We start from the raw sequence: 57,671 nt of genomic DNA, 5'->3' as shown, positions 1-57,671 counted from the left end.
ATTCTGCTCGCTTTTCATTTCTTATCGAGTTTGTCCGTTTCCACTCATAATATATTTAATCGTCGTAAGTGCAGGAAGTCCCATTGGACCGCGTGCATGAAGCTTTTGAGTCGAAATCCCAATTTCAGCTCCAAATCCTAAAGCTCCTCCGTCAGTAAAACGCGTAGATGCATTATGATATAATGCGGCTGCGTCCACTAAAGACATAAAGCGTGAAACGGCTTGTTCATCTTCCGAAATGATGGCTTCAGAGTGTTTTGTGCCATATGTTTCGATGTGGTCAATAGCTTCATCCACACTCTCTACTACTTTCATCGCGATAGCTAAGCGCAAATACTCTTCAGCCCAGTCTTTTTCAGCCGCTGGTTTTGCTTCAGGAATTTCAGCTACTGCTGCTTTGTCACCATACACTTCAATATTATGATCGTTAAATGCTTGAATTAATTCATCTTTATGAGAATCAAGCCAGTTCTTGTGCACAAGAACCGTTTCTGCTGCGTTACACACGGCAGGTCGATCTGTTTTCGCGTTAATCAAAATCGGAATTGCCTTCTTAACATCAGCTTGTTCATCGATATAAATATGGCAATTTCCGACTCCCGTTTCCAACACGGGAACCGTTGCGTTATTGACAACTGCTTGGATCAATGAAGCCCCTCCGCGCGGAATCAGCACGTCAACATGCTCTTTCATTGTAAATAATTCTTGCGTAGCTGCACGATCTGTACTTGAAATAAACTGTACCGCTTCTTTAGGAATTGGAGTTTCATCAAGAGCTTTATGGATAATGTCCACGATAGCTTGGTTAGATGAAATAGCTGAAGAGCCGCCTTTTAACACAATGGCATTTCCAGATTTCAACGCTAGCCCTGTTGCATCTACCGTTACGTTTGGACGTGCTTCATAAATCATTCCGATAACGCCAAGAGGCACGCGTACTTGCTTCACATCTAGACCGTTCTCTAGCGTCCAGCTTGATAGAATATCTCCTGTTGGATCATCTAGCTCAGCAACTTCACGAAGACCGTTTGCAAATTCTTTTACACGTTCCACTGAAAGAGCAAGGCGATCCATCAGCGCTTCGTCAAAACCTTTTTCTTTCCCGTTTTTTAAGTCTACTTCATTTGCTTTTAAAATATACTCCGTGTTGGTTTCAAGTGTAGAAGCAATGGTTAACAGCGCATCGTTTTTTTGTTCTGTTGTTAGTAAACTTAATTGCTTAGCTGCTTTTTTTGCTGAAATAGCTTGTTCTTCTACTGAGTACTTTTCATTTGTTTGTAACACCAAATCACTCCTGGATTCGTTATAGTTTTGTTTGATTTTAAAAGGTGAGGCATAAGAGGTAAAAGCAATCATGCAAAGAAAAGGAAAGGCTCCTTTTCTTTACAGCATGTTTGCTTACAAACCGACCGACACTGGAATTTCTAAGTGACATACCAGACCTTCGCTGTCTACAATCGGTTGATCAATTGGCTCATTCTGTGCAAGTTCATCAGATGAATAGTTTGTCACGCCAAGAGCCAGCTCATTTTCGTCTTTATCTAGAATACGTACAACTGCTCGTTCACTAAAGTGGCCTTTAATATATTTAACATGCTCGCGAAGTAAAGGCTCTTTATCTTCAATAATTGCACGTTTTGCAGTATCTTCGACTACTATTTCCCCTTCAGGACCAGAGTTAAACGCAATCCACTGCTTTTTCTGATTAAGGTTCACAGAATCGTCATCAGATTTAAAATAGGTTCCTGTCGCATCGCCGTCAACCGCTTGTGTTAAAATGTTTGTCACGCCCGCTCTTCCTAAAAATGCTGGAATCCCTGACGCCATAGCGATTTTGAACGCGTCAATTTTCGAGCGCATACCGCCTGTTCCAACTGAACTTCCTGAATCTCCTGCAGATTCTTCGATTTCTTGTGTAATTTCCCCTACATGAGGAACTAATTTCGCATTTGGATCCTGGCGAGGGTCCGCGCTGTATAAACCATCGATATCCGATAAAATAATAAGCAGGTCGGAATCCACTAATCCAGCAACTTTAGCTGAAAGCGTATCATTATCGCCAAATTTTAATCGATTGATGGTTACCGTATCGTTTTCATTGACAATTGGTACAATGCCGCGTTCTAACAGCACATTAATCGTATTCCGTGCATTATTGTAGCGATTTTCATCTGAAAAATCGTCTCTCGTAATTAAGATTTGAGAAGCAACATATCCGTGTGACAGAAATAGTTCCGAATAAGCTTCCATTAACAGTCCTTGACCGATTGACGCAGCTGCTTGTTTTTCAGGTAAAGAGCTAGGTCGTTCTAAACAGCCAAGCTTGCGGTATCCAGCAGCTACAGCTCCTGATGAAACCAATAGCACTTCATGACCGCTGTCTTTTAAGTCTACAACTTGATCCACAAGGCGCTCGAGCTTCCGTCTGCTGATTTCACCGTGCGAACTTGTTAATGAACTACTTCCAATTTTAATTACAACCCGCTTCTTATTGTCGGGACCCATCAAATCACTCCTAGTGTGTTCTTTAAGTTTTCTTGTTTATAATTATTGATTATTTTTTTGTGGTGAGGAATTCACGAAGAAGATAAGTGACGAATTAATTAGTACTTGCCACTTTTTGTAGTTGAGCACTCATTTCTTTTGAACGCTTTGATGCTCCTTTGACTGCTTGCATCATTGCTTCTCCGCCGCCGTGTTTAGCTAAGGCGTCTAAACCAGCTGCTGTTGTACCGTTTGGAGACGTCACATTTTCACGAAGCTCCGTCGGCGTTTCATCTCTTTCCATCATCATTCTTGCTGCACCGTAAATGGTTTGGGCGCCAATTTCACGTGCTAGCTCAGGATTGAGACCTTCTTCTTTAGCTGCTTTTTCTATATGCTCCATAAGGAAATAAAAATAAGCGGGTCCACTTCCGGCAATTCCTGTGAAAATGTCCATTTGAGGCTCATCAATCACGTATACTTTTCCAATTGCAGAAAGCAGTTCTTTTGCTGTTAGCACAGCATCCATTGCAGCATATTGGCCTGGAGATATAGCCGTTGCTGATTGCTGAATCATACTTGATGTATTCGGCATCACTCGAATGACCTGCTGTTCATCATGCAATAACTCTTCCATGTAAGAAGACGAAATCCCTGCAAGAACAGATAGGACAAGCTGATCTTTATTTATTTGAGGCTTTAATTCGTTTAATGCCTCTTCAGCACCTTTTGGCTTCATCGCTAGAATAAAAACGTCAATGTCGTCTGTTTTCAGCTCGCTGCGCTTTACTCCTTTGATACCATATCTATTTTCAAGTTCGTGCAGTCGCGCATCATTGCTTCGATTTGTTACGATAATATTTTCAGCAGGTAATTTCTCTGCACTGACCATACCAGAGATCATCGCTTCTGCCATTGATCCAGCACCTAAAAAAGCAACTTTTTGTTTTTGATCCATCAAATCTCCCCTGTCATTTGTTCGTATTTTTGTTCTCGTTTCTTTCAACGGTTCCTATAGTAACATGCTGAAAAAGAGTGTCAAGTTGAATTTAACCGTTTTTTTCCTTCTTGAGCGTATAACCTTACGCACATGTAAGCGCAAACAAAACTTTTTTAAATAATTTTTTTTGCGAAAAAAACCGATTTTTTTTATAAAAATACGTTTATATAAAGAAAATCGGGGCATACTATATAGTTTGGGCTTTAAAATTTTTTACAAAAAATAGAGGAATTTTGGAAACGTTATTTGAACAATATAATAGGTTTGCTAAAATGAACCTATGTACCAGCACCTTGGTTTTTTTAGAAAAATTTACTTTTGATGTAAACCATGCTGTGCTGTCGTCGACATTAAAATAAACAAAACGACATACAATCTACGAAGTGTTTAAACATTATTGGAGGTTCTACTATGAAGAACAACTCGTTTTCTACAGTTCCATCGTCTTCAGAGGGAATAGAGAAACAAGATTTACACGTGGTGGGAATTGGCGCTTCTGCTGGAGGGTTAGAAGCTATTGAGCAGTTTTTCGCTAATATGCCTTCACCAAATGGAATGGCGTTTATTATTGTGCAGCACCTTTCCTCTAAATATAAAAGTTTTATGCCAGAACTTTTAGCAAAAAAAACAGGAATGAATATCGAACTGACACAAGACGGGATGACTTTACAAGAAGACACAATTTATTTAAATCCTCCCCATCATTATGTGACCGTTATCAATCATACTCTTCGCCTTCGTCCTTATGAGGAAAATGATCAGGTAAAGTATCCGATTGACACCTTTTTTCATTCTCTTGCTGCCGCAAAAAAATACCGGTGCACAGCCATTATTTTATCGGGAAAAGGAAATGATGGAACAGGAGGAGCAAAAACGATACGAGAGTACGGCGGAACTGTACTTGTACAAGATGGAAGCACAGCAAAGTATAGAGATATGCCTGTAAGCGCTATCAATGCACACCTTGCTGATTATATTCTTTCTCCTGCTGATATGCCTGACCTTGTGCAAACGCATGTCAGCCAAACTGAATTTACATATAATGAAGAAACGCTGCACTACATTTATTCATTAATAAAGAAGAAAACAGGCATTGATTTCTCTATGTATAAAAAAAACACGGTGCTGCGACGACTTGAAAAGAGAATGGCTTTACTCGATCCTCCCTCTCAAACCATGGAAGAGTACCGGGACTATTTATGTAAAGAAGCCGAAGAAATCGTCGAACTGCAGCGAGACCTGCTGATTGGGGTTACACAATTTCTTAGAGATAAAGAAGCATTCTCTATTATTGAAGAACAAGTCATTCCTCAATTAGTTGAAAGAAAGATTCATAGCCAAGAAGATGAAATCCGCATCTGGGTAGCAGGTTGTTCTACTGGTCAAGAAGCATACACATTAGCTATTTTGCTTTATGATTATTTATCAACAATCAACCGTTATTTCGGTGTCCGAATCTTTGCTACAGACATCGATCGTCATGCAATCAAAAGAGCTAGTCAAGGTATTTATGAAGAAGCGGAAGTTTATTCTTTCTCAGCAGCTCAGATTAATGAATATTTTGAGCAAACAAAACACGGTGGTTATCAAGTTAAAAAAACAATTCGCAAAATGATTGTTTTTGCCCCGCATAATATAGGAAAAGATTCGCCTTTTGTAAACGTCGACTTAATTAGCTGTCGAAATATGATGATTTATTTTCAAGCTGAACTGCAGCAGCGTATCTTGTCTCTTTTTCATTTTTCTTTGACAGAAGAAGGTGTACTTTTTTTAGGTCCTAGTGAAACAACAGGCAATTTGTCTGATTTGTTTCGTCCTATCAACAGTAAGTGGAAAATATTTAAGCGTTCCGGACAAGCCAGCCAACAGATTACGGGAGCTTTTAATCTTTCAAAAGCAAACTTGCATGAAAGTGATTTTTCTAGCGTGCCGCTGCCAAGTCAACTTTATAAGCCGCTTCCTTCACTTAAACTAGATGAGATGTATCAGTCGATGATTGATCACTTTATGAGCCCTTGTCTTGTATTAAATGAATGCAGCGAAGTTATATTTTGTTCAAAAAAAGCGACTCAGCTTATTAACGTTCCTGTAGGGAAAATTAATTCTACTATTTTCAAAATGGTTCCAGTTCACGTCTCTTTAGCCATTGGAGCAGCTATTAAACGTGTAAAAGAGCAAGGTATGAGCGTATGCTGTCAGCACATTGAGTTTGTCATAAACAACGTTCAGCGCCGTTTTAATATTACGATATCTGCTCTTCCAACAAATCACTCTCTTTATTTACTCATGTTTGATGAACAGACAGATGATGCCATTATTAATAAAGAGGAGCCCCTGTTTCTTAATCAAACAAGCTCCATTAATGAGCTTGTAGTAGATTTAGAGCAAGAGCTTCATTACACGCAACAGCATTTGCAAACAACGATTGAAGAGCTAGAAACAGCAAATGAGGAGCTAAAGTCTACGAACGAAGAACTGATCGCTTCTAACGAAGAGCTGCAGTCCACAAATGAAGAATTGCAGTCTGTTAATGAAGAATTAATTAGTGTTAACAACCAATATGAGCGGAAGATTGAAGAATTAACGGACTTAAACAACGATATTGATAATTTATTAATCAGTACAACTATTGCTACCATCTTTTTAGACGAGCAGCTCAATATCAAATTATTTACGCCCGAAACGAAAACGGTGATCAACGTTCTTCATCAAGATATTGGAAGACCTTTCTTTCATATCTCGCATAACTTTAGATATGACCATCTAATCGAGGACGCAATGCATGTTTTAAGAACAAATAATACCCTTCAAAAAGAAATTCAAAGCTACGATAACCAATGGTACAGCATGAAAATGATGCCTTATCGTACGAATGAGAATTTAATTAACGGTGTAGTTATTACGTTTATTAATATTACAGAAATTAAACGATCAAATGAAGAATTGGCTATTACATCATTTGCAGTGGCTCATAGTCCTACGGGCATTTTCATTACGGATCATCAAGGTAAAATTAAGTACATTAATCAAAAATTTATGGAACAAAAGCATGCGCCACAGGAAGTATTTGGGCTACACCTCTATGACTTATATACAAAAAAGCTGGGTGTTAAAAGATTTCCTAAAATTTGGAATGAAGTATACAGAGGCGAAAAATGGAACGGGGAAATTTCCTACGTTCAAGAAAACGGAGAAACCGTTTGGGAACAGTTAGCCTTGATGCCTGTTAAAAATGATCAGGATGAAATCATCCATTATATTGGGGTAAGCGAAGACATTTCACAGCGCAAACAGTCGGAAATGATGCTCAAAAATTCAGAGATGCTGTCAGCACTTGGACAGCTGGCTGCTGGCATTGCCCATGAAATACGAAACCCTCTTACATCATTAAAAGGTTTCTTACAGCTTATGATGCAAGAAGAAACGTATAAAAAAGAATATATGGATGTCATGATGTCAGAGTTTAACCGCTTAGAACTGATTATTAGCGAACTGCTCATTCTAGCTAAACCCGAAGTTGTAAAATATGAAAATAAACAGATAAATTTAATTCTTCAAGATGTGTGTACACTATTGCATACACAAGCCATTCTTAAAAACATTACCATTTCAACAGATTTTGAAGAAAAATTACCTGTTGTTCATTGTATTGAAAAAGATATGAAACAAGTATTTATCAATATGGTGAAAAATTCTATTGAAGCAATGGATGACCCTGGGTCTATTCTGGTGGTATCTAAATTTGATCCAGGTACAAATCAAGTAGTCATCCAAGTGATAGATGAAGGAAAAGGCATGCCGAAAGATCGATTAACACGAATTAGCGAGCCTTTCTATACAACAAAAGAAAAAGGAACAGGATTAGGATTGATGGTGAGTCACAAAATCATTAGTAATCATAAAGGAAGCATTTCGTATGATAGTGAAGAAGGAAAAGGAACAACGGTAGAAATCCGATTACCGCTTTCTTAATGTACTTTGTTCTTCTGTCTTAAACAGTCAAGCTCCTGATCAATTAAATCTTGAATGTCAAACAAATGTGTAGAGACCAATTCAATATATTCTCCTTTTCCTGCTTCAATTACGTCGGAGCGGATAATACTCAGGAGGTCTCGAATGGTTAGCACATTTATTTTCATTTCTCGAAAATGGCGTTGAAGATCAACTAACTGCATTCTTTTCGCCGTTTCTACATCTGTGTCCCTGACTGAAAAATCTTGGTTTACTTGTGATGAGTCTTGCATAAGCATAGAGCGAAACTGTTGAAGTGTTGATTGAACACTCGTGATTGTTCATGAACAGGATGGCAGAAAATAGCATGCAGCGAATGATAGGCTTCAGGCTTAAAATGAAAATCAAAAAGAGCAACCGGGTTAGAAAACGTGCGCATATTTACTTCAATTCGCACTTCTTCCTTTCCCTGGAGTGCTCTTTTTACTTTTTCTTGGCTATCTTCATCAACTAGATCTAAAAGGTTCTGAACAGGTGGGAAATTTTTAGTGACGCTTGGTGTAAATTCAATTATTTCATTGTCTTTATTGAGTAAAAACATTGGAACCGGAATGTGTTGAATCGGCAAACTGATCATATTTCTTCCCCCATTACTAACATTTTATCTTGCGTCGAACTTTCTTTATTATTGATTAGAAGCTAGTCTTTAAAGGCTTGAATATGATTAATGAATATGATTTTTGAAGATCCTGAAGCCGACAAATCGTGCGTGTTGAGAAGCCTGCTGCCTACTAATACAAGTGGATGTTGCGGCATGCTTTCAATCTCAGCAATATACTTTTGTAAATCCGGCAAGAGGTGTACCTGCGAGATAGACAAGTACACTACATCAGGGTCCCATCTTTCAATGCTTTTTAGAGCGAACGGTAGCGGCAAGTTTGCTCCCAAATTTTTAACTTCCCATCCCTGTTCCCTCATAAGTCCTGCAATCATTTTAATGCCTAAGTAATGCTCTTCTCCTTCAATGCAAAAAAGAAGCGCTCGATTACGCTGAAGCAATTGCTGCAGTTAAAGCTGAAAGCGAGTTAACACATAGTCACAGGTTGTAGTAGCAAAATGCTCGTCCGCTACTGAAATTTTATTTTCTTGCCACCTTTTTCCTATTTCATACATCGCTTCTGTCAGAAACGTGTATACGCTAGTTGAAGAATGGCCTTCTTCTATATATAGCAATGAGCAGCCAGCTTTTTTGAACGTCTCCTTCTAGCAAATAATCAGCTAAAGCCGCTACATTACGAGAGTAAACGATAAGATCACGCCCTTTTCTTAAAGTTACAATAAGTCTCTAGGCAAAACTTCCTTTTTGCAAGATGGACAAAATGCGTAGACGCCTTTATTTTCATCGAAATCTACGTTCATCGGCTGCTTGCATGCTTTACATACAGCATGTACGTAGTTTAAATATTTTTCTACTAGTAAACGTGTTGCCCCACTTGTTTTCCCGCAATAATAGCAAATAAACCTTATTTTTCCTTTTTTTGTTACCTCTACTTCTCGCATATGCTGACAAGATTCACAGCGATCCCAACTGCGAAGGTAATTGCTCAAAGAATATTGTGGTTTATTTGTTTCTATATACATTTTTGTTTCTTGATTTCTCGTTTTATCTTCCGTAAAGTCAATTGACCGAATAAGCTGTTTAGCGCCTAGCTTTGACTCAATTCTAGCTGCCATAAACGCTTCATTCTTTTCACCATAGGGCATATTAATCCATATAGTGGATTCATCTATGATAAGCAGTGACATTGGAACAGCAGATGAAATGACATGAGCACCGTCAATTCGAACTTCTTTTGGTTCACGAGTAAGAACGGTCGTTTCACCTTTAAACGAACTTAATATATCCCATATTTCTTGAGGAATAAGCGAAGCATAAGGAATACACAATAAAATCTGCTGCCGAGCTTGATATAAGTCTTTTTTTAACTGGCTATTGTTCGATGGATGGTACCAAATCAATTTAGGGTGCTGAATGACTTCTTTTAAAAATTGCTGAGGTTGGTATACTTTTTGATTCTCGTTAAAATGGTTGACCAACTTCCATAACGCTCGCTGCTTTGGTACACGTTGTTGAACAAACGGCTCGTCTGAAATCATAATAAATTTTCCTTTTGAACGCGTCACCGCTACATTTACTAATCGGTCGCTATTTTCATTAGTTAAAAGTAAACCTGGTTTCGACTGCGGCTTTGTATCGACCGTATCAAAAATCATTATATCTCGTTCCGCGCCTTGAAATTTATGTACGGTTGCTGCAATTATATCGCTAGTTGGTTCAATATCTTGAAGAAATGCATTGATCAATTTAGCTTGAGACTTATAAGGAGTCACATAGCCAAGAGTAGACGAAGAAGCTTTGCGTGCCCGTAGCATCAAACTTACCGCCAAAACAGCCGTTATCACATTATAGCGTGAGCCAGAAGCGACATCTCGCATAGCGGAAGAATGCAAATGACCAATATTAAGCACAAGCGCTGCTTCATGAGCAAACGGCCGGCTGCTTGCTACTACTTCTCGACTTATAACAGAGTGATGATCTGCTACTCGATTGCTGTAAATATAGCGATTTGTAAAAGCTGAGATACCTTTATGCATTCTTCTTTGCTTCGTTAACATAAAAAGATGCGGGTGTATCTCACCGCTTTCTACTTGTTCGACAAGACCCGTCTGTTCAAATAAATCTCGCTGTAGCCACTTTTTTACTTCAGTGTGAGAAGATTGAGATACCGGGGGAAGCTGTTTAAAATCGCCACATAAGACAATTCGTTTTCCTAGCGTAGCTGCAAAAGCAATTTGCGGTGCATACGCCATGCTAATTTCGTCTACCACAACCATATCAAATTCACTTTGATAAAGTAATCGGTCAATAGCCGCTTTTGATAAAGTAGTGCCTACAATATACGCTTGATCAAAAACATTTTTCTCCGCTTCAATCCACTTGTTACGAAGGGCGTTTAGCTTTTTGTTAACTTGCTGAAGTCGGTGAGCTCTATTGGGGTACCTACTTAAGTAAACTCGTTCTTCTTGTAAATCCCGCATCTCCTGAGCTAAATCTGGATCATCTTCTCCAATTACTTCTTCTACTTTTATATTTTCTAAGCCGCTGCTTTTTGTTGCTCCGTATCGAATGAGTTTTCCTTTTTTCCAAACTTCTTTCTTTTTTAACTGACGTGCAGTTTCTTGCAGCAAACCGTCCACCGCTGCATTACTGTGAGATAATAAAAGGATCCGCTTTGATTTCCTGTAATAGCTTGCCGCGATTTTAGACAGCGTATATGTTTTTCCTGTCCCAGGAGGCCCCCAAATATACGTGGTACGGTTATAACGCGCTCGTAATAACACTTCGTGAAGAGCGTTCTTAGACGTATGCTCACTATGACGAACAGGACTATCGCCTCTCATAAGACGTTTGATTCTCACTACTTTTTGTTTGTAATCTTTCGCTTCCGTGAGTCTATCAATGAGAGCCTGCAATAATTCCCATGGTTCGTTATATATATCGAGTTCGTCTACTTCTTGTCCAATAAACGTATCTATTTTAAGGTACAAATCAAATCCTTCTGTTCCGATAACTTCTCCTTTACTCTCTTTATGCTGGTGGACAAGGCGTACCTGAGCTCCATCAAAAAGGTATAAATCGGCTGTGCGTTCAAACCGGTAAAGGTACGCATCCTCCTGCTGCCCTAAGTACTCTCCTATTCCTACCGTATACTTTTCTCCGCCGTGTTTCTTCATATAATTAATCTCAATGGAAAGTGCTCTCACCCATGCTTTTAAATATGAAGAGATAGAGCGTTTTTTCATAGATGTCAAACTCCCTTTTTATCCGTTCATTTCTAACTTGTCTATTCTATCATGTCATTTGAATATAGCATAGCTTCTTTCTTCTTCACCTTTATGAAAGCAGAATACCTTTTTTACTATCCTATCTTTATAGACAAATTAAGACTTTTTTTCATGATAATCGTAAAAAAACTGCGTTTTTTGCAGATTTTTTGCGTTTTTTCTATAAATTTAGACGTATTGTTACAAATTTGTAATATAAAACCCACCTTTTTGTCATGAGTTTGTTACATATTGCTGATAGAATAAGAGACAACTATTGGGAATAAAGGAGAAATATTAGATGAAAAAACATATTTTTACATTAGGGGCAACAGCTTTAGTATCAATTGGAATTGCAGACGCAGCATCGGCTGACACAGACACGCATAAAGTAAAAGCTGGAGAAACGTTATTCAGCATCTCTCAGCAGCATAATGTAACAGTTGAGGATTTAAAAAAGTGGAACGGTCTTTCTTCCACACTGATTTATGCAAACCAAACATTAAAAATTGGATCTACATCTACTGACTCTTCATCTAATTCAACTCCAACTACGACATCTTCAAATCATACATATACAGTAAAATCAGGCGACACGCTTTATCGTATCGCTAAAAACAACGGTACTTCTGTACAGCAGCTAAAAGAGTGGAATAACTTATCTAGTCATTTAATTTACGTGAACCAAGTGCTAAAAATAAGCGGAGCAGGAACTGTTTCATCATCACCTTCAGCACCTGTACAGGAAAAAACAAACGAAACGCAGGCATCCCCGGCTCCTAGCAACAGTAAAAGTTACAAAGTTCAGCCTGGAGATACAATGTGGAGCGTAGCACAGCGACACGGCATTTCAATTTCTCAATTAAAACAGTGGAATAACTTATCGTCTAATACGATTTACATTAATCAAGTGCTACAAGTAGGCGGACAAGCAGCAGCTCAGGCGAAACCATCAACGCCATCACCTGCTGCTCCTTCGACACCGTCAACTTCAGCACCGTCGACTTCAACATCTTCACCTGCTCCAGCGGAGGAAAATAAGTCGGTTTCTAAAGAGATTACGGTTGAAGCAACAGCTTATACTGCTTACTGTGCGGGCTGCAGTGGAATTACTGCTACAGGCATCGACCTAAGGTCAAATCCTAATCGAAAAGTAATTGCAGTTGATCCTCGCGTGATTCCATTAGGTTCTCGTGTATACGTAGAAGGTTACGGAGAAGCGATTGCTGGAGATACTGGTGGTGCCATTAAAGGTACTCGCGTTGATTTATTTATGGCATCTCAAAGCTCTGCTTTAAATTGGGGACGCAAAACGGTAAAACTTCAAATTTTAGATTAATCACTAAAAAAGGCAGAAGCGTGTTAGTCGCTTCTGCTTTTTAATGTTTTTTCAAACATAATCATATCGATAGCTTGCAAGCCATTCTCGTAAATCGGTGGAACGTACTGCAGGAAAAAATTCTTTTTTACACCTGTTTGATAAAAGCCTGCCTTTTTATAAAATGCTATGTTTTCAAGACTGGAATCCGCTGTGCCTACAATCATTTTAGAATAATGGTTACACTCATACAATGTTTCTAACTTTTTAATGACTTTGCTGCCGATTCCTTTTCCTCTGTATGCTTCTTTTAAGCCGATATTCTTTACTTCTACTGTCGCTTCCTTTTCATCGATGAGGCACTGTACAACTCCTATCTCCTTCTTTTCATACACAATGGTAAATAAGGTCCCTTCATTTATATACGACTTCACCATTTTTTCGTCTTCATCCCCTATTAATAGCAGGTTCAAATAGGAAACGCGCCTGTCTTTTTCAATTTCAATAAGGTTGATACTCATCTTTATCCTCCAAAAAATAAGTCAATAATATTGCTGCCTCTTGAAGATGATTTATTATAGAGCTCTGAATAACCGCAGCTCGTACAATATACAACTGTAAAGTGATTGTGCTGAACATCTAAGTATCTAGAAAGTCCCGTTCCTGTTGTAGCAATTTCTTTTGTTTTTGCTTCTGTGTGTCCGCATTTTACACAACCTTTTTTCCCCATTGTCATACTCCTTTATAAATAAAACAATTTCTTACTTATATAAACGGATATAAAAGGAAAAAGTTTCATTTAATTGATAAATAAAGTAATTAAGAAAAACCCCATCTTCCATTATCCGGGAATATAAGATGCGGTTTCTTACTTTTAGTATCAACGTTATGACCATACACTCGGTTTCTATGATAGTAGTTCTCTTTTCATAATTTCAACGTTTTTTTGGTGACATTGTGCGGTGAAATCAGATGGAAACGCCAGTTTATCATTTAGCTTATCAAGCGCTTCTTTACTGTGTTCTTTCACTGCAGCTTGCAGTTCATCTAAATAAGAGCTGGCCATCTCCACTCGTCTTTGAATCTCAGCTCGGTGATGTGTCGTTTTCCCGTGCCCAGGAACTAGCGTTAAATTTTGGTGCTTAGCTAAAATATGTCGAGCAGTAGCAAGCGTGTCACGGTAATCGTTTACACTTTCATATATGTACGGATATTCAAAATCAGATAAATAATCCCCTGCTATCCATATCGAATTATCGACAATCATGAAGAGTCCATCGTTCGTATGACCTTTTGCAAAATAACATGTAATAGGTGTTTCGCCTAAGGTAATATGCTGTTCATTTTCAACTACGACAATATCCAGATCCGGGAATATAATATCATGAGATCTTTTTATATAATAGTCATGATCAAACTGCTTAATCATTTGAACTTTTTCTTCTTTGTGCGGATGATGTTCTAAAAATTTGCTGCCGATAAAGGTGGTATTTAATTCTAAGAAAGCGCCATATCCAATGACGTGATCAAAATCTCCGTGAGTAAAAAATACATACAGTTTGCGATGATTTAAGATCCCTTGAACATGCTGTTTAATTTCATTAATTTCGTGAGGAAGCCATGTTGGATCGACAACAATTACACAGTCTTTTGTTTCAACAACTGCAGATGTTGTTTGAAATAGCGCGCTTTCAAAAACCGTCATTTGCTCCGTTTTATATTGAATCATAGAGAACAGCTCCTTATTTTTTCCATTACCTTTATTATATCGGAAATAGAAAGATAATGGCGCGTATCACAGTTTATAAAACGAAACTATGCAAGATGTGATAAAATGCGGAACCAGCCAAACAATGAAATCCAAATAGGAATACTAAATAAGGTTCCCCAAAATAAACCTTTCAAAAAATTCCCTTGATTCATTCTGATATTCCTCACCTTCATAGTATGTTGGTTCTTATTCTAGCGCAGCTTAATGAAATTTTAGTGAAAATAAAAAAGAAGCAGTCGCTTCTTTTTTATTTATTATAAAATTGGTGATCGTACTTAATTTTCGGCAGCTCGCGTACTTCCTGCGACATTTCCGTTCCGCACATCGGACAATTATAATCAACCGTAACAAAATCTTCTCTCATCCACCCATTACATGATTCAGATTGACACGCATATACAGTCGTATCCATCATTTGATTTACTTCTTCTTCTACGGCTTTTTTTGCAAAATACATGTGCACAGCTCCCTTTTTTTCTTAGTATATGTAAAATTCCCATTTTTTATTTACAGCTTGATTACTTTTTCATCCAGCGTTATTGGACACCACTATTTAATTGTGTATAATTAAATAAAAAACAATAGATTGGAGGCAACTTGTATGGAACAACTGTATAAGCAGCTGCAGCTAGAAAATCAGCTTTGCTTCTCAATTTATGCCACGTCTCGAGAAATTACAAAGGTATACAAGCCGCTGCTCGATAAATTAGGAGTAACCTATCCGCAGTATTTAGCCCTTCTTGTTTTATGGGAACATGAAACACTCAGTGTAAAAAAAATGGGAGAACTTCTGTATTTGGATTCAGGTACTCTTACTCCTATGCTAAAAAGAATGCAGGATCAAGAATTAGTGATTCGTCAGCGTTCTAATGAAGATGAACGCGTCGTTTTTATTAGTTTAACCGAAAAAGGAAAAAAATTACGTGATAAAGCTTGTCATATTCCAGAAGAAGTTTTTAGTATGACAAATAAGTCACAAGGAGAATTAGAAAAGCTGAAAGAAACCCTGCAGGAGTTATTGCAATCATTGCATACGTACAATCAAAAATAGGCCACTTAAAATTGCACATAAAAAACGCTTGGATTTAAGATAAATCCAAGCGTTTTTTTACTTACTCAGCCGTTGTATTTAACGTTACGTTAACATTTCCACGCGTTGCTTTAGAATACGGGCAGAATTGATGTGCATCTTCTACTAGCTTCTCCGCTACTTCTTGTGAAACGCCTTTAATATGAGCGTTTAACACCACGCCAATTTTAAAGCCATCATCAGTGTGGTCTTTTAGTAGACTTACTTCTGCAGTAATAGACGAATCAATGTCTTTTTTTTGTTTCTTAGCGATTAAATTTAAAGCACCGTCAAAACAAGCAGAATATCCTGCTGCAAACAGCTGCTCGGGATTTGTTCCTTCTTTTTTGTTATTTGGAGAAGGATTTACAAGGGTTAAATCAATAATACCATCATCTGATTTAACTCGACCATCTCGGCCTCCAACGGCTGTTGCTTTAGATGTAAATAGTACGTCTGACATAAGATCACCTCATATATTATTTTATGTAATTTAATTGCAAACAATCAAAAAAACCGCAATCAAATTCATTTTGTAATCACTTTGATTACCCTGTTAGTAATGTACTTCCCCTTCTATAATGAGTGTAAACCTATTATTTTATACAAAAAAAGAGAGTTACCTCTCTTCTTTTCCCTTTTGTTTTTTTAAACCGCTTTGAATAATGTTATCTCCATATTTTTCACGCAAACTTTCGACCGCTTTGTATAAAGGTTCTTTTTTTGCTTGCTCTCCATATGTAAACAAATCTAACTGTTCTTCTTCCTGGAGTTGGTGACTCACTTGAAGAGCGGCTACGCCCAATAAACGAATCGGTTCTCCGTTCCAATGCTTTTGAAATAAGACCGCACTGTAATGAAAAAGATCGTTTTGCTCGCTAATTGCTTTAGAAATGGTTTGGCTTCGAGTAATGGTTTTAAAATCACTATATCGTATCGTTAATTGAATCGTTTTGCTTACAACTTTTTTCGCTTTCATACGAGAACTTACAGAATGCGATAGTTTATTTAAAATAGGCAGAACTTCATGTTCATCTACTGCATTTTGAGATAGCGTCGTAGAGTTTCCAATAGATTTAAACTGTGATTGGCGATCAGGATTCACCTGTCGATCATCTTGGCCCCACGCTCGGTCTCTCATAACTTCTCCTTTTACTCCGAGAGTTTGTTTAAGAAGTCCGGGAGCGGCGTTTGCTAGATCACCGATGGTCACGATCTTAATCGCATTTAGCTTTTCAGCTGTCTTCTTACCGATTCCATGCATTTCCTCTACGGCTTTTGGCCAAAGAACTGTTTGTACATCTCTTTTTCGAAGGACGGTAATTCCTAAAGGTTTTTGCATATCACTTGCCGTTTTGGCTAAAAATTTATTCGGTGCGATTCCAATTGACACAGGAATTTGCAGCGTCTGTATTAAATGTTGCTGAATTGACTTTGCTATGCCAAGAGGAGAGCCTAATTCAGCACAGTTTGTAATATCCAAATAGCCTTCATCAATTGAAGCAGGCTCTAAAAGAGGTGAAATGGTTACTAAATAATCAAACATGTTTTTGGACACTTGGCGATATAATGGAAAATTAGGTTTTATAACAACAAGCTCGGGGCATTTTCTCTTCGCTTCCCAAAGAGGCATAGGCGCATATACTCCGCGTTTACGAGCAATATAGTTACAGGTTACAACAATTCCTCTTCGTTCCTTTGGATTGCCAGCAATAGCAAGAGGCTTATCTTTAAGCGTATGATCATGTGCGGTTTCAACAGATGCATAAAAAGCATTGGCATCAATATGAAGAATAACTTTGCCGTTTTTAGGGTACATCATTTTCATACTATCACCTCTTCATATATAATTAATCCCCGAAATAAGAACGTACATTCTTATTTATTATAACTCTTTTTTTCTAAGTTGTGCGTACCTATACTTTATTTTTATTTTGAGCGAACACTGTGTGGCACTCTCTCGTATTCTAATGAAGAAAGGAGGAAGAAAACATGATTGATCAGCTTATCGGAGCCATTAACCAATTAGGCTACGGATATTTCTTTTTTATCATTTTAGTCGGAGCAAACCTTACTCCAATTCCTGACCCAGTATATATTATGCTTGCAGGCAGTCAGGCTACATCTCCATCCGTTCAGTATATTCCAGCTTTTATACTTACTTATAGCGGCATGATGCTTAGCTTATACCTTAAATTTTTGATAGCCAGTCTTTTTTCAGCTCAAGCGCTTGCGCTATTAAAACGCCCGCGATGGGAAAAAAATGTGATGAAAGTCGAGCGAACGATTCAAGAATACGGATCTCATGCCATCATCGCAAGCTACTTTTTACCAGGAATGCGACATGTGATGCCTTTTTTTCTCGGAGCGAGCGGAATGAAGCATCGTCAGTATATTAAAGTCTCATTTTCTTTCGGTTTTATTTGGACGCTGGCTTTATTTATTTTCGGTTCCTTTTTTAATACAACATCTTCTTATACTGATGTGATTGAGATCACTTTAGCTTTTTGTGCGATCAGTTTGATTATCTATGCCGTTCAGAGACGAAAAATACGAAAAAAACAGCAGTAGTTTGTGTAAAGAAAAACTTCTTTTTCACAAACTGCTGCTGTTCCATTTATATTAAATGACTTCATTATATCCCTTTACAAAGTATTTGCGCGCGCGGTAAAGAGCTGATTTTAACGTAGTCATCTGCATATTTAATAGCTCGGCAATTTCTTCATATTTAAATCCAAATCCATATTTTAACAGAAGTAAATTGCGATACTTAGGGTTCAATTTATTTAAAATCGCCTGACATTCAGCTGCCTCTTCATTTCTGAGCACCTGCTGAATAGGCGTATACATAATGGGCTCTTCTTTGTAAGAAGACGTATAGCGGTCTTTCACCATTTTACGCCTTCCTAAATCACACCGTTTATTTAATGCGACGCGAAACATCCAAGCTTTTATTTTTTCAGGATCGACCATTTCTTGTTTTTCTAAATACTTTAATGCTACTTCTTGCGTAATATCTTCGGCGTCTTGTCTATTCACACCATTTTTTAATAAATAAGCCAGCACCTGATTTAAATAATCTTGTAATTCCTCGCCGCACATAATATGTTCTCCCTTGTTATTTTAGTTTTTCTTTTATTCCTTTTGGAATCATGTTAGCATCAAACATTTGAACTTCAGGAGTTGCATTTTTGTAACGAAAGACAACTATATAATCCCCTTGTTCTTGAATGGTTGTATGCGAAAGAAAATAATCGATTTGTTTGGAATCTTTAATAGTTAACGCACCTTTTCTTTTAGTCAGAATAGACGGATTGTTTATCCATGCAGGCTGAAGAGTTTCGTGATCTTTATTTTTTAAAACCACAACATTTGAAACGTCTTCTGGCATGACCCGAGCATCTTCAAACATTTTTTCTTGCTTGAGCCACTTTTCAACTCCTTTATATGATTTCTCAAAAGGTATGGAATCCACAATCTGTCCATTTTCGTCCATAAAATCAATGCTAGACCAGCTTTGTTGTCGGCTCTTGGTATCTTCATACGTTTGGTTTTGTATTGACTTTCTTATTGCCTCTTTTAAACCCTCAATCTTGTTTGAATCTTTAATTGTAATAGGTTCTGACCGTTTATACATTGCATCAATTTGAACTTCTTTTACATACCTCATATTTTTACTATTAGGTTCTAAAATATAATAAAAATGGTTTTTATACTCGGGTGTTTCTATAATTCGTTTGTAAAAAGCTTTATAATCAGCTTCACGTACCGCATATTGTCGAACAACTTTTTTTCCATTTTTTAAATTATAAGCAAATGTTATTTCACGAGCATCTCCAGACTGTATTTCTCTTTTGGAAATATTAGGATGGTCTTTTATAATTTGTTTATGCAACACTCGTATAAAATTAATGGTATTCTTACTAGAATAATAGTAAGGCGGTTTATAATAATCCCCTTGCTCTATATCGTGACTTTTAGAGTTATCTGTTAAGGAATAGCCGTCTTTACCAAAATATACAGATTGAATGTTTTCTTGATTCGGTAGATAGGTAGAGTAACCAAAAACGTCCACTTTCAATCCTATCCCTATAACAATGGCTATTGCCACAAATAATATGTAGCCCTTCCATTTATCAAACACACGCCATGTTTTAGCTAAAATCATATGCCCAAGGATGTACCCTAATAAAGATCCAAAAACATAACCAAAAATAAGCCATTTAAAAGAATCCTTCATCTCACCGAAGTACATCCCCCATAATAATAATGAGCATGTCGTCAGTCCATAGATAAAAATAGGTTTTAACCATTTAAAAGCGATTGCATGCGTAGCGATTTCTAAACTTCTCTTTCGATATGCAATAAATGCAATGAAACAAAGTACACAAGCTACAATTGCATATATTACTAGACTTAGATAACTTTCTTTTCCACTATCTAACAGATCTATAATATGGATAAAAGGAACTAAATCTTGTACGTTTTTCCCTGAATAATATGTTGTAGCAAACCCATACCAATAAAACTTAACATTCATAATAAAAAACTGAATGAGCGCAGCCGGAAGAATGAATAATATATATATAAACGCACCTTGCAGTATTGACATACCTGTGAACATACCTGCAAATACGGCTCCAGAAAAAACAAAGATATTCAAAATGATAGTATCAATAGCCCATCGTAGAATTAATTTTAGTGTATATAAATCGTCAACATTTACTGAATCTTTAATAAGAAAAAGGACGATAGCTGAAATGATAACAGGTAAAACTAATGATACAATTCCTAATAATACGTTTTGCCAAAATAGCACACCTCTGCTTATTGGTAAGCTATGAATATAATCAGCGGCTGATTTTGTTTGAATATATCGAAATAAAAATATAGCTAGCACCACAGGAACAGTAAACATAAACAAAAATTGAAGGCTTCCAGCAACTTCAAACAGAGTCTTTAACTTTTCTGTATACATTCCATTTTCGTTAACTTCACCTGTATACCTCAAAATAATTTGAAGTGGCAAAATAAATAAAAGAACAAGTGTATATAAAGCACCAATCCATCCCACGTTCCTCATGGATTGAATCCACATGCCTCGGTTAAACGATGATGTTTTCGATTGCATAACCCACATCCCCCATTTCATAAATAAAGATTTCTTCCAGCGTAAGTGGCAAGATGTCAAAAATTAAAGGCTTATACGATCGAACTTTGTTCACTAAGTGATTTTCTTTTCCTCGAACAATACAAAGCAAGACGCTTCCTCGTTTTTCTTGATATAAAATGTCTAGCGTGTCGTAAAGCGCTAGCGGCACATCGCCTTCAAATGCTACTTGAATTTTGTGCACGTCTGATTTTAAATCATCCAGTTCTTTCTCAATTAATAATTGACCGTGATGCAAGATGCCTACATGATCACAAAGATCTTCCACTTCTCGCAAGTTATGTGACGAAATTAAAATCGTCATTTCCCGTTCTGCCACGTCTTGAACAAGAAGGTTTTTAATTTTTTGACGCATTACCGCATCTAAACCATCGAGCGGCTCATCTAAGATAAGCACGTCAGGCATAGCAGACAGCGCTAACCAAAAACCTACTTGACGCTGCATTCCCTTTGACATTCTATGTACCTTTTTATGTAATTGAATTGGGAAAGCTTCTTTTAATTTTTGAAACCGCTCTTCGTTCCAAGTCGGATAGACGCTTCTATAAAAAGACGCCAATTGCTTAATGGTTGTTTGAGGAAAAAAATAAAGAGAATCTGGCATAAAAATAAGACGTTCTTTTAAGCCAACGTTTTCAAAGACTTCCTCGCCGTCTATTGCGATCTTCCCGTGATCTTGCTTGTAAATACCTGCAATGATTTTTAATAGCGTTGTTTTCCCTGCCCCGTTGGAGCCAAGCAGTCCGTAAATAGATCCTTTTTTTATAGAAAGCGTGACGTCTCTTAGAGCTTCCATTTCTTCAAACTCTTTTTTTATCGCCTTCAGTTCAATCACTATCGCTTCCTCCTTTTACTGCTTTTTCAGCCTGTGAAATAAGTGATAGAATTTCATCTTTGTCCATCCCTAAATACATAGCTTCTGCCAACAGTTTTACTAATTCTTCTTTCATCTTTTTCACCTTCTCGTTATTTAGTGTATCAACTTGAGGCGTTACAAAACTTCCTTTGCCTGGAACTGAATAAATATAGTTTTGATGTTCTAGTTCACGATACGCTTTTTGAATTGTATTTGGATTAATCGTTAATTCTTTTGCTAGCAGCCGAACAGATGGAAGCTTTTGATCGGCCTTAAAGACTTCGTGGATAATAAGCTCTTTCAATTTATCTACTAATTGTTCGTATATCGGCTTGCGACTACGAATATCTAAATCAAACATAGTCTGCCTCCCTTCATTCACCAAAAATCATGATGTGTGTACTAGGTGTATTAACTGTATTACTCATCGTATTACAGTTAATATTATAGTATGTTTTTTGGAAAAAACAAGTACTTTTTTTACTTTTGTTACAAATAGATGACAAAAAAGTGTTTAATAGCTTTATAGATGAAATGGCAATAACTCGATTAACTGTAATCAAATTTCGTTCGCCGCCTTCGTTATAAACCAAAATACTCCTTTAAGCCATCACCTTGTTTTACTTTTCTTAACCAAGTGCCTCTAGTTGTTACCATAATAATGTTTTATAATGTTTATAATTAATTTTTTTAATATAAAAGGAGCCATACTCTATGTACTATGATGCGTTAAAGACGTTTGTTTCTGTTGTAGAAGAGCAAAGCTTTACAAAAGCTGCAGAAAAACTGATGATTTCACAGCCAAGCGTAAGCGTACACATTAAAAATCTTGAAAAAGAGTTTCAAACTTCCCTGTTCTTGCGTTCACCTAAGATGTTAAAAATCACACCAAGCGGCGAAATTTTATACGATCGTGCTAAACAAATGATTCAGATATATGAGCATACGAAACGAGATATTTATGAACATCATCACCGTGTAAAAGGAATGTTAACGATTGGCGCCAGTTTTACGATTGGAGAATATATTCTCCCTTCCTTTTTAGCAAAGCTCCGTGAACAATACCCTGATATTGATGTGGAAGTGACTATCGGTAATACAAAAGAAATCGCTCAGCTTGTTCGTCATTTCAAAGTAGACGTAGGGCTTATTGAAGGTCACACAGAGGAGTCTGACTTACATATTCAGTCCTTTATGGACGATGAACTTGCTATCGTTGCTTCAGTCGATCACCCTCTGGCTCAGCTTAAAAAATTAGAAATCGATGATTTACAAAATCAGCGGTGGGTAGCTCGTGAAAAAGGCTCTGGAACAAGAGAGTATTTGGACCATGTTCTAATGTCCAACGGTTTAAAAATGAAAAGCATGCTAACGATCAGCAGCAATCAAGGAATTAAAGAAGCCATCGTTCATAATTTAGGACTGTCTGTGCTGTCGCTTTGTGCTATTAAAGAAGATGTAGAACAAAAGCACCTATCGATTCTCAACGTTAACACTGCTCCTTTTAAGCGCCGTTTTTCTTATATTTATCCTGCTAACAGCGCTCATAAAAAAGTAGCGGAGCTTTTTATTCAGCTTTTAAAATAAAAAAAGACTTTCCACGCTGAGTGGAAAGTCTTTTTTTCAGTCAATAGCCACCTCTCTATTCACATGTCTTTACATTCTTTCTTAGTGAAAACGCGTCTGCTGGGCCGGCATTTTTGACAAACGAACGGCTAAGAAAAAGGCGGTTGTAAGAAACACACCAATTAGAGCAATAACACCTTTCCAGCCGTACGCGCTCCAGCATAATCCAGCCACAGTCCCTCCAATGCTTGATCCTGCATAGTAAAAAAACAAATACAAAGACGAAGCCTGAGCTTTGTCATGAGTTGCTCTTCTTCCCACCCAGCTGCTTGCGATGGAGTGACTTCCAAAAAAGCCGAAGGTCAACAGCAAAAGCCCGGTAATTTTTATCCATAAAACCGGATGCAGCGTAACGATTGAACCCATAAGCGTAACAGCAATCGTACATAACAGCACTTTCTTCCGACCGTATCGATCTGCCAGCGTCCCCATCCAGACTGAGCTGAATACTCCGACAAAGAAAATAACAAAAATAAAACTTACAAGTGTATGATTCCAAGAATACGGAGGAGCGGATAAAGCGTATCCAATATAATTGTATAAAGCTACGTTACTTCCAAGCAGTGCAAAACCAATAGCAAAAAGGCAAAGCATCCCTTTATCTTGAAGATGACTGCGAAGAGAGTCGGTAAGCTGACGAAGTTCAAAGGACCGGGAAGTAAAGTTTTGTGAATCAGGCAAGTTCATAAAAAAAACAAATGTGGCCAATAAGCTGATTGCACTTACAACATCAAGAGCTACAGACCAGTTGAAATACTCCGTGAGCACTCCTGTCATAAGCCTTCCCGCTACGCCTCCAAAGGCGTTTCCGCTTATATAAATCCCCATCGCTTTCCCTAAACTTCCTGGTTCAATCTCTTCTCCTAAGTAAGCCATTGCCACAGAAGGCAACCCTGCTAAAACGATTCCTTGAATAACGCGAAAGACTAGCAGTGTCTCAAAAGTAGAGCTAAATGCTGTCATGATGCATAGCAATGACGCAAAAATTAACGATAGGCCCATCAGTTTCTTTCGTCCCCACACTTCTGATAAAGAACCTAAAAAAAGCATACTAACCGCAAGCGTGATGGTTGTTAACGAAAGAGACAAGCTAGCAAACGCCGGGGATATCCCAAATTCTCTAGAAAATTCGGGTAAAATGGCCTGTGTACAATATAAAATCGAAAATGTGTTGAAGCCTGCTGCAAAAAGCGCAACATTTGTTTTGCGAAAAGCTGATGTTCCAATTACGGTATAGCTCACAGTTGGTCACTTCCTTTTTTCTCTAAAAAAAGCATATCACGGTTTTTTTATTCTGTATAATTCATTATGTAAATCGTTTTCATGCATTTCAGTAATGAGTGAAGTGAACAAATATGGAAGGACAACAGCCTGATTATTTTCAAACAGCTGCATGCGAGAATGGAGATGTTATCCTCTCTCGTTTTACATAAACATAAAAAAAGTCGAGCCAGTTTTTCATGGCTCAACTTTTTTAATCTAACACATAAGATGCTAATACTTTTTGCACGTCGTAAACACTTTTATCTTTACGAAATTCTTTTGAAATCGGCGCACTAGAACCCGATACCCAAATATTTAATTCCGCATCTAAATCGAACGTTCCAGCCGTTTCTACGCTAAAATGTGTAATCGTCTTATAAGGAATGGAATGATAATCTATTTTCTTTCCCGTCACTCCTTGCTTATCAACGATAATTAAGCGTTTCGTCGTAAACACCATTAAATCGCGAATGACTTTATACGCTTGTTCCACTCGCTCGTTCGCAATTAAAATGTTTTGTAAATCTTTTTCGGTTCCTCTTATATCTGCTTCTGATGCATTTCCTAATAGTCCATCTAATATACCCATGCTTATCACTCCTTTATATCTACACTACCGCATTTTGTTCTGTCTGGAAACCCAAAACATTTTTTTAATGAATTAATTTACTTTCACGCGCTTTTTTTGTTAATTTTGCACTCGTTTTACTAAGAGGCTTATGAAGAAAAATGCCAACGAGCAGCACGCCAAGCCAAATGCAAAGAAGAACCGTAACGTCTTTTCTTACAATATCCGCTAACATGCCTCCTACCACTTCTCTCATCATGCTTATTGCATAAGTAAATGGTAAAAAAGGATTGATTGCTTGGAAAAAAGCAGGCACGACTTGAATGGGAAATGTACCGCCTGCAGCGGAAAGCTGAAGCACAAGTAAAACAATCGCCATCGCTTTTCCTGCATTGCCAAATATCGCAACAAGCGTATATACAATCGTCATAAACACGAAGCTGCACAGCAAGCCTAAAAAGATAAAAGGCACTTTATCTACGACATACGTTTTGATTAAAAATAAATCACCTATCGTCACAATAAAAGCTTGCACCAGAGCAATAGACAAAAACGTTAAAAGTCTTCCCAGGTAGACTTCATAGCTTTTGAACCGCTCTTCATCCGCTACTTCTACGCTTAAAATCGAAACTAACAGCAAAGCCCCGACCCACAAGCAAAGCGTTGTGTAAAACGGCGACATAGCCGAGCCGTAGTTCGGAATGGGATAAAGTCTTTCTTCTTTTAAAAGAACCGGTTTAGCAAAAAAGTCACTTTCCTTTTGCACATCGTTCTTTAGCAAATTGATAATATCTTCAATATTTTCTTTTTGCTGAAATTCTCGTATCTTATCCGCTATATTGTGTACATTTTGTTCAATTCGCGGAAAGTCTCTTGCCATTTTCGCAAGTTCCTGCTGTCCTAACACGATGCCACTCGCTGTTTTAGACAGCACATTAGAAACATCGGGTATGCTTTTATTGGCTTCATCAAGCAGTGAGTTTGCGCTTGCTGTTTTATCTTTCGCTTCTTTGATTGCTTGTTCAACAGCGGGCACAATCGTAGAAGAATATGAATTCGTTAACGCATTTAATCTAGAAACAGCTTGGTCGGTGCGAGAGCTGAACCTATCAAGTACGCTTTGATTTGGAACACCTCCAGCTTGTTGCTGCAGGCTGTTTACATCCGACAGCTGCTGCTGTAAAAGCGTATTTACACTTTTTATTTGATTAATAACAGGTGAAAGAACTTTCTGTTGAGACAACACATTTAAATCCGTAAGAAGCGTAACGATCTCTCCTGTGTCAGCAATTTGTTTTGTTAACTGCACTTTTAGCTGTTCTGCTGCTGCCCTGGCTTCAGCCGGTGCTATATCTTTTTCCATCAGCTGATTCTTCAATTCTTGAACTCGGAGAGCTCGTTGTTGAACACGATGCAGCGTTTCGTTGATAGTCGGTTCAGCTGTTTTTAAAACTTGATCGCTTTTAGTTAAAAAAGTATTTAGCTGCTGAGTCATCTGTGCGCCGTCAGCTGTTAATCTCTCTACTTCAGGAAGAGCAGCCTGAGCTTTTGATACAATAGCTCCAGCTTTTTGAGTGGTGTCATTCGCTTCATTAATTACTTTTTTGATTTCAGGAAGACGATTTTCGAGCTCAAAAATCCGCTGTTCAACTTGTTGAATGGTCGGCAAATCCCGCTGCAGTGTAATACCTAGTTCGTTAAACACTGAAAAAATGGCTCCATTCGCTGTTTTGACGAATTTTTCACTAATTTGTTGTGTTAAGCTGCTGGCTCCTTTGCTTGTAATTTTAGGCGCCACTGCGTTTATTTTTTCGTTCACTTTGTAAATAATGACCGGTTTTTCCAAACGATCTTGAAGAACTGTACCAAGCTTTTGTGAAAAATCTTTTGGAATAACAATACTTGCATAATAGTCTCCGTGCTTTACTCCGTGATCAGCTTTTTCTTTTGAGACAAACGTCCATCCAAGCGTTTTATTTTTTGTTAACGTTGCAATAATATCTTTTCCCACGTTCACGTGCTGACCTCTTATCGTAGAGCCTTCGTCTTCGCTCGTTACTGCAATGGCAATACCTTCAGTCCGCCCATATGGATCCCAAGATGCTTTTATATTAAACCATGCGTAAAAAGACGGCAGAATCATAAGCGTCAGCACAATGATAATCATCGCCCAATTGGTGAAAATTCTTTTTAAATCCCGTGTATAAATATAAACAGTATTTTTCATATGTCCCACCCAGTTTTATTGTTACAAGTTAGCTTATCCATGTTCGAAGAAACATATTTCTGATACTATAGAAAAAGTTAGATATGGTTTTAGTAGAAAGGATGATGAACATGACAGAAAGACTTTATTATAGCAATCCCTATCTAAGCACGTGGGAAACAGAAGTGACAGAGACGCGCTCTCTTTCAAATGGCTACGCTTTAACTTTAAAACACACCGCTTTTTATCCAGAAGGCGGCGGACAGCCTTCTGACTACGGTAATATTGCCGGGATTGACGTAAGAGATGTTTATGAAGAAAATGGAAAAGTATATCATATCGTCGATACACTCCCTGCACAAACGAACGTAACGTGTGAAATTGACTGGAATCGCCGCTTTGATCACATGCAGCAGCATAGCGGACAGCACTTACTTTCAGCTCTGTTAATGGATACATACGATATTCACACCGTTAGCTTTCATTTAGGAAGCGAAGCAGTCTCTATTGATGTAAATGTACCTCAGTTATCTCATGAGCAGCTATTACACATTGAAAAAATCGTAAACGACGCTATTTACAGCAATCGTCACATTAAAACTTACGAAGTAAAAAAAGAAGACCTGCATACTCTTGCGCTTCGCAAAGTGCCAGAGCTAGAAGACGAAATTGTACGAATCGTGGAAATTGAAGGCATTGATGTTTCTGCCTGCTGCGGTACACATGTGAACCAAATTGGAGAACTTGGCGTCATTAAACTTACGAAAACGGAAAAGCAGCGCGGCAATACACGCCTCTTTTTTAAATGCGGTATGCGTGCATTAGCTGATTATCAGCAGTCTCAAGAAATCGTAGCAGAACTTAGCAATAAATTCAGTACAAGCCGTGAATTGGTTATAGAACGAATTAAAAAAGTAGAAACCGAACAAAAAGAACTACAAAAACAACTAGAAGAATTAAAAAATGAAAATGCAGCTTATTTAGCCAGTGAATTAGAAGCCAAGAAAGAAGGCTCATTCCTGTACCATCACTTTGAAAACCGTACATTAAAAGATGTGCAAGCTTTGACAAAGCAGCTGCTTCAAAAGCCTGATACGACGCTTCTTTTTTCTTTTTCAAGTGATCAAAAAGTCTTACTGGCTCACAGCGGCAGTGAGGTAAAATGCGGAGAGCTTTATAAAGAGCTGCTTCCGCTTTACGATGGAAAAGGCGGCGGCGGACCAAAACAAGCCCAAGCCAGCTTTTCATCTTCTGAAAATATGAACGTATTTATTAGCACAGTAAAAGAAAAAATAAATCAAGCATAACAAAAAGCCTGTCTTTAAAAAGACAGGCTTTTTCCACCCAATCAGCTTACTAAATAGCCAATTAATAACCCAATTGATAAAGTAAATCCAAAAAACGTATTTGTTTGCGCGGTTGCTTTCATCGCAATAAGCTCTCCGCGTACAAATGCTTGTACGGCTTGAATTGGCTTAGGTGCACTAAGAAACACTAAGAAAATCCAAGGGCTAATATCGAAGAATACCACTAATGCAACGGTCCAAATATACGCAATGCCAAACAAAGCAGCTAAAAACCTAATCGCATTTTTAGAACCTAATAAAATAGCTAGCGTACGTCGTCCGCCTTTTGTGTCTTCTTCTATATCACGAATGTTGTTAGACAAATTAATCGCACCTACTAAAATCGCAATCGGAAGTGATACAAAGATACTTTCAGACGTTACGGTATTTGTTTGAATAAAAAATGAAATCAAAACGAACATAGCGCCCATGCAAAGACCTGAAAATAATTCTCCAAACGGTGTATACGCAATCGGAAGCGGTCCGCCTGTATACAAATAACCAATCGCCATACCTACTAATCCAACTAAAGCAAGCCACCAGCTGCTGTTTGCACATATATATACGCCTAAAATAAGAGCAATTCCATAAGAAACCAGTGCTAAATTTAACACCGTTTTCGGTTTCATTCCGTGTCTGACGATGGCTCCTCCGATTCCTACGGAGTCTTCTGTGTCTAATCCACGTTTAAAATCATAGTACTCGTTAAATAAGTTCGTCGCAATTTGAATCCACAAACATGAAAAAAGCATCGCCAGAAACATCCAAACGTTCACATGGCCATAAAACATGGCTAGAACTGTTCCAATCAAAACGGGTACAAACGATGCTGTTAGTGTATGAGGACGGGTTAATTGCCACAAAATCTTCCCTTTACTGTACTGCTCGACTGCAGCTTTGTTTTCTCTGTTATGACTTGTCATCATCCTCTTCCCTTCTATTACGAACCGTATCTCTATTTAAAAGTGCTGCTTTTAAAATAACGAATGATAGCAAATTTACTCTAATACAATACACGTCCGCCCAACAAAAAAATCACGGAACTCTTTAAAATATAAGCTCCACCTTATATCATAATAATTTATTGCTCTTTTTACAAGATGACCGCTTATACATTTCTGACTTTTTTCTACAAAAATCTGCTTTGACGCAGAAATTCATAGGAAAAAGATTAAAAGCCTATACGAAAAATGAGATTGAGACATAACTACATCAATCCAATCTAAAGGAGCACAAATGGGATACATGAGCTAGTAGGGATCGCTTGTTACACCGCTGTTGATTTCCGTGCAAGACTTCGCTTTCCGCGCGCGGCCGGTGAGCCTCCTCGTCGCTTACACTCCTGCGGGGTCTCACCTATTCCGCTTTTCCCACAGGAGTCTTCGCCTTGCCCTCCAATCAACAGCTAGAAGCCACTACATACATGAAACCTATATTCACCATCACATTGAAAAGATCCGAGCGATTTATCGTTCGGATCTTCCTTCAACTAAAATACTTTTGTACAAGCCTCTTTTTTATCACTACATCTTATTAATTAAAATCGTAGTCGTCCCCATATCTTCTGCGAAATCTTTTATGAAAACATGAATCGCATATCGCATAATCATGATTCCAAGGAAGTTCTTTAGAACACGCACTGCACGTTCTTTTAAATTTTTTCATATCTTTTCTTAATACGTCATGTATTTTGTTTGTAAGCTCTTCTCGGACACGCTCCCAGTAAATAGCTTCTGGCCTTCTATCCATTCGATATAGAAATAAAAGATGCAAGCCAATCGCCTTATAAGACAGCTCTAAATTTTCTAGTGAACCTTCTATCATCCTTGGTTCAGGTAATGCTTCCCTGTTAACAATCGCATTCATGCTAGCCACCCACTGTTTTTTCAAAGAGCTTTCTTTTGCTGAAAACGGCAGCTGTAAGTAACCATATAAATCAACAATCGGCATTTTCGCCTCAACTAGCGTGTCTTTTACTTCATCATAAAGCTCACGTTCTTGTGCCAGATTTGATTTTTGTGTACCTTTTGGATTTTTAAATTTAGCCCACATGTCAAAAAACGTTCCGAGGTCATGATGATATTCTTTAAATCTTCTGAGCATATCTGAAGTAGGAGCAATTGAAAATTTACTGATTTGCTCGTCTGTTGAAAATAACAGTTCTCTCATTTGCTTTGCATCTTTAGCGAAAGCAACTTCTCCTACATTATAGAGACCCTTCCTCCCAGCACGACCTGCAATCTGCTTTAACTCTTGAGAAGTCAATAATCTCCTCTTTTGCCCGTCAAATTTCATGTTTTCTAAAAGGACAATTCGTCTAATTGGAAGATTTAATCCCATTCCAATTGCATCTGTAGACACAATGACATTTGTTTCTCTATTAATGAACTGCTCAATTTGTTTTCTTCTCGTTTCAGGCGGCATACTGCCATAAATCACGCTAACTTTATGACCATCTTTTTCTAGCTTAGCCGCTGTCTGCAAAACTTTCTTACGTGAGAAAACAATTAAAGCATCAGCGGGTTTCACTTGTTCAATTTTAAATTTTCGAAGATCTACTTTTAAAGGTATATCTCTTTCGTACTCATGAATTTCTGAGATAACACCGTCTAGCATCTCTTCTAGCATACTTCGAATGCTTAAACTCCCGATCACATGAACTTGTTTGGCATTGGCTCGGGTGATGGCTTTATACCATGAAAACCCTCGGTCTCTGTCTTGAATCATCTGTGCTTCATCGATTACTGTTACATCGCCATGTTCTAATTCACTAAACATCTCTACGGTACCGGCCATATGCTGAGCATCTTCAACAATCTTTTCTTCTTCACCTGTTTTTAACGAACAAGCAACTCCGTCCTTGTTTAGCTTTTCAAAAACTTCTAAAGCTAACAAGCGAAGTGGCGCTAAGTAATTACCCGAAGCAGCTTTTTTTAATGATTTTAATGCTGTATACGTTTTTCCTGTGTTTGTATCACCGAGATGAAGAATGTATTCCGTTTCTTTTCTTGGGTCCATTTCGTATTCTGCACCAAAAATATAATTTAATTGTCGCTGTTCTTCTTCAATAAGCTTTTTCTTTTCTTCAAGTTCACGTTCTTGTTGTAATCGTCTTTCTTCCAGCTGCTGTGTATACCTCTCTTTATGTTCTTCGATCGTTAAGTTGTTATCTGAAACTTCTAGTACATCGGAAAGCTTTTCTTCTACGAGCATTTTTTTATATTCATAGACCAAATCCGATAAATTACTTCTAAGTGCTTTTATAATATCCATGCGTGTTACCGAAGCATTTGTATAGGATTTATATTCTTCTTTAAATGAAGTAGGAAGGTCATCCATAATCATATTTGGAATGAGTTCATAAATCTTATCTGTGATAAATACCTCGTATACATCTTCATACGTTTCAAACAAGATGATGGTTGAATATCTGTCTAATTCTGAGCTTACGTTACCGGTGAGCTCTTGAAAAAAGTCATTAACCGTTTCATAATCATGACGTGTTAAATTACCGTTTGCTATTAATTCATCTTCAAGCTCAGTATGCGGCGCATAGTTTTCAATATACTTTGGGTTTGTTTCAATGTCTTTTGATAGTTGATGTGAAAGCTGTTCTCTTATATGTAGGTAATACAGCTCTTTGTTTAATTCCAAGACAGGAGCTGATTCTAAATTTAACTGTAATTGATACCTAGCTTTTCTATCGTTAATACTTTGCTGTCTTTCTTTCTCTTTTCTTTCTTCTTCTTTTTGGGCAAGTTCTGCTCTTGCTTCCTCGTATAGAGATAGCCACTCAGCTCTATTGCCATTTCCGTATTGCTTTTCTAACCAAGAAAAAGCATCAAACTCCATACCTTTTCTAGTTTCTTTAGCAAATAACTTATCTCTAGCTTGAGGTTTATACCCTTTTATATCAAAGCCTTTCTCTGTTAAATACGACTTTCTGTTTTTCTTAGATACGGAAGAAACAACTACCTTTCTCCACGTAGTCCCCCAGGCTTTTTTAATAAAAGAGTGCCTGTCTGTTAAATAAGTCTCTAAATCAGGACATTCAGCTTGTTCACCTAGTACGCTCTTTATATCCTGTAGTAATGTATGCTTAGTTTTTTCAATGGCCCTGCTTTGAATAGCCTCTAATTCGAACATAAAATTCTCCTTTGGAAAGTTTTCCTACATTTATTATAGGAAAGACCCCTGACAGAATCAAATACACGTTATTACTTTATTTGTGGCTGGATTAAGAACCTCTCTTCTCCCTGCTTTTACTTATTTTTCATCTATTTTTACATCTGCTTGCCTTGTTATAGTAAAACCCTCCTTTATTCAGCACAAAAAGCTCCTTTAAATAGGAGCTTTTTGACGGTGGTATTTTTAAGATAATTCAGTCTATTTAAAATGTATATCAAGCATTTCTGTCGATTCCCTTTGAATAAGGGATGGAGAGCTGTGAAAGCTTGGTTAACAATACATGTAAAACACCTGTAAATAAAAAAGTTACAATCGTTGCACCTGTGGCTATCGGATGAACATACGTGAAATAGTAGGCAAATACAGCACCCACTATGTAAGATACATACACATGAAGATTAAATCCTTTTGTATACCAGTACATTTTATTTTGTTTTTCTAAAATGGCTGAAACATCGTAGTGTTTTCGGCGAATGATATAATAATCAACAAGAACAATAGCAATAATGGGAATAAATAATACGCCGATCATAAGCAAAAAGCTTTGAAAATTTGTCATTAACCACTCTTTTAATAAAGAACCTAGGACTGTGACAACTCCCATGGTTAGTGCCGGTATCCAGAAGCGCTGCTTTGGAAAAATAGATAAATAAGACATCGTCGCGCTATACAGTACCATTACATTCGTGGACAGCACCGATAAAAAAATCACGATGGCTGCTACTAATCCTAACAGCGGGCTATATGCACCAATTAAATTTACTGGGTCATACGTTTGCGTCATATTTCCGAGAATTGAAAAACCAGAAACCGTTGCGCCTAACCCCATCGCAATTAAAGTCGCGACGTTATACCCTAAATAAGTTCCAGCAATTCCCGTTTTTTCAGATTTACAGTTTCTATTATAATCGCAAACAATGGGAATCCACGTAAAAGCTGTAGCTACTACAATATCAAAAGCTAACATTCCTGTAATGCCAGGATTTTCGCTTGCTTTCATTTGAATTAATTTTGCTGCATCAAATTCGATAAACAAATAGCTAAACACAACGGTTGCTAAAATGACCATAAGCGTAGCTACTAATTTCTCCGTTGCTTCAATGCCTTTATGTCCGTATATAGAAATAGCTACTACCAACACTTGAGTAAGGATTGTAAATAGATTGATGTTACTGTAACCGGTCAAAAAGGTAATGGCATGATTTAAACTTAGCCCTGCCATGTAGGCTTGAATCCATGCCCACCCGATTAATGTAATAAGATTAACAGCAGCAGGAAGCATAGCTCCTCTTTGTCCAAAGGCAGGTCTCATCAAAACCATGGTTGGAAGACCGGTTCGAGTTCCGATATTCCCCATTAGCACGAGCGGTATGGCACCAACTAAAGAGCCAAGCACGATAATAAATAATGCCTTTAGAAATGTCATATCGGGTACAAGCAGCATTCCGGTAAAAACGGTCGTTACTACCACATTGGCTCCTATCCACATGGAAAATGTAGAGAAGAAGCCCATACTTCTTTTATTCATTGCAATCGGCTGCACATTATCATGGGCGAGACCACTTTTTATTGTCATTCCTTTTCCACCTTTCATTTTTGCTGATACCAATTGGCTCGAGCTAACTTGGAATTTGTATTCACATGTTTTGTTTCAGTAAAAGCAGCTAAACCAGATGGGCCTAACTCTCGGCCAATGCCGCTTTCTTTGAAACCGCCCCAAGCAGTTTCAATATGAGGTGTGTGGTAGCCGTTGATCCAAATCGTTCCCGCTTGAAGATGTTCAGCAACTCGCTCTGCTTTCGCTACATCGTTCGTTAAAATTCCTGCAGCTAAACCAAATTTAGTGCCGTTGGCAAGTGCTATGGCTTCTTCTTCACTTGAAAAGGATTGAACGGTAATGACCGGACCAAATATTTCTTCTTGTACGACTTTCATATGCTGCTCCACATCGACGAGCACAGCCGGCTTCATATAGTTTCCACCTTCGCAGTTGATTAACGTTCCTCCTGTTAATAAATTCGCGCCTTCTTCTTGACCTAGCTTGATAAAATTCCGTATTTTGTTCAGATGCTTTTTGCTAATAACCGGACCCATCTCCGTTTCTTCTGTTAAGGGGTTGCCAATTTTTATAGTAGCAACAGCCTCCGTAAGAGCAGAAAGAAACGGCTTATAAATAGATTCATGTACGAGTATACGCGATGAAGCTACACACACTTGCCCTTGGTTAAAAAATGAGCCAAACATTGTCCAATCTACTGCAATATCAATTTCGCTATCTTGGAAAATAAGAAGCGGAGATTTCCCTCCCAGTTCAAGCGAAACTCTTTTCATCTCTTTTGCGCACTGCTGATAAATACGTTTGCCTGTTTCTGATCCTCCTGTAAAAGAGACTTTGGCTACGTCTTTGTGTTCAACAAGCGCACTTCCCACTTTACCGTCTCCTGTAATTAAATTAAACACGCCTTCTGGTATACCAGCTTTTTCACATAATGAAGCTAACTTTAGAAAAGAAAGCGGTGTTAATTCTGACGGCTTAAACACCACCGTGTTTCCAGCTGCTAATGCAGGAGCCAGCTTCCACATACCAAGCAGCAAAGGAAAATTCCAAGGAACGATTAGCGCGCATACGCCAATAGGTTCTTGAATGATTTTACTGTTTGTATTGTCGAACATGTCTTTTGTCCATGGCTGATTTTCTTCTATTAAATTTGCGTAATATCTTAAACAATTAATCGTATCCTCGATATCTAACTGTGATTCTTTTACCGGTTTGCCTGTATTTAACGTTTCTGTTTCGGCAAATACACTTGCTTCTTTTTCTAATAAGTCCGCTAGTTTCGTAAGTACCCCTACACGCAGTGATTTATTTTTCTTCCATTCACTCTGCTCAAAAGCCTGTTTTGCTTTATCTACCGCTTCCTCTACTTGTTGAAGTGACGAATCAAATACTTCTGCTATGATCTTATTGGTCGCTGGATTGAGTATTTCTCTTTTTAATATTTTTTCTTGTTTCTTATCTATTTTTACATATACTTGCCCGTTCATAGTCAAACACTCCCTATAGAGAACTCTTATATAAAAGTGGGAAGATAATATTACCTTCCCACTTTTACCGTTTTGTTTATATTCAGTCGCGTGCTTTCACTAACAGCGCTTCTTCTTCTTTTGCTTTTTTTCTTAACGCAATAAGCGTGATAAATTCATAGACAATGTTAGCGGCCGCTGCTGCTGTAATTTGGCCATGGTCGTAAGCTGGCAGTACTTCTACTAAATCAAAACCGACAAAATCAATATTTGTTAAGCCTCGAACGAATTGAAGCGCATCGTCAGTACTTGCACCCGATACTTCAGGTGTTCCTGTTCCCGGCGCGTAAACTGGATCTAAAAAATCAATGTCAAACGACAAAAACACAGGTTCTTTCCCTACACGCTCATGAATAATATCTAGCATTCTTTCAACGCCCAGTTTTTTATATTCATTTGTCGTATATAGAGCTAAACCTAAGTTCTTTGCATCTTCTAAATCTTCAATGCCGTATAGACCGCCTCGCATACCGATTTGAATCGAGCGGGACACATCGATTAACCCTTCTTCAATTGCTCGTCTGAATACCGTGCCGTGATTGTATTTTTGTTCAAAATAACTATCCCACGTATCGGAATGAGCATCAAACTGTAAAAGCGCTACCGGTCCGTGCTTTTTCGCGATGGCACGAAGTTCACCGAGCGTCATCGAATGATCGCCGCCTAGTGAAATAGGAATAATTCCTTCATTAACAACCGGCGTTAACCCTGCTTCAATTTTTTTATATGTTTCTAAAATATACCCGGGAACTACTGCTAAATCGCCGTAGTCCACGCCTGAAATGTAATCAAAAATATTAATCTTTTGTTCTGGGTTATACGGACGAAGCAAAATGGAGAAATCTCGAATAGCTTCCGGCCCAAAACGTGCTCCTGTTCGAAAAGATTGCCCTGAATCAAATGGAATACCCGTCACAATAAAATCCATCTCTGAATTTATTTGTTCTAGGTACGGAAGTCTCATAAATGTTCGTGGTCCGCAAAAACGCGGAGATTCAAATGAATTTTTCGGCTGATATTTTGGCATAATTTATTCCTCCTAATGGGTTTCATTCATTAGCGCCATGTTCTCATTTTAGATACCTGGCGCTTTTTATTTAGATACTTTTTATTAATGCAAAATACATGCCAAGTTTTATCACCCTATTTCGTGCAATTATGTACGATTTTCAATTCATAATAGAATCAAAATAAAAAAAATGATTCACGATTGAATCAGTTAATTCATTTTGAATTAAAACCTTATTATTTAATATTGTACTTTCGTAAACGTCTTACGACCGTAGGCTGGCTGATTCCTAATGCATTTGCCATTTCATACGTTGTTTGACACTGGCGATAAGCGCGAATCAGCCAATTTTTCTCTACTTCTGCAAGTGCTTGCTGAAGCGTCATTCCTTGAGAGGTTAACGTGTCAAGAGATTCCCATTCTTCATTCTCATTTCTATTGATTTCTGAATAAAACGGCAGGTCTTGAAGAGAGATACTATTTTCATCTGTTGTTAACACAAGACGTTCAATCGTATTTTCAAGCTCGCGCACATTTCCAGGCCACTGATGTTCAACCAATCGATTTAATGCTTCTGTGTGAAAAAATTTCTTCATTTTATATTTTTCATTTTGTTTATGTAACACATGATAAAGAAGTGCCGTGATATCTTCTTTTCGCTCACGAAGCGGGGGAATTGTAATCGGAATAACGTGTAACCGATAAAATAAATCTTCGCGAAATGTTCCTTTTCTGACCATTTCCTCAAGCGGCTGATTTGTTGCTACAATCAGCCTAAAGTTTACGTGTTTGACGCGTTCACTGCCAATTTTGGTGACTGTTTTTTCTTGCAGCACCTTTAACAGCTTCACTTGCATATCAAGAGGCAACTCTCCTATTTCATCTAAAAAAAGCGTGCCGTTATGAGCTAACTCAAACTTTCCTATTTTCCCTTTTGTACTTGCACCTGTAAAAGATCCTGCTTCGTATCCAAACATTTCAGATTCAAACAAACTAGATGGAATGGCTCCGCAGTTGATTTCAATAAACGGCTCTTCTTTTCGTTCACTTCCATAATGTAAAGCACGGGCAAAAGCCGTTTTACCAACACCCGACTCACCTAATAACACAACTGTTGCATCGCTGTCTGCAACACGATTAATAATTGACCATACCTTTTTCATCGATTGACTTCTTATGATCATCTCATTCGACTGCTGTTCACGGAGCTCTTCCATTTCTAGCTGATATGTTTTCATTTTCACTTCGAGCTGCTGATAATCTTCTTTTAAGCGCTGAAGCTCTGTTAAATCATGTGAAAAGCTAATTACTCTTTTCATACACTGATGTTCATCGTACACAGGAATACCGGTTGCCATCACAACTTTTCCCGTTTCCGTTTTTTGCATCAGCTGTACTTCTTTCTTTTTCTTTAGCACTTCAATCGTAACAGAAGGTGAAAATATCCCGCGCTTTTGCAATTCGTACACGTTTTGTCCGACCAACTCTGACACGTCGTACCCATATATATCACGGCAGTTTTGACTTGCTCGTAAAACAAGTCCTTTTTCATCGGTGATAACGATATTGTCATTGGAAGCATGCAAAATAGCTTCAAGCTCTCGTTCAATCATCTCCATTCAGTCCTCCTTTTTATTTAATCTGATTTTTCAAATATTTATACCTTTTATTTTATCAGTAAACTCGCTTACTCAACACAAAAAGCTCCTTTAATAGGAGCTTTTTGTTTACGATAGCTGCTTCATTTTTTGTTTAAATAACGCTATTTTAATCATAAAATAAGTGATGCTTTCAGGCAATTCTTCTTTGATTGGCTTTAACTTTTCATCGCCTACTGACGAAGCAGCTTGTAAAATTTGCTGTTCGTCCTCCTCCGAAAGAAAAGGTGACCAGTCGATTTCTTTTTCTTCTTCCGCACATTTAAACAAATGATTTTCAATTGTAATGCGGCTTAATTCACGTTCTGAAGCAATTTCATCTAACGATTTCCCTTGCTGAAATAGCTCATACGTCATCAAGTGAGACCCTTCTTTTGACGAAGCTCTTGCTTTTTTCGGAGCAGGCGCAGACACTTCTCGCTTTCGATCTGGATGTTCTTCACAAAACTGTTTGATTTCAGCTGTGAATCGTTCTCCGTACCGCTCTTGTTTTTGTTCTCCAACTCCTTTTACAGTGGCGAACTGCTCAAGCGTCACCGGCAGTTTTGCACACATATCATGAAGAGTGTCGTCTGAGAAAATGACAAAAGGAGGCACGCCAGCTTCGTCTGCTAGCTGCTTTCGAACGAAACGCAAATGAGCAAACAGCTCGTCATCTTGGACAATTTGCTTCACTTCCATTTGTTCTTTTCTCATCACTTTTTCCATGCCAAGAAGCACACCTTTTCCTTTGGCAGCTACGGATAAGGTAGGAAATGACCCTTGTCCTACTAAAATAAACTGCTCTGAAATCAAATACTCAATAAAATCACTCACTTCTTTAGCAGACCGGTCGCTCATGACGCCGTACGTTTTCAGTTTATCGAAACCAAAATCAACTACTTTTTTATTTCGAGAACCCGTTAATACTTGAGCAATCATCATTTTACCGAAACGTTCTCCCATACGAATCATACAAGACAATACTTTTTGCGTATCAACCGTTACGTCTATTTCCACGCGATCATCCGTACAGTTGCTGCAGCGGCCGCACTCGTGCGCTTCACTTTCTCCAAAATAATGAAGAATAAATGCCTGCAAGCAGCCTTCTGTATGACAGTAGTTCACCATATTTTGCAGCTTTTCAAGATCTTGAATCTGCTTTTGAGGATTCGACGTTGACTGTTCAATCAAAAAGCGCTGCACGCGAATATCTTGGGGAGAATAAAGCACGATACACTCACTTGGAAGTCCGTCACGACCAGCACGTCCTGCTTCTTGATAATAGCTTTCCATATTTTTCGGAAGCTGATAATGAAGAACAAATCTAATATTCGATTTATCAATCCCCATTCCAAAAGCAGACGTGGCTACCATCACTTGAACATCATCTTGAAGAAAGCGATTCTGCTCTTCATCACGGCTGTTTGCGCTCATACCGGCATGATATTTTGATACGTTGATTCCTGACTTTTGCAATCTAGTGTGAAGCTCTTCAACATCTTTACGCGTAGCAGCATAGATAATACCTGCTTCTTGATCATTTTTACGGATATACTGATCGATATAACTGATTCGATCCTGACCTTTTATAACCCCAAACGATAAATTTTCACGTTCAAATCCTGTCATCACCGTGTACTCTTCATTAATATGAAGAGCTCGGCAAATATCTTCCCGTACTTGAGGCGTCGCAGTAGCCGTCAGCCCCATCACAATCGGCGCGTTAGACAGCTTACTGATCAGTTCATTGATGCGCAAATAACTCGGCCTGAAATCATGGCCCCACTGTGAAATACAGTGCGCTTCATCTACCGCTACAAGCGGAATAGGAAGCATTTGAAGCTGTTCTAAAAATTGCGGAGACTCCAGTCTTTCCGGCGCTACATAAAGTAACTTATATTCGCCAAGCGCTACTTCTTCTATGCGCTGCCGTACCTCCGTGTGCGTCAGCGAGCTATTGATATACGTGGCTGGAATGCCAGCTGCGTTCAGCGTATCCACTTGGTCTTTCATCAAGGAAATCAACGGAGAAATAACCAGTGTTGTACCTTCTAACAGCAATGAAGGAATCTGATAACAAAGTGATTTCCCTCCCCCTGTCGGCATAATACAAGCGGTATTGTGCCCTTCTAAAACATAACGAATCGATTCTTCCTGCCCTTTTCGAAACGAATCATAGCCAAAATAGGACTGTAAATGTGTTAAAGCTTGTTCAAATTGCAAAATAGCGTCCTCCTTTAAAATAAGTAGAAATAGTAGTTGAGGGATTGATTGAGGGTAAACATTACAATTGCTCTTCCTATTCTAACAAAAAATTGGCTGCTGTGTTATTTCGAGCATAACTTCATTAAAAAATATATGTAATGCAAAAAGCAAGTACTTTACAAAGACGAGTAGGGGCTTTTTTAACTTAAGTTATCAATCCTACAATTATAATAAGAAAATTATGTTTGGTAACAGGCTTAAAGGAAAGCTAATTAATCTTAATTGTTTCAGTAATAATATCTAGTTCTTAAAATAATCTTTGCTTTCTAAACCCTTGTCCATTGCAAACCTCTCACTTCCTGCATTTACTATACTAGAAGGTGAAAACCTTCAAACCTAAGGTGAGGTGAAAACATGTCATATTATTACAAAAAGTATTTAAAAGGTAGTCCTGACAATGATCGCAGACACCGCTGTAATAATGATTGGCATAGACATCACTGCAAAAGACACTGCGACGATGATTGTGAGAAACCAGATTTTGATGATAGACTTGCGTTTGGCACAGTAACAGGTACAACAACAATAACAGGTGCCGCTGTAAATACTCCATTAACATTTACTAACCTTCTATCTCCAAGTAAGAATGTACGAGTTGTTTCTGGTGGAATAGAAGTTTTAGAAAGCGGAGAGTATTTTATTTCATTTACAGCATTTTCTACTCCACCTCTTAACCCAACTGTTACGTATACGATTAACGCTGGAGGCTTCACTCAAACTGTTACTTCTTCTGCTGGTACAGCCACAATATCACTTGTCCGTTATTTAAGAAGAGGCGATACGGTAACAGTTACAGCAACAACAACAGCCGCAACTACTATCAATGCCACTCTCACAGTCGCAAAAATCTCGTCGCGTTTTTCCAAAAAAGATTTTTATTAATTGCTACCGCATTTCTTTCCCTCTTATGTAATAAGAGGGCTTTTTTATTCTTTATGTAACCCTTTCCTAAAATTCTTTTTCCCGTTTCGCTCTTTTTTCATGTATAATAAGTAGTAAGAAAGAGGTGCTTATCACGAGACATCCTGTAGAAACGATTTATTATTTAGAAAATCCTCAGCGTGATATTTCAACGTATGCTTCGACAACGCAGTTAACGGTTGAATCTGTTGTGAAAGATGTGTTTGGTGTTGCTTGCGTAGCAGACATTAAAATTATGCTTCAATATAATAAAGAATTCCGCAAAAGCATCAGTCAATTACACAATGCAATGGACGATGAACTTACGTTAGAAATGGTTTTTCGAATTGCATCAAAAGAAGACTTGCTGCGATTTAAAAAAAGTTTACTTGAAAGCAGTTTAGATGACGCAGAAACGTCAGTGGACTGTCCATTCAGCGCGACCATTCAATTGCAAGACGGTCGTTATACGTGGAATGAATCCACTTCCGTGTACGAAAAACAAAAAGAACGCCTTTCATCTTAACTTTTTATTTTTATGTATGAAAAAAGCCTGGCTCTTAACTACTTATTTAAGAGCCAGGCTTTTTGGAGTTTGTACTTTATTTGCATGGTAAAGTGGAATTTCACAGGTGAAATTTAAGAAAATAAACGCGGAATTCTTACTTTAGCATTAAAAAACAATAATGCGGTAATCATTGTCACAGCGGTCTTTACAATGATGTTTTTTCTCATGACATGGATCACAGTCATCCCATTTGTGGCATTTTTTCTTACAGGAACATTTGCTGTGACCATAGTCGTCACATTTATGGCATTTTTTCTTGCAAGAGCATTTGCTGTGATGATGGTCCTCACACTTGTGGCATTTCTTTTTACAACATCCCATTCTGCTATCATCTCCTTCTTTCTTTGTCCCTATCAGTATATGAAAAAGAAAGAAATGTGCACGGGTGCCTGTCCTGTGTTGAGAAATTTTTCAAAAAATGTGCGTACGTCTGTGGCTTAAATTTTATACAGAAAAAGAACTCTGCAAGGTAAAAGCTAGGCGCGCTAAAGCATTATCCTGCTTATTATTCACCAGATTCCCCTCAAAAATAACAGCGCTTTTCCCTCTTCTTCTATGTTAGATTTTTTCACTCAATTTCATGAAATAGGTTTTATCACTTCCAATAACGTGTATACACAAAGCAAGGAGACAAGTTAATTAAACTTTTCTTCATTACTAAACGTATTCTAGAAAGTTGTCTATCATACAAGGAGGTTTTTTGAAATGGTAAATGTAAAAGTAGTTGAAAATGGCGTACAGGCAAAAGATACAATCGAACAATTTTTGCGTGAAGGATTTACAAAAGACGAAGTTTATTTACTTGCACACCATCAAGATCGCTCCGAGGATTTAACAGCTGCAACAAATACAAACAACATCGGCCTTTCTGAACAAGGTGTTTTTGATGCAATTGCGAATGTATTTCGTTCTAGAGGAGACGAGCTTCGTGCCAAAATGCGTTCATTAGGATTATCACAGCCGGAAGCTGAACGCTATGAAGAAGAATTAGATCACGGTAAAGTAATCGTCGTTGCATCAAAAGTTGCTTGATCTAAAAGCCCTACAGCAGGGCTTTTTTATTTTTGTCTTCCTCCCTTCTTACCCTTTCATTAAAGAATACTTTCCCTATCCTCATTTATATTACAGAGATGAGTAGTCAATTTTTATTGGCTGCCTTTTTTATATGCTGTTTTAATTTGTTGATGAGCGATTAAAAAAATGAAATGCATATAATTAAAAAAGTCATCCATACATATGATTATGAAGATAAGAGTTACTGCGAGGAGTGATATATTTGATCATAGGAATTGAATACACAAAACGTGTAAAAGATGGATTAGTCGTTAAAAATATTCCTTATAAGATCCACGATAGACCTTGTGATGGAGGTTGTTGTAAAAATGATAAAACGATAGGCGTCAGAGATAGATTGAGGGTTAATTGGCTGTTAAATGTTTTTATGCCTAGCAAAAATATAACGGTATTTGATTATAAATATTGGTCAGAAGAACTAACTTCTTTATGCAGAGAGCACCGAAGAAAAACTATATAATACTTGAGATAAAAAAATCTCCTTAAGGAACAAGGAGATTTTTTTCTATTTACTTTATCTGCTAGCACCAACATATTTATCACGCATTTCAACAGTTTTTATACTTTTAGATGTGGTGACAGTAAATGTACTCTCACCATTATAAATTGCTACGTGGGATACTTTTCATTCCACTCATAATAATCAATTTTATATGTAACATTCCTTAGTTGTGTTTATCATTTTCTACTGACGGTAATAATGAAGATGCATAAACTACATACAAAGGGTGAAAAGTTATGATTAATGTCATTGAGACACTAATAGATTTTATAAAGAACTCTTCTACAGATGATACGCCCCCTCGCCCACACATCGGTGAGACTATGGGATGTTGGTTGTATTTCACTGCTTTAGCGGAAGAGATACCTGCCTTAGAGACTTGTCTTAATACAACATCCAACAGTGAACTACTTAAGCTTACTCAAGACTCAAAAACCCTGGCTGAATCTCAAATTGATACACTAAAAAAATTAATGATTAAAGAAGGAATTCCACTTCCTGAAATACCGGCTACCAAGCCGAAATCCGACCCTAACAGTATTCCATTAGGAGCAAAAGCCACGGATTCTGAAATCGCTAACTTAATATCTGTAAAAATTGCCTCTAATATCGTAATGTGCAGCACGAATATGGGACAATCTATCAGAACCGATATTGGATTAATGTGGTTGAAATTCCACACTGAAAAAGTCATATTGGGATCAAAAGTGAAAATTCTAATGCAGCAAAAAGGATGGCTTAAAATTCCTCCTTATTATTATCCCCCTGGAACCCCTCATAACTAATTGAGGTGTTCTAAGGTAAGAAACCTAGATAACCTTACATCTAACACATTTAACGAGGTGCTTGACCATGGATTTCCCTACAATTCATACAAATTTTTGGGACGCGGTTATTGGTGTTCCTATCGTATTAATCGTTACACAGCTGATAAAATGGCTTTTTCATCCTAAAAAACAATATGTGCCGACTATTGCTTTAGCTGTCGGCGTGCTCTTTTCAGTATTTATTAGTCATCCCCATCATATTATTGCCGGATTGTTTATGGGCTACTTTTATGGATATGCGGCTATTGGCAGTTATGCGGGTCTTAAAACAACGTGGAGAACGATTAGAAAAGATACGTCTCCTTATTCGTCAGACTAAAAAACCAGCGAAATATTCGCTGGTTTTTTAGTCTTCACTACTTATCTCTTCTGCTCCTAGCTCTTTGGCTAAGTGAACAACCGATTGATTGATTTTCCATACGTAATAAATATTGTGGAGCAACTGCAAATGCTGTAAGTTTCTTGATTGAACGGACGTATCAAAATAATCTAAAGATTGTTCAATCTTTTGTCTTACATCTTCAAGCGTGTATACATAGGTTCCTCTTTCTCCTCGTAAAGCTTTTTCAAGCTGAGTGAAATTACTTGCCACTTTCTCTTCCACTTCCTTTACTACGCCATGAAATTCTACTTCCTTATAAAAAGCCTCGTTTCTAGTAGAAGATGCCACCAAATGCTTGGCATAATAATTAATGGCGGTAAAGACGGTCAAAAATTGCTGAAGACGTGAACGGCCGACAAAACCCTTGATAATAGGATCTGAATCGACATGAAGCTGTTTTAGCTTTTTTTCTAATTCCATTCCTTTATCAGCTAAATTGGCAAACGCATACTGATTTGTAAACCGGTGCAAATAAATTTGCACAAATTCTTTTAAAGCCGCTACGTATTCTACTGAGGTGTCGGTTATTTTATCTCTTGTTCTTTTAGGAAATACAAGAGCAGACACGGCTAAACCAATTCCAACTCCTACGACTGTATCTAACACGCGAGCCAGCAATAAACTCTCTGAAATTCCGCCAAGAAGTATGTCATACATAAAGGCTAGCATCATGGTAATCCAAAAGCTCATAAACGAATACGTAATAGGAAAGAAATAAAAAGCCATAAACACACAGATAAAGAGCAGCGTTACTTCAAGTATTCCGGGTGAGACAAAGCTTGCTACAACAAAGCCAACAGCTGCTCCTAAAAGCGTTCCTACACTTCGCTGTACAGCTTTTACAAACGTACTTCCTATTGTCTCTGTACCAAGAAGCACTAAGTAGCCTGCTAAGAGCGCCCAATATTGGTGCGATGGAGATAAGAAAGAGCCAAATACTAGCGTCGCAACAGCAGTGATGACCGCTTGAATAGACTTTTTCGTAGATGGTTTTAATCCTTTTTCTTCATCATTATCCTCTTCGTCTTCTTTTTCTTCCGCTTCTTTTTGGGGCTGTTTTTCTTGTTTCACAATTGCTTGCTGCAGCTCATACGCTTCATCAATCACGTGATTTGATATCGTTTCGATACGGCGGATTAAGTAAAGCCAATCCTTATACCTTTTGTCTTGAGGTTCGAGTTCACTTAATTTTTGGCGCAGCTCTTGCAGATGCTGCGCTGCATCTGTTAAGGAATGAGTAGGGTTTTCATTTAATACCTCAGCTTCGCGAATCGATTCCACTAGCTTTAACAGCAGCTGCTGAATATCAAAATGATTAAATGCCTTTAATTCACTGAGCTTTCGAATCGCCGGGGAATATGTCTGCAGCAGCATAACTGTGTCAAATACATAAAGGCGCATCTGTTCAGCTGTTACGCCAGGCCATATGTCGTGAGGATCTGTATTTCCAAGCTCTTCTGATGCTACACGGGCATACTCCGCTAGTTTTTTAATATTACGGTTATATTGTTTAATTTGAGCCGGTTCAATTTGTTTCTTTTGAATTAACTCAATAATTAAATCAAGCACCAAATTCACTTGAATATGAAATGATTTCATTGAAGACCTCAGCACATTGGCAGGTCGGTCTTTAAAGATGACAAAATTATAGATAAATGCACAGCAAGCTCCTACTACAACTCCAGCTAACAGCCACGGCAGCTGAGAAAATGTGACATGTAAAATAGAAGCAAAATAAAACGACATAAATGCCACCATCGACAGGGAGAAGTAGCGAATACCATATTTCTGTAAATAAAAAGACAAAAACACTAACAGAACGAGAAAGATATTTTCTGCTTGTCCATATCGTGATAGAAACGAACCAATTCCGAGAGAAACGGCGCTAGAAAGTGCTACTAAGCCTGTGGTAACTTTTTTTGCTTTCGTTGTTTCGTCATTCACAACCAATATACCCATCAGGCCAATTACGCCCGATAAAATAGCAGCGGTAATTTGTGGGCTTCCCGCTGCTTTTAATACAATAAGCATAATAACTACCGCTGTAATTACGCTAATCGTAGCTTTAGAAGCCGTTTTGAGCCTTTTTCGTCCAGGATCTGCAGCAACTAAGCGGCTAAACCAATATGAAAAAATAAACACCCTCTCCTTTCGTGCTGTAGAGTTCTTTGTAGAAAGAGTAATATTATTACTTATACCCTTTTTTATTCTTTTCTATCGTATGTAAGCACGTTTTTACACTATAACATTGTGAAGGGCTAAAGAGCTAAACAAATGCTTAAAAACACATCTGTTTTCTGTCAGATGTGTTTTTTAAGAAATAATCAGTCATTACAATTTAAGAGAAGAAATTTCCCACCCGTTTGTTAATGGATTTCTTTTTAAAGTAAAGACCATCGTTGTCTTTTGAGCCCCTTTATTTTCGTAATAAATAAGGCAATCTACGGCGATTTTCTCTTTTGTTTTATATTTTTTTGCATAAAATAAGTCCGTTTTATAATAAATAGTGGAGATACTATGCAGTTTTTCCCATAACTTATGCTCTTGCTTCACGCGTAAAACCGGCTGCATCAAGGCCTCGTCATCTTGCTTTAATCCTGTTAAAAACATATTTACGACTTCTGCCGGCTCAGCTTTTAGTGCATATTCATCAAGCTTTCCTCCTGCTTTTAATACCATTAACTGATGACCTGGATCCACATTTTGAGACTTGTGGGTCGTACTTCCTGCAAAATGAATGCAAAAATGGCCGGGGAACCCATTGTCGAGCGCACCGGCTCCATGAGGCATTCCATTCATGGAAGCTGCAAGCATTTGACCTTTAGACGGGATGAGAACCGCTCTTCGGTTCCAGCTCCATTTTCCATTATATAAATGCTTCATTACTTTCGTATCTTGACGTGTAAGGGGCTGAACATCCGCATGATGCGAGCCGGCTCTTCGCTGCACGTAAAAGTAAAAACCGGTTTCTACATCGATAACTTTAAATTTTTTCCCCTTCGGCAGTAAGTTTTCTACACGTTTCCACTTTAACACTTTTCCTGTGTCACTCACCGGAAAGTACGTAAGGTTTTCTTCTGCTTTCATCTTTTGGGGATGCACAAAAAAACTAATAAGCATAAAGACTAAAATCATTAATTTTGTCATTGTCTACCCTCATTACCTTGTAGTTTCTCTATGTAATATGCGAAAGTACACATACAATTATAAATAGAAATTTTTACACGTGCAGCCTATGGAAAATAATACAAAAAAGAGCTTATGAATCCTATACATTAAATGGTTCATTTTATTCATACTAACAGGTGAAAGCGAGGTATATGATATGAATTTCACTTGGATGTTTGGACTTTTAATGCTCATTCAACCTCTTTCTACACAAGACCACCTATCTATTACTCATAACGGTAAAACAATTCAACGGATTGAACGGGACAGAGTGGCAGTCCCTCTTCTTCCTGTACCTATGGTTGATCATGATCAATACAATCTTCTTCTAAAAGAATTGGATAAAAAAACATATAGAGAGCCCATAAATGCCCGCATTGATAAAAGCGGGCAAATTGTTCCTGAGCAAGCGGGTGTCAAACTATATCATAAAGATTTTGCGGAGAAATTTTATACTTATTTTTTTAACGGCGGTACGTCAACGTTAGAAATTCCGACGCTGCCTGTTCCGCCCCGCGTGGATAAGGAGCTGCTTGCAACGATTCGAATTAAGCAAATCGGGCATTATCATACGGTATTTAACCCTCATAATAAAAATCGTTCTCACAATATTTCTCTTGCGGTTGAATCACTAGACAGCAGCGTCGTATTTCCTGGGGAAGTTTTCTCTTTTAATCAAACCGTTGGAAAAAGAACGGCAGCAAAAGGGTATATGCGTGCGCCAATTATTGTAAAAGGAGAGTATTCTGAAGGAGTTGGTGGAGGAATTTGCCAAGTTTCTTCTACCTTGTTTAACGCCGTCGATAATGCTGGCGTAACGATTACACAGCGTTATTCACACAGCCGCAGTGTTTCCTACGTACCTCCTGGGCGAGATGCTACCGTCAGCTGGTATGGACCTGACTTTCATTTTAAAAATACGTACAGCGATCCTTTATTGATTCGAGCGCAAGTACATGGCGGGGTCGTAAGCGTAGCCGTGTACTCTACTGATGCGATTGAATATAAGCCTCGCCGCGTTCCTTGGGCTTCTAATGACCAATTGCCGAAAGAGAAAAAAATTGAATCGCATGTTGATACTGAGCCTGCTGATTAATCATCTCTTCCTGTTTTTTATATTTTATAATGGACATGAAAAAAGCCTAAAGAAACTTCTTTAGGCTTTTCAGTCGTATAATTAGCAGCCGTAGCCACCATAACCACCGCTATAACAACTACATCCGATAATTACTAATAGGATAAATAATACAACTAATAAAGCGAAACCCGAACCGAATCCACATCCAGCATTAGACATACAAGCACTCCCTTTCAACGTAATTTTCTGTTGCTAAAACAAAGAAGGTTCAAACATGGGGTGTTTCTCATGGATAGGTTATTGTATGTCTGCGTAGACGTTTTGGTTTGCTGTTCTGCTCATTTTTTTTTAAACGGGCTTGTTTTCGTCTTTACAACGTGTAAAACATAAAATCTTCTATAAGAGTAAAACTCATTTCCACTCTTCCTTTAAAATCGCGTAATAATATTCATCCCACCATCCTTTACCAGCTGGAATACATTTTTTGAAATACCCTTCCCTTCTCATCCCTACATTCTCCATAACCCGATAAGAAGGCGTGTTTTCAGGTTGACAAGTAGCAATAATCCGATGCAGTTTCATTGTGTTAAAGGCGTAGTCCATTACTGCTTTTGCCGCTTCTGAAGCGTACCCTTTCTGATGATATTCAGAATTAAACACCCAGCCGATTTCATAAGTATGGTCACCAAAACAGTTAAAAAAGACGATATGGCCAATTATGATTTTTTTATTTTTCAATACAACCGGAAAATTTTCATTGTTTCTCTTCATATTTTCATTTACAAATTTCTTCGCATCATCCTTACTAAAAACACCTTCTGGTATGTACTTCATGACGTCAGCATCAGATGTGTATTCGTAGACATCTTGCCAATCTTCATATTTGAATTTGCGTATTAGTAATCTGTTAGTCTCAATGTTCATGTGATTCTCCCCTATCTTAAAGCTATCTTTCTACACGCTTGTTTCGATAGTGAAGATATAAAAACCTCTTTGTACCAAGTTACTATTGCTTTTGTTGACGCTTCTTTAAAAAAAGTTAAAGTAACTCTGCGAAAAAGAAAAATAAAAGAGAAAAAAGGACAAATAATTCAGCCACTTCCATTACTCGAAACGGGCTTAAAGTATTGTATAGTGCCTGCAGCACGTTCGTTCTTTGAAAAAGATCAATTCCTATAGTATGAAGGATTACACGTAGCAAGATTTCTTTTACATATGCCACTTTTTGCTGTCGTACCTATGCTGCTTTTACTCATTGCATTTTTTAAGAATAGGAAGAAGCAGCGGAGACAATAACAATAAGCTTGCAGTTAGTGAGGTGATTTTGGTGTATATATGGTTTTATGATCATTTTGTTAATACCATCCTGTTTCCGCTTACTTGTATCATACTAGTGTGCCTATCATTAGGACTGTATGCTTACTTTAAGCTAAAAAAAGTGGAAAATTGAGAATAGATAACTGTTTCCCTTATTCAAAACAGGAAAGATACAATAAGGTAGAAGGCAACTGTTATTCCCGCTGCAATTAAAGCCGGCTTTAATTTATACTTGGCATATTCAATAACAGATAAATCTAATATTTTGGCGATGGTATTCGTATCGTCGCTTAAAGGCGAAGAAAACGCTCCAAATGAACCGCTAGCAAACACCGCCCCGATAATTAGCGGCAAAGAAAGATCTGCAGAACTCGCAAGTGATACGCCAAGCGGCATTAAAATCCCCCACGTTCCCCAAGCAGACCCGATAAAGTAAGAAATAGCAGCTCCAAAGATAAACATAAAAGGAGTGATGAACATATGAGGAATCCACTTGGAATGTGCCGTCACAAAGTTGGAAAACCCTAAGTCTTCTGTAACAGCGGATAATCCCCATACTACCGATAACAAAAGAATAACGGACATTAAGTCATTGCCTCCTGTGATAAAACCATTAAGCAAATCATGTAGGGTAAAGCGCTGAAATAGGAAAAAAATGAGGGTAATTAACGTAGTCATAATCAAAGCTACTACCATCGCTTCCAGCACGTCTGCTTTAATAAACGCTTCAAAAAAGGTGTGGCTTTTATGGTGACCGCTCCACCATGTTAAAAATAAGGTCAACGAAATTACAACAAGTAAAGGTACTAGCAGATTCCAAGGCTTAGAAGGTAAATCCTTCGAGACACAAGGATGACAGTCATGCCAATCTTTTTCGTCTTCTTCCAGCTTCATAGGAGCAGTAGATGTTGAATGATGAAGAAAGCTGAAATAAATTCCTACTAAAATAATCACAATCGAAAAGAAATTATAAGGAATGCTTTGAATGAATAAAGAATACGCGTCTTGTTTTATGCCTTGATGATCAATCGCCATTTGAATGATTGACACCATATATCCTACAAATGCCGTTGCCACGGGAATTAAGACGATGACAGGAGTAGCAGTTGTTTCAATAACAAATCCTAACTCTGCTGTCGTCATTTTCACTTTCTTCAGTAGCGCTCTCATGATGGGCGCGATCGTAACAAAACGAAATGTAGGAGCACTGAATGTTCCAATGGTTGAAACATAGGTTAAAATAAGGGCTTTTTTTCTTGTATCAATTTTTTCTGCAGCTGTTTCCACAAATCCTTTAACTCCTCCAGCCATCTTAATCATCCCGATAAGCCCTGAAAACGCGTATAAAAAGACGACGATTTCTATATTACTTTTATTTCTAAGAGCTTGTACAACGTAGTGAAGTAATTTTTCAACACCTCCGACAATCGAATGATCAATCAAATAAGCGCCTACTAGTAAGCCCAAAAACAACCCTGGCAGCACTTGTTTGGTGAAAATAGCTATTGGAATAACAATTAAAAACGGTATAATTGAAAACCAACTAGATTCCATAGGACTCTCCCCTATCTTAAAAACCATATTAGATGTCTTTACGTATAGTTCATTAGCTTTTAATGTAACCTCAATATTATGTGTATATTCATGAAAACAACACGTATAAGCAGCACTGCTTTAATAAAATATTTCTAAGTAAAAACAGCACAATAAAACCCTTTATTTCTACAACAAAAAAAAGCAGTTTGCACATGCAAACTGCTTTTGAAATGAAGCGGAAGACGAGGTTCGAACTCGCGACCCCCACCTTGGCAAGGTGGTGTTCTACCACTGAACTACTTCCGCGCATATATGAAAGTAAAGATGCGGGTGAAGGGACTTGAACCCCCACGTCATAAGACACTAGATCCTAAGTCTAGCGCGTCTGCCAATTCCGCCACACCCGCGTGTGAATTAAAAGATAGCTCCAAAATGGCAGGGGCAGTAGGAATCGAACCCACACTGACGGTTTTGGAGACCGTAGTTCTACCTTTAAACTATGCCCCTAGAAATGATTTCTTCAAAAGAGCCTCGTTTATTAACGACGCTATATCATAATAAAACATATATGAAATTTCGTCAATAGGTCTTTTTATGAATCACGACTAGTACTAGCGGTTTCAAAAAAACTGTAAGGCATATCACCGCTTGTTACATTACCCCTTTACCAGTTGTTGTACCTTTTAATCTCTACTATTTATTTTTAGAGACTTGCTGCAAAAGCCTTTTTTAGACAAGGCGCTGAACTATACAAAATGTCTCCAAAATCTCGTGAAGACTGAAAGAATATGTAGGAGTGCAGATTTCATAGGAGGTACGCTTTTTTGAGAATCCGTATTAAAATCCACAGGTTCTCCCTCGTTCCCCACAAGCATACTGTGTGAAACCTTAGTTTCAATAGCTCCTGTTAACTCTGCTGCAAATTCTTCACTATCTATCATAACCATGGATTCAGTATTTAAAAATACAGAGCGTGAATCTAAGTTAAAAGAACCAACTGCGCTCAAACGCTGATCGTAAACAACAGATTTCCCGTGAATTGAATAAGGCTTTTGATATTCATAAAGCTTTGAAGCAGTCTTTATGACGCGATTTCTTACTCCCAAGTATGCAGAAAAAGCCATAGCGTTTGGAGTGGATGTAATAGAATTAGTTAAAATAATTCTTTGCACTTTAGGTTTTACTCGCTTATCTATATACTGTTCCATCTCTTTTGTTGGTACCATATAAGGACTTTGAACGACAATGGATTTTTCAGCTTGCTCAGCAAGCTTAATAAATGTTTTCCATATAAAAGGGCTTTTATTAATTCTTTCAATAGGATTTGTAATAAAAGAAACCTTTCTTGTAGGCATCGTTGATTCTCTCCATACAATATAAGGATGGACAAAAGGTTCGTTTGCTTTTTTGGCCTCTTCGTATTGATCTATTAACAATTTCTTTCCTGAAAGGCCACGAAATTGTTTAGTTTTCTTGAGCTGCCGAAAAGCTTTGCATGTATACGGGTGGTTCCATAATTTCTCCACATACTTCTCCATTGAGAGAATGACACTATGATTTTCTTGCTTTGTGTTATAAATCAGCACATCACGGTCATAGACAAAATTTTTATCTGGTTGACTGGCCAAGTATTTATCTCCAATATTTCGTCCTCCAATAATACCTAATTGGCCATCGACTACTATTATTTTATCGTGAAGACGATTATGCCATGTCCAAGGTTTAAAAATAGTAAAGGGCTCATAGTACTTTAATTCAATATTATTATGGAAAGCTAGAGCATAAAGAACATTTTTCCGCTTGCCTTTTAACCCATGAGAGATCCCGTCTAACAGCACTCGAACACGTATACCTCGATCCGCGGCTTCGAATAAAGCGCCCATAAGTAAATCCGAAGAACGACCTTTACCAATCGAAAAGTACGCAATATCGATTGTATGCCTCGCTTCTTGAATCATCTGCATCCGAACAAGTCCTGAAAAATAACCGTTTTCTAAAAGCATAACTCGGTCTGCGGACTCTTTCTTCCCGTAGAAATTCTCAGTATTCATTACTTTTAAGTCTTTTCCCTTATGCAAAGGGACATAAAACAGTACCACTGCAGTTACGAATACATATATGAAATACAATACGACAATCATTATTAGTATATTTATTAGCATGTTTCCTGTCACAATCCCTTTCCATTCTTATTGTTGTGTTTTTATTAGGATTCTTAACTTTTTAACTTCTATACCTTATAAAAGAAGAATGAATCAAGATTTCAACCAATGTTATGTGCGTCCGCTTCCCTGAATTCTAACTCGAAAAAGCAGAAGGTATTTCCCTTCTGCTTTTACAATTTATATCCTATTGTGAACCTGCTCTAGGTAAAACAGCGGTTCTTTTATTGATTAAGGTCGTTCTCCATATCTTTTATATCTTGCTGAAACTCTGTTAAACGCTGACGCTGTGTTTCAGAAGCATTTTCAAGCGCGTTCTCAATTTGCTGAGAAGCTTCATTCACTTCACCTATCGCTTGCTTTGCTTCATGTCCATACGATGCATCATTTTTAGCTTCATTTGCCTGTTCATATGCATCTACTGCTTCTTTATGCCCCTGCTGTGCTGCTTGAAACGATTGTTGTTTATCTTTATTATATGGGAATTTTTTCATCATAGTGCTCCTTTCCATTTGTTCACTCTTTAGTGTGGCATTTTTCTACTTATTCATACGACTCTTCAACAGGTTAAAGCTGCGTAAATATTCCTCATAACAAATCTCTTTATTATTTAAGAGCTCCCGATATCTCCTGAAATACTTTCTATATTTTACAGAAATGTATAATCGCTTTCTTTAGCAGACATCATACGAATAGCTTATGTGAACGACAAAATGTATTGGGGTTGACTCCATGCACTTGTTTCTTTCCTTTTTGATCATTTGCGCAGGGATTATATGGATGGAAATAAAAAGATTACCTCAACACTCTCATAAAAAGGAACGGAAAATTTTTATTGTGTTCATGACAATCAGTATCATGATAGCTATTGCAAAAATCTTTCGGCTGCCTTTACCGAACCCTTCTGATTGGATAGAAGTAATGTTTCAACCTTTAAGTCACTTATTATTCTGTTGGATTACTTAATTAGTGTATATGGCACAAGGATGTGCTCATTTTGCTTAATGAAATCAACATTTCAGCTGTGCAGTTTCGCAAGCTGGTAACTTTATATAGCATTGGAAGCACGATTATTGTTGTGCCTGCCGCTATTACAGCTGATGCTCATCAAGATGCCTGGATTGCAGCACTCTTTGGAGTAGCATCAGGAATTGGCTTAGTTTTGCTTTTTACCTCACTGGGAAAAATGTTTCCAACGCTTAAGCTTATAGAAATGAACGAAAAAATTTCAGGCAAAATATTTGGAAAGATTGTTCTGCTGTTTTTGTGTTATCCAATTTATTTATCAGCAGTCAAGTTCTTTACTATGTAGGGAATTTTCTTACCGCTCAAATTCTTCCTTACACGCCGCTTACAGCCATCCACATTGCATTTATGGGTGTGGTCATCGTAGGAGTGCGCCTAGGAATAGAAGTTATGGCACGAAGTACAGAGATTTTATTTCCTTGGTTTGTCTGATTATTTGGGCTTCTTATTTTATCTATGATCCCTCAAATTAAAATAGAGCATATTCAGCCCGTGTTCGAAATACATCCAAAAGCTTTTATTCGTGCTGTTTTAACGTTTTTGAGCATGAGTTCCTTGATTTATACCATTCTGCTTATGATTTTCCCTTCACACACACCAGACACGAGAAAGGCAACTCAATCTTTTTATATAGGTAATATAGCCGGTGGAATGGTGAGGGTGACGTTAATTTCACTCGGAATTTTAGTACTTGGTCCTTATTACTCCCAAATCACAATGTTTCCAAGCTATGAATTAGGAAGAAGAATTGATGTAGGAAACTTTCTTCAAGGAATTGAAGTAGTCATTGCTATTTTGTGGTTTATTACTCTCTTTTTTAAGCTTTGCATTTACTTTTACGCTACTCTTTTTGGGTTTGCCAATGTATTTCATATAACAGATTACAAACTATTTTCTTTTCCAGTGGCACTCATCATGATTACTCTTTCCCTTATCGTGTATCCAAGCGTTTCTTATCAAAAGGAATGGGATACAAAAACGTGGATTCCCTATAGTTTTTTCGTAGGGGCTTTATATCCTTTTATCCTTCTTATCATAGGCTGGATCCGCTTTAGACCTACTAAAATAAAAGTAAAAAAGATAATAAAATCCACATAAAAAAAGCAGGTAGTCACCTGCTTTTTTATGCTTGAAGCGCTTGAAGGCCTGCTTGATTTAAGAAATGCCAAGGCTTATTAAAGTGCGGTTGAAAGAAAAAGTCCATAAATCCAAGCTCGTCGATGGTCATTTCCTGTTGTACGCATACAGACAATGTGTTAATTGCTTGAGTAGCATCAATTTTGGAAATAACCTGGGCGCCTACAATTCGTCTCGTTTCTTCTTCGTATACTACTTTTAACGTAATATTTTCGTACGTTGGCATAAATTCCGGTCGGTTATTCTCTGAGATTGTGATGCTTTTCACATTCATGTCAAAAAGAGAAGCTGCTGTTTCTGTTATGCCGGTAGATGCAACATTGTAATCATAAATATGCAACCCTGATGTTCCTTGTGTTCCCATATACTTAATCGTCGGCTTAACAAGGTTTTGAGCTACTAATGTTCCCATTCTAACCGCATTTGTAGCAAGCGGAATATAAGCATGTTTTTTAATCGGATTGTAGTAAATAGCGCAGCTATCTCCGGCAGCAAATATATCTTTTTTGCTTGTTTGCATATATTCATCAACCACAATGGCGCCGTTTGGAAGCATGTCTACCTGCCCTTTTACTAAATCTGTATTTGGACGGAAGCCAACACACAGAATAACAAGATCTGCTTCGTATTCACCTTCAGTTGTCACTACTTTTTCAACAGATCCCTCACTGCCTACAAACTTAGTGACCGCTTGGTTTAATGCTAATGTAACTCCGCGATTTTCAAACTCAGTTTCCATTAGGTTCGTAAATTCTGGATCAAGATATTTATTTAAAATGCGATCGGCACTATCAATAAACGTGACTTCTTTCCCATACACTTCGAAGGCTTCTACTAATTCTGCACCAATATAACCCGCACCAATTACGGCTATTTTCTTCGCTTGTTTCGCTTTTTCAATGATATGATTGGCATGCTGATAGTTTTTGCAAAGCAAAACATTATTTAAATCGATGCCTTCAAGGTTTGGAATAATCGGCCATGATCCAGTTGTCATAACTAATTTATCAAATGTATCTTCAAATTCTTCGTTTGTTTCTAAATTTCGTACAGCTATTTTTTTACCATCTGTATCAATATTTGTAACTTCATGTTTCATTTTCATATTTACAACCATCTCTTGCAATTCAGACGGGGAAGAGTAAAATAAACCATTTGCATCTTTTACGACCCCTCCTACATAGAGCGCAATTCCACAAGACAAAAATGAAACATTATCATTTCGCTCATAAACTGTAATTTTAGCTTCTGGATAAAGTTCTGCCATGTTTTTTACTGCTGCTGTTCCTGCATGT

At 37.8% G+C, this 57,671-nt stretch carries 53 protein-coding genes and 3 tRNA genes (1 of these 56 only partly in view); 15 read left to right on the top strand and 41 right to left on the bottom strand.

Features of this window, described 5'->3' with window-relative positions; all coding sequences use genetic code 11:
* Positions 1-21 precede the first annotated feature (21 nt).
* The 3 genes from M3225_RS20915 to proC form a co-directional block, all read right to left on the bottom strand.
* Positions 22-1,284 carry a glutamate-5-semialdehyde dehydrogenase gene (locus M3225_RS20915; protein ID WP_251396817.1) on the bottom strand — a complete coding sequence of 421 codons (1,263 nt, stop codon included), beginning with the start codon at positions 1,282-1,284 and terminating at the stop codon, positions 22-24.
* Between the two features lie 114 nt (positions 1,285-1,398).
* Positions 1,399-2,505, bottom strand: coding sequence for a glutamate 5-kinase (gene proB / locus M3225_RS20910; RefSeq protein WP_251396814.1), 1,107 nt, complete (start codon positions 2,503-2,505; stop codon positions 1,399-1,401).
* Positions 2,506-2,599: 94 nt separating this feature from the next.
* Complete coding sequence (gene proC, locus M3225_RS20905) at positions 2,600-3,442, bottom strand: pyrroline-5-carboxylate reductase (protein WP_251396809.1); 843 nt, start codon at positions 3,440-3,442, stop codon at positions 2,600-2,602.
* A gap of 453 nt (positions 3,443-3,895) precedes the next feature.
* Here proC and M3225_RS20900 point away from each other — a divergent pair, with 453 nt between their 5' ends.
* Entirely contained in the window at positions 3,896-7,456 is a 3,561-nt protein-coding gene (locus M3225_RS20900; RefSeq protein WP_251396806.1) for a CheR family methyltransferase, read from the top strand.
* Here the strand turns inward: M3225_RS20900 and M3225_RS20895 are convergent.
* The 5 genes from M3225_RS20895 to M3225_RS20875 form a co-directional block, all read right to left on the bottom strand.
* Positions 7,453-7,734, bottom strand: a complete 282-nt coding sequence (locus M3225_RS20895) for a hypothetical protein (RefSeq protein ID WP_251396803.1) — start codon at positions 7,732-7,734, stop codon at positions 7,453-7,455. The two genes, M3225_RS20900 and M3225_RS20895, sit on opposite strands and share 4 nt — an antisense overlap.
* The gene (locus M3225_RS20890) at positions 7,707-8,072 is read right to left on the bottom strand and encodes a hypothetical protein (protein WP_251396800.1); all 366 of its coding nucleotides are present in this window, start codon (positions 8,070-8,072) and stop codon (positions 7,707-7,709) included. The genes M3225_RS20895 and M3225_RS20890 overlap by 28 nt, the downstream gene beginning before the upstream one ends.
* Positions 8,073-8,134: 62 nt before the next feature.
* Complete coding sequence (locus M3225_RS20885; protein WP_251396798.1) at positions 8,135-8,494, bottom strand: cobalamin B12-binding domain-containing protein; 360 nt, start codon at positions 8,492-8,494, stop codon at positions 8,135-8,137.
* A 9-nt stretch (positions 8,495-8,503) separates the two neighbouring features.
* Positions 8,504-8,668: a B12-binding domain-containing protein gene (locus M3225_RS20880; RefSeq protein WP_251396796.1), complete on the bottom strand. Its 165-nt coding sequence runs from the start codon at positions 8,666-8,668 to the stop codon at positions 8,504-8,506.
* A 99-nt stretch (positions 8,669-8,767) separates the two neighbouring features.
* On the bottom strand, positions 8,768-11,299 hold the full coding sequence (locus M3225_RS20875) for an AAA domain-containing protein (protein WP_251396794.1): 2,532 nt from the start codon (positions 11,297-11,299) through the stop codon (positions 8,768-8,770).
* Positions 11,300-11,621: 322 nt separating this feature from the next.
* Here M3225_RS20875 and M3225_RS20870 point away from each other — a divergent pair, with 322 nt between their 5' ends.
* Positions 11,622-12,659, top strand: coding sequence for a LysM peptidoglycan-binding and 3D domain-containing protein (locus M3225_RS20870; protein WP_251396792.1), 1,038 nt, complete (start codon positions 11,622-11,624; stop codon positions 12,657-12,659).
* A gap of 23 nt (positions 12,660-12,682) precedes the next feature.
* On the opposite strand, the gene M3225_RS20865 is transcribed toward M3225_RS20870, so the two are convergent.
* The 4 genes from M3225_RS20865 to M3225_RS20850 all read right to left on the bottom strand — a co-directional run bounded on the left by M3225_RS20865 (position 12,683) and on the right by M3225_RS20850 (position 14,866).
* Positions 12,683-13,159, bottom strand: coding sequence for a GNAT family N-acetyltransferase (locus tag M3225_RS20865; protein ID WP_251396789.1), 477 nt, complete (start codon positions 13,157-13,159; stop codon positions 12,683-12,685).
* A gap of 2 nt (positions 13,160-13,161) precedes the next feature.
* Entirely contained in the window at positions 13,162-13,368 is a 207-nt protein-coding gene (locus M3225_RS20860) for a zinc ribbon domain-containing protein (RefSeq protein WP_251396785.1), read from the bottom strand.
* Positions 13,369-13,545: 177 nt separating this feature from the next.
* A complete protein-coding gene (locus M3225_RS20855; protein ID WP_251396782.1) occupies positions 13,546-14,367 on the bottom strand; it encodes an MBL fold metallo-hydrolase in 822 nt (273 codons plus the stop codon).
* Positions 14,368-14,656: 289 nt separating this feature from the next.
* Complete coding sequence (locus M3225_RS20850; RefSeq protein ID WP_251396779.1) at positions 14,657-14,866, bottom strand: cold-inducible protein YdjO-related protein; 210 nt, start codon at positions 14,864-14,866, stop codon at positions 14,657-14,659.
* A 144-nt stretch (positions 14,867-15,010) separates the two neighbouring features.
* On the opposite strand from M3225_RS20850, the gene M3225_RS20845 reads away from it, so the two are divergent.
* Positions 15,011-15,460, top strand: coding sequence for a MarR family winged helix-turn-helix transcriptional regulator (locus M3225_RS20845; protein WP_251396777.1), 450 nt, complete (start codon positions 15,011-15,013; stop codon positions 15,458-15,460).
* Positions 15,461-15,521: 61 nt separating this feature from the next.
* Here M3225_RS20845 and M3225_RS20840 read toward each other — a convergent pair whose 3' ends face one another.
* Both M3225_RS20840 and M3225_RS20835 read right to left on the bottom strand, forming a co-directional pair.
* On the bottom strand, positions 15,522-15,941 hold the full coding sequence (locus M3225_RS20840) for an organic hydroperoxide resistance protein (protein ID WP_098314918.1): 420 nt from the start codon (positions 15,939-15,941) through the stop codon (positions 15,522-15,524).
* 156 nt (positions 15,942-16,097) lie between these two features.
* Positions 16,098-17,306, bottom strand: a complete 1,209-nt coding sequence (locus M3225_RS20835) for a DNA polymerase IV (protein WP_251396775.1) — start codon at positions 17,304-17,306, stop codon at positions 16,098-16,100.
* Positions 17,307-17,470: 164 nt separating this feature from the next.
* Between M3225_RS20835 and M3225_RS20830 the strand changes: the two genes are divergently transcribed.
* Positions 17,471-18,049, top strand: coding sequence for a DedA family protein (locus M3225_RS20830; RefSeq protein WP_251396773.1), 579 nt, complete (start codon positions 17,471-17,473; stop codon positions 18,047-18,049).
* 51 nt (positions 18,050-18,100) lie between these two features.
* Here M3225_RS20830 and M3225_RS20825 read toward each other — a convergent pair whose 3' ends face one another.
* The 4 genes from M3225_RS20825 to M3225_RS20810 are packed head-to-tail and all read right to left on the bottom strand — an operon-like array spanning position 18,101 to position 21,865.
* Positions 18,101-18,580, bottom strand: coding sequence for an RNA polymerase sigma factor (locus tag M3225_RS20825; protein WP_251396771.1), 480 nt, complete (start codon positions 18,578-18,580; stop codon positions 18,101-18,103).
* Positions 18,581-18,596: 16 nt separating this feature from the next.
* Positions 18,597-20,552, bottom strand: a complete 1,956-nt coding sequence (locus M3225_RS29845; protein ID WP_251396770.1) for a DUF6449 domain-containing protein — start codon at positions 20,550-20,552, stop codon at positions 18,597-18,599.
* Between the two features lie 31 nt (positions 20,553-20,583).
* Positions 20,584-21,483, bottom strand: a complete 900-nt coding sequence (locus tag M3225_RS20815; protein ID WP_048020984.1) for an ABC transporter ATP-binding protein — start codon at positions 21,481-21,483, stop codon at positions 20,584-20,586.
* Complete coding sequence (locus tag M3225_RS20810; protein ID WP_013083081.1) at positions 21,476-21,865, bottom strand: GntR family transcriptional regulator; 390 nt, start codon at positions 21,863-21,865, stop codon at positions 21,476-21,478. The genes M3225_RS20815 and M3225_RS20810 overlap by 8 nt, the downstream gene beginning before the upstream one ends.
* A gap of 353 nt (positions 21,866-22,218) precedes the next feature.
* Between M3225_RS20810 and M3225_RS20805 the strand changes: the two genes are divergently transcribed.
* Entirely contained in the window at positions 22,219-23,091 is an 873-nt protein-coding gene (locus M3225_RS20805) for a selenium metabolism-associated LysR family transcriptional regulator (RefSeq protein WP_251396769.1), read from the top strand.
* A gap of 81 nt (positions 23,092-23,172) precedes the next feature.
* Here M3225_RS20805 and M3225_RS20800 read toward each other — a convergent pair whose 3' ends face one another.
* The 3 genes from M3225_RS20800 to M3225_RS20790 form a co-directional block, all read right to left on the bottom strand.
* Positions 23,173-24,372, bottom strand: coding sequence for an MFS transporter (locus M3225_RS20800; RefSeq protein WP_251396768.1), 1,200 nt, complete (start codon positions 24,370-24,372; stop codon positions 23,173-23,175).
* 232 nt (positions 24,373-24,604) lie between these two features.
* The gene (locus M3225_RS20795) at positions 24,605-24,982 is read right to left on the bottom strand and encodes a PH domain-containing protein (protein ID WP_251396767.1); all 378 of its coding nucleotides are present in this window, start codon (positions 24,980-24,982) and stop codon (positions 24,605-24,607) included.
* A gap of 64 nt (positions 24,983-25,046) precedes the next feature.
* Positions 25,047-27,188 carry a YhgE/Pip domain-containing protein gene (locus M3225_RS20790; RefSeq protein ID WP_251396766.1) on the bottom strand — a complete coding sequence of 714 codons (2,142 nt, stop codon included), beginning with the start codon at positions 27,186-27,188 and terminating at the stop codon, positions 25,047-25,049.
* A 110-nt stretch (positions 27,189-27,298) separates the two neighbouring features.
* Here M3225_RS20790 and M3225_RS20785 point away from each other — a divergent pair, with 110 nt between their 5' ends.
* A complete protein-coding gene (locus M3225_RS20785; RefSeq protein WP_251396764.1) occupies positions 27,299-28,474 on the top strand; it encodes an alanyl-tRNA editing protein in 1,176 nt (391 codons plus the stop codon).
* Between the two features lie 41 nt (positions 28,475-28,515).
* Here M3225_RS20785 and M3225_RS20780 read toward each other — a convergent pair whose 3' ends face one another.
* The 8 genes from M3225_RS20780 to recQ form a co-directional block, all read right to left on the bottom strand.
* On the bottom strand, positions 28,516-29,439 hold the full coding sequence (locus M3225_RS20780; protein WP_251396762.1) for a 1,4-dihydroxy-2-naphthoate polyprenyltransferase: 924 nt from the start codon (positions 29,437-29,439) through the stop codon (positions 28,516-28,518).
* 341 nt (positions 29,440-29,780) lie between these two features.
* Entirely contained in the window at positions 29,781-29,915 is a 135-nt protein-coding gene (locus tag M3225_RS29675; protein WP_285885822.1) for a hypothetical protein, read from the bottom strand.
* A 131-nt stretch (positions 29,916-30,046) separates the two neighbouring features.
* A complete protein-coding gene (locus M3225_RS20775) occupies positions 30,047-32,659 on the bottom strand; it encodes a helicase-related protein (RefSeq protein WP_251396760.1) in 2,613 nt (870 codons plus the stop codon).
* A gap of 256 nt (positions 32,660-32,915) precedes the next feature.
* A complete protein-coding gene (locus M3225_RS20770; protein WP_251396758.1) occupies positions 32,916-34,277 on the bottom strand; it encodes a purine-cytosine permease family protein in 1,362 nt (453 codons plus the stop codon).
* 14 nt (positions 34,278-34,291) lie between these two features.
* Complete coding sequence (locus M3225_RS20765) at positions 34,292-35,746, bottom strand: aldehyde dehydrogenase family protein (RefSeq protein ID WP_251396756.1); 1,455 nt, start codon at positions 35,744-35,746, stop codon at positions 34,292-34,294.
* Positions 35,747-35,828: 82 nt separating this feature from the next.
* Complete coding sequence (gene speB, locus M3225_RS20760) at positions 35,829-36,812, bottom strand: agmatinase (protein ID WP_251396754.1); 984 nt, start codon at positions 36,810-36,812, stop codon at positions 35,829-35,831.
* Positions 36,813-37,030: 218 nt separating this feature from the next.
* Positions 37,031-38,413: a sigma-54 interaction domain-containing protein gene (locus M3225_RS20755; protein WP_251396752.1), complete on the bottom strand. Its 1,383-nt coding sequence runs from the start codon at positions 38,411-38,413 to the stop codon at positions 37,031-37,033.
* A 108-nt stretch (positions 38,414-38,521) separates the two neighbouring features.
* Positions 38,522-40,657, bottom strand: coding sequence for a DNA helicase RecQ (recQ, locus tag M3225_RS20750; protein WP_251396750.1), 2,136 nt, complete (start codon positions 40,655-40,657; stop codon positions 38,522-38,524).
* Positions 40,658-41,053: 396 nt separating this feature from the next.
* Here recQ and M3225_RS20745 point away from each other — a divergent pair, with 396 nt between their 5' ends.
* Both M3225_RS20745 and M3225_RS20740 read left to right on the top strand, forming a co-directional pair.
* The gene (locus M3225_RS20745; RefSeq protein WP_251396747.1) at positions 41,054-41,581 is read left to right on the top strand and encodes a hypothetical protein; all 528 of its coding nucleotides are present in this window, start codon (positions 41,054-41,056) and stop codon (positions 41,579-41,581) included.
* A gap of 124 nt (positions 41,582-41,705) precedes the next feature.
* Positions 41,706-42,125, top strand: a complete 420-nt coding sequence (locus M3225_RS20740) for a hypothetical protein (protein WP_251396745.1) — start codon at positions 41,706-41,708, stop codon at positions 42,123-42,125.
* Positions 42,126-42,238: 113 nt separating this feature from the next.
* Here the strand turns inward: M3225_RS20740 and M3225_RS20735 are convergent, their stop codons facing one another.
* Positions 42,239-42,499, bottom strand: a complete 261-nt coding sequence (locus tag M3225_RS20735) for a hypothetical protein (protein WP_251396743.1) — start codon at positions 42,497-42,499, stop codon at positions 42,239-42,241.
* Positions 42,500-42,872: 373 nt separating this feature from the next.
* Between M3225_RS20735 and M3225_RS20730 the strand changes: the two genes are divergently transcribed.
* The 4 genes from M3225_RS20730 (at position 42,873) to M3225_RS20715 (ending at position 44,889) form a co-directional block, all read left to right on the top strand.
* Positions 42,873-43,199 (top strand): general stress protein, encoded by a 327-nt coding sequence (locus tag M3225_RS20730; RefSeq protein ID WP_013056955.1) that lies wholly within the window; start codon positions 42,873-42,875, stop codon positions 43,197-43,199.
* A gap of 244 nt (positions 43,200-43,443) precedes the next feature.
* Positions 43,444-43,701 carry a hypothetical protein gene (locus M3225_RS20725; protein ID WP_251396740.1) on the top strand — a complete coding sequence of 86 codons (258 nt, stop codon included), beginning with the start codon at positions 43,444-43,446 and terminating at the stop codon, positions 43,699-43,701.
* A gap of 278 nt (positions 43,702-43,979) precedes the next feature.
* Complete coding sequence (locus M3225_RS20720) at positions 43,980-44,528, top strand: DUF3231 family protein (RefSeq protein ID WP_251396738.1); 549 nt, start codon at positions 43,980-43,982, stop codon at positions 44,526-44,528.
* Between the two features lie 67 nt (positions 44,529-44,595).
* Positions 44,596-44,889, top strand: a complete 294-nt coding sequence (locus M3225_RS20715) for a hypothetical protein (RefSeq protein ID WP_013056952.1) — start codon at positions 44,596-44,598, stop codon at positions 44,887-44,889.
* Between the two features lie 27 nt (positions 44,890-44,916).
* On the opposite strand, the gene M3225_RS20710 is transcribed toward M3225_RS20715, so the two are convergent.
* Positions 44,917-47,094, bottom strand: coding sequence for an FUSC family protein (locus M3225_RS20710; protein ID WP_251396736.1), 2,178 nt, complete (start codon positions 47,092-47,094; stop codon positions 44,917-44,919).
* Positions 47,095-47,283: 189 nt separating this feature from the next.
* Positions 47,284-48,099 (bottom strand): hypothetical protein, encoded by an 816-nt coding sequence (locus tag M3225_RS20705; RefSeq protein ID WP_251396734.1) that lies wholly within the window; start codon positions 48,097-48,099, stop codon positions 47,284-47,286.
* A 178-nt stretch (positions 48,100-48,277) separates the two neighbouring features.
* On the opposite strand from M3225_RS20705, the gene M3225_RS20700 reads away from it, so the two are divergent.
* Positions 48,278-49,216 (top strand): VanW family protein, encoded by a 939-nt coding sequence (locus M3225_RS20700; protein WP_251396732.1) that lies wholly within the window; start codon positions 48,278-48,280, stop codon positions 49,214-49,216.
* Positions 49,217-49,297: 81 nt separating this feature from the next.
* Here M3225_RS20700 and M3225_RS20695 read toward each other — a convergent pair whose 3' ends face one another.
* From M3225_RS20695 to M3225_RS20655, 8 genes are all read right to left on the bottom strand, one after another.
* On the bottom strand, positions 49,298-49,417 hold the full coding sequence (locus tag M3225_RS20695) for a YjcZ family sporulation protein (RefSeq protein WP_098627187.1): 120 nt from the start codon (positions 49,415-49,417) through the stop codon (positions 49,298-49,300).
* A 192-nt stretch (positions 49,418-49,609) separates the two neighbouring features.
* Positions 49,610-50,122 (bottom strand): GNAT family N-acetyltransferase, encoded by a 513-nt coding sequence (locus tag M3225_RS20690; protein ID WP_251396730.1) that lies wholly within the window; start codon positions 50,120-50,122, stop codon positions 49,610-49,612.
* A 549-nt stretch (positions 50,123-50,671) separates the two neighbouring features.
* Positions 50,672-52,069, bottom strand: a complete 1,398-nt coding sequence (locus tag M3225_RS20680; protein WP_251396729.1) for a Na+/H+ antiporter NhaC family protein — start codon at positions 52,067-52,069, stop codon at positions 50,672-50,674.
* Positions 52,070-52,285: 216 nt separating this feature from the next.
* A tRNA-Gly gene (locus M3225_RS20675) sits at positions 52,286-52,357 on the bottom strand.
* A 19-nt stretch (positions 52,358-52,376) separates the two neighbouring features.
* Positions 52,377-52,458, bottom strand: a tRNA-Leu gene (locus M3225_RS20670).
* A gap of 26 nt (positions 52,459-52,484) precedes the next feature.
* Positions 52,485-52,558: transfer RNA gene (locus tag M3225_RS20665), tRNA-Trp, on the bottom strand.
* A 239-nt stretch (positions 52,559-52,797) separates the two neighbouring features.
* Positions 52,798-54,192, bottom strand: a complete 1,395-nt coding sequence (locus tag M3225_RS20660) for a phospholipase D-like domain-containing protein (protein WP_374109846.1) — start codon at positions 54,190-54,192, stop codon at positions 52,798-52,800.
* Positions 54,193-54,437: 245 nt separating this feature from the next.
* Positions 54,438-54,707, bottom strand: coding sequence for a hypothetical protein (locus M3225_RS20655; protein WP_014460213.1), 270 nt, complete (start codon positions 54,705-54,707; stop codon positions 54,438-54,440).
* 503 nt (positions 54,708-55,210) lie between these two features.
* Here M3225_RS20655 and M3225_RS20650 point away from each other — a divergent pair.
* Entirely contained in the window at positions 55,211-55,525 is a 315-nt protein-coding gene (locus M3225_RS20650) for a GerAB/ArcD/ProY family transporter (protein WP_251396725.1), read from the top strand.
* A 170-nt stretch (positions 55,526-55,695) separates the two neighbouring features.
* Entirely contained in the window at positions 55,696-56,337 is a 642-nt protein-coding gene (locus tag M3225_RS20645; RefSeq protein WP_251396723.1) for a GerAB/ArcD/ProY family transporter, read from the top strand.
* A 25-nt stretch (positions 56,338-56,362) separates the two neighbouring features.
* Here M3225_RS20645 and M3225_RS20640 read toward each other — a convergent pair whose 3' ends face one another.
* Positions 56,363-57,671, bottom strand: the 3' portion of a protein-coding gene (locus M3225_RS20640) for an FAD-dependent oxidoreductase (RefSeq protein ID WP_251396721.1). It continues 26 nt past the right edge of the window; 1,309 of the gene's 1,335 nt are visible here — the last part of the coding sequence; the start codon falls outside the window, past its right edge; the stop codon is at positions 56,363-56,365.

Origin of the sequence: Priestia aryabhattai (genome assembly GCF_023715685.1) — a bacterium.
Classification (GTDB): Bacteria; Bacillota; Bacilli; order Bacillales; family Bacillaceae_H; genus Priestia; species Priestia aryabhattai_B.
This window is presented reverse-complemented; position numbering and strand designations above follow the sequence as displayed.

Coding starts and splice junctions, on each gene's coding strand:
- proB (WP_251396814.1), bottom strand. CDS start 2,505: ATGGGTCCCGACAATAAGAAGCGGGTTGTAATTAAAATTGGAAGTAGT.
- proC (WP_251396809.1), bottom strand. CDS start 3,442: ATGGATCAAAAACAAAAAGTTGCTTTTTTAGGTGCTGGATCAATGGCA.
- M3225_RS20900 (WP_251396806.1), top strand. CDS start 3,896: ATGAAGAACAACTCGTTTTCTACAGTTCCATCGTCTTCAGAGGGAATA.
- M3225_RS20895 (WP_251396803.1), bottom strand. CDS start 7,734: ATGCTTATGCAAGACTCATCACAAGTAAACCAAGATTTTTCAGTCAGG.
- M3225_RS20890 (WP_251396800.1), bottom strand. CDS start 8,072: ATGATCAGTTTGCCGATTCAACACATTCCGGTTCCAATGTTTTTACTC.
- M3225_RS20875 (WP_251396794.1), bottom strand. CDS start 11,299: ATGAAAAAACGCTCTATCTCTTCATATTTAAAAGCATGGGTGAGAGCA.
- M3225_RS20870 (WP_251396792.1), top strand. CDS start 11,622: ATGAAAAAACATATTTTTACATTAGGGGCAACAGCTTTAGTATCAATT.
- M3225_RS20865 (WP_251396789.1), bottom strand. CDS start 13,159: ATGAGTATCAACCTTATTGAAATTGAAAAAGACAGGCGCGTTTCCTAT.
- M3225_RS20860 (WP_251396785.1), bottom strand. CDS start 13,368: ATGGGGAAAAAAGGTTGTGTAAAATGCGGACACACAGAAGCAAAAACA.
- M3225_RS20855 (WP_251396782.1), bottom strand. CDS start 14,367: ATGATTCAATATAAAACGGAGCAAATGACGGTTTTTGAAAGCGCGCTA.
- M3225_RS20850 (WP_251396779.1), bottom strand. CDS start 14,866: ATGTATTTTGCAAAAAAAGCCGTAGAAGAAGAAGTAAATCAAATGATG.
- M3225_RS20845 (WP_251396777.1), top strand. CDS start 15,011: ATGGAACAACTGTATAAGCAGCTGCAGCTAGAAAATCAGCTTTGCTTC.
- M3225_RS20840 (WP_098314918.1), bottom strand. CDS start 15,941: ATGTCAGACGTACTATTTACATCTAAAGCAACAGCCGTTGGAGGCCGA.
- M3225_RS20835 (WP_251396775.1), bottom strand. CDS start 17,306: ATGAAAATGATGTACCCTAAAAACGGCAAAGTTATTCTTCATATTGAT.
- M3225_RS20830 (WP_251396773.1), top strand. CDS start 17,471: ATGATTGATCAGCTTATCGGAGCCATTAACCAATTAGGCTACGGATAT.
- M3225_RS20825 (WP_251396771.1), bottom strand. CDS start 18,580: ATGTGCGGCGAGGAATTACAAGATTATTTAAATCAGGTGCTGGCTTAT.
- M3225_RS20810 (WP_013083081.1), bottom strand. CDS start 21,865: ATGTTTGATTTAGATATTCGTAGTCGCAAGCCGATATACGAACAATTA.
- M3225_RS20805 (WP_251396769.1), top strand. CDS start 22,219: ATGTACTATGATGCGTTAAAGACGTTTGTTTCTGTTGTAGAAGAGCAA.
- M3225_RS20795 (WP_251396767.1), bottom strand. CDS start 24,982: ATGGGTATATTAGATGGACTATTAGGAAATGCATCAGAAGCAGATATA.
- M3225_RS20790 (WP_251396766.1), bottom strand. CDS start 27,188: ATGAAAAATACTGTTTATATTTATACACGGGATTTAAAAAGAATTTTC.
- M3225_RS20785 (WP_251396764.1), top strand. CDS start 27,299: ATGACAGAAAGACTTTATTATAGCAATCCCTATCTAAGCACGTGGGAA.
- M3225_RS20780 (WP_251396762.1), bottom strand. CDS start 29,439: ATGATGACAAGTCATAACAGAGAAAACAAAGCTGCAGTCGAGCAGTAC.
- M3225_RS20775 (WP_251396760.1), bottom strand. CDS start 32,659: ATGTTCGAATTAGAGGCTATTCAAAGCAGGGCCATTGAAAAAACTAAG.
- M3225_RS20770 (WP_251396758.1), bottom strand. CDS start 34,277: ATGACAATAAAAAGTGGTCTCGCCCATGATAATGTGCAGCCGATTGCA.
- M3225_RS20765 (WP_251396756.1), bottom strand. CDS start 35,746: ATGAACGGGCAAGTATATGTAAAAATAGATAAGAAACAAGAAAAAATA.
- speB (WP_251396754.1), bottom strand. CDS start 36,812: ATGCCAAAATATCAGCCGAAAAATTCATTTGAATCTCCGCGTTTTTGC.
- M3225_RS20755 (WP_251396752.1), bottom strand. CDS start 38,413: ATGGAGATGATTGAACGAGAGCTTGAAGCTATTTTGCATGCTTCCAAT.
- M3225_RS20745 (WP_251396747.1), top strand. CDS start 41,054: ATGTCATATTATTACAAAAAGTATTTAAAAGGTAGTCCTGACAATGAT.
- M3225_RS20735 (WP_251396743.1), bottom strand. CDS start 42,499: ATGATAGCAGAATGGGATGTTGTAAAAAGAAATGCCACAAGTGTGAGG.
- M3225_RS20730 (WP_013056955.1), top strand. CDS start 42,873: ATGGTAAATGTAAAAGTAGTTGAAAATGGCGTACAGGCAAAAGATACA.
- M3225_RS20720 (WP_251396738.1), top strand. CDS start 43,980: ATGATTAATGTCATTGAGACACTAATAGATTTTATAAAGAACTCTTCT.
- M3225_RS20715 (WP_013056952.1), top strand. CDS start 44,596: ATGGATTTCCCTACAATTCATACAAATTTTTGGGACGCGGTTATTGGT.
- M3225_RS20705 (WP_251396734.1), bottom strand. CDS start 48,099: ATGACAAAATTAATGATTTTAGTCTTTATGCTTATTAGTTTTTTTGTG.
- M3225_RS20700 (WP_251396732.1), top strand. CDS start 48,278: ATGAATTTCACTTGGATGTTTGGACTTTTAATGCTCATTCAACCTCTT.
- M3225_RS20695 (WP_098627187.1), bottom strand. CDS start 49,417: ATGTCTAATGCTGGATGTGGATTCGGTTCGGGTTTCGCTTTATTAGTT.
- M3225_RS20690 (WP_251396730.1), bottom strand. CDS start 50,122: ATGAACATTGAGACTAACAGATTACTAATACGCAAATTCAAATATGAA.
- M3225_RS20680 (WP_251396729.1), bottom strand. CDS start 52,069: ATGGAATCTAGTTGGTTTTCAATTATACCGTTTTTAATTGTTATTCCA.
- M3225_RS20660 (WP_374109846.1), bottom strand. CDS start 54,192: ATGATTGTCGTATTGTATTTCATATATGTATTCGTAACTGCAGTGGTA.
- M3225_RS20655 (WP_014460213.1), bottom strand. CDS start 54,707: ATGAAAAAATTCCCATATAATAAAGATAAACAACAATCGTTTCAAGCA.
- M3225_RS20645 (WP_251396723.1), top strand. CDS start 55,696: ATGATCCCTCAAATTAAAATAGAGCATATTCAGCCCGTGTTCGAAATA.